Consider the following 57671-nt stretch of genomic DNA (forward strand, 5'->3'; position numbering starts at 1 on the left):
ACTGGGTCAACGGCTCGCGCAAGATGAATTATAAGATGCGCTTCATGCCGCAGGAGCATCTCGGCCCTAAAGGCTGGGAACGCTACGACCACGAAGCGGTTAGTCGCTGAACCGCCCCACGCTTCATCCATAAATGTTTCAAGGAGGAGGACGCCGGTCTTTCGGCCCTCAGGCTGGAACGAGTGCGGCGTGGCCGCTGTGCGCCTCCTCAAGACTGCTTTGCGAGATGCCCAAGTGTCCACCCATACCGACCACCAAAAAGGCCTCCTGATCACCGCCGTAGGCGGCCTCACATTGACCGTCGACATACCGCTGATCCGGCTCGCCGACGGCACGCCCTGGACGATCATGATGTTGCGCACCGCCACCACCTTGCTGGCCGGGCTGGTGGTGTGGGCCGTCTGGCGATCGTTCGACCGGAACGCACCCCGGCTCATTCCGGGCTGGTCGGGACTTGCCGTGGCCTTTTGCTACGGCATGACCGGGATATGCTTCGTCACGGCGGTCTATCACACCTCGACAGCCGACCTTGTCTTCATCCTGGCCTTCAACACCGTGTTCGCGGCGCTGCTGTCATGGCTCTTCCTCAAGGAAAAACCGCAGCCTGCAACCGTCATCGCCATGCTGGCAATGATCTTCGGCGTGCTGATCATCGTCGGCGGCTCCGTCGGCACCGGGCATCTGTTCGGCGATTTCATGGCGCTTTGCTCGACCTTCTTCGTCGCCCTGGCGATCACCATTTCGCGCGCTAGCGGCAAGGACATGGGCTTCACCGCGCTGGTCGGCGTCATCCTGCCGCTGGCGCTCGCCGTGTTCATGGTTTCAGGCGAAGGCATTCACGTGAACGCGCCGTGGTGGATCGTCTTCAACGGCGCCGTGATCATGCCGATCTCGTTCTTCTGCCTTGCCAACGGACCGAAATACATTTCAGGCCCGGAGGTGGCGATGTTCTATCTGCTGGAGACGGTGCTGGCACCGGTCTGGGTCTGGCTGATCTTCGCCGAGGCGCCCACGCGCAACAGCCTGATCGGCGGCACGATCCTGACCGTGACTTTGGTGGCGCATTCGCTGTGGCAATTGCATGAGGGCCGCAAGCGCCGTGCCGCGCTTGCCGTGGTTCACCCGGCCTGAACTTTCCTCGGCTCGGCCGCCGCTTCGATCTGCGGCGGCGCGCCGGCCTCGTCGGCGTCAGGCGCAAGCTCGTCCATGATCTCGACCTCGCGTAGCCATTCGCGCCAGATGGCGACGAGCAGCGCCATCAACACCGGGCCGATGAACAGGCCAAGAAAACCCATCGTCTTGACGCCGCCGATCAGGCCGAAAAAGGTCGGCAGGAAAGGCAGCTTGATCGGGCCTCCGACCAGCTTGGGCCGCAGGGTCTTGTCGACGATGAAGAGCTCGACCGCGCCCCAGATGAACAGGGCCGCGCCGGCAAAAAGCTTGCCGCTGGCGGCGAGGTAGATCGACACCAGGGTGAAGGAGAGCGGCGCCCCGCCCGGGATCAGCGCCATGATGCCGGTGAGCGCGCCGAGTGTCACCGGCGACGGCACGCCGGCAAGCCAATAGGCGATGCCGAGCACCAGGCCCTCGCCGATGGCGATGATGGTCATGCCCGTCACGGTCGAGGAAATGGTTGCCGGCACGACGCGCGAGATCCGCTCCCAGCGCGTCGGCAGGATGCGTTCGCCGAGACGATCGATCTGGGCCGCGAAAGCCTCGCCGTCGCGATAGGCGAAGAACAGCGCGATCATCATGAACAGAAGCGTCAGCATCAGGCTGAAGGCGCTGCCGCCGGCGGCCAGGGCACCGCGATAGATGCTGCCGATATTAGAGCCGCTGATCAGCTGGATCAACTCGCCGATACCGCCGGGGTGGCCGAGATAGGCCGTCCACTGCTCGTTCAGCCATTCGCCGACCACCGGCATGGTGGCGATCCAACCCGGTGTCACCGCGCCGTGGCGATTGGTCTCGATAGCCCAGGTAACCCACTCGCGCAGCTCATTGATGGCATAGGTGCCGGCAAGCGCGATCGGCACCACCAGGAAGGTGAGGATGAAAAGGATCGCCAAGGTCGCGCCGACCGTGCGGTTGCCACCAACGCCAACGAGCAACCGGCGGTAGAGCGGCCAACTGGCGAAGGCGATGACGAGCGCCGCCAGCACCGGGAACAGGAAGCCGTGAAAGAAATAGACGCCGGCGGCGACGATCAGCACCAGGAGCCAGCGCGCCGCCGACAGCGGCGGGATGACGGCCGCCCTGAGCGGCGTCGACAAGCCGAACAGTCGCTGCCCCGGCTTCTGGATTTCGGCGCGCTTCAATCCGGCGTCTCTCCCGTGCCCAGTGGTTCAATGGGATGCTTATGCACCATCATAGTGCAGCAATCGTGACGATAGTCCAAATAGCGACTTCTCCTTCTCCCCTTGTGGGAGAAGGTGGCTCGGCGCGCAGCGCCGAGACGGATGAGGGGTGCTCCAGCGGCGTGAGACGTCTGCTTTCCCTGGAACACCCCTCATCCGGCCGAGCTTCGCTCGTCCACCTTCTCCCACAAGGGGAGAAGGAAAAGGCCTCGCTACCCGAATTTCCCCGTCCTGGGGAAACCCTTCGGCACCATGCGGCCGGCGGCGGCGCGGGCTCCGATCCACTCGGCCAGCTCCTCGCGCGACTTGGTGAAAGTGCGATCGGCCGAATCCTGCCAGGAGAGCCCCGTCTGCAGGGTGAAGGTCTTCAGGTCCAGCACGCCGCCGTCCTTGTACTTCTGCAGCCGCACGCCCTTGCCGCGCGCCATCTCCGGGATTTCGGCCAGCGGGAAGACCAGCAACTTGCGGTTCTCGCCGACGATGGCGAGATGGTCGCCCGAAACCGGAATGCAGCGCTTGGCCTCGTCCGGCGCCTTGACGTTCATCACCTGCTTGCCCTTGCGGGTGTTGGCGACGACCTCCTCCTCCGAAACGACGAAGCCGTTGGCGTCGTATGAGACGAGCAGCAGCTTGCGCTTCGGATCATGGACAAAGGCAGTGACGATGTCCTGGTCGTTCTCCATGTCGACGATGATGCGGATCGGCTCGCCATGGCCGCGCCCGCCCGGCAGCCGATCGGCGCCGATGGTATAGAACTTGCCGCCGGTGGTGAAGACCAGGATCTTGTCCGTGGTCTGGGCATGGAAGGCAAGCTTCAGGCTGTCGCCTTCCTTGAAGGTGAGCTGCGAATGGTCGGTCAGGTGGCCCTTCATGGCGCGCAGCCAGCCCTTTTCCGACACAACGACGGTGACCGGCTCGCGCTCGATCATCGCATGCGCGATGTCGGTCAGGTCGTGCTCGGGCGCATCGGCAAACTGGGTGCGACGCTTGCCGAGCTCGGTCTGCGGACCGAATGTGTCGCGGACCTTGGCGACTTCCCACTTGATCGTCGACCATTGCTTGGCGTCGGACGCCAGCAGGGCCTCGATCTGCTTCTTCTCGGCGGTGAGGCCGTCGAATTCCTTGCGGATCTCGATCTCTTCGAGCTTGCGCAAGGCGCGCAGGCGCATGTTGAGGATGGCTTCGGCCTGGTTGTCGGTGAGCGACCAGCGGGCCATCATCACCTGCTTGGGCTCATCCTCCTCGCGGATGATCCTGATGACCTCGTCGATATTGAGATAGGCGATCAGATAGCCGGCGAGGATTTCCAGCCGCTTCTCGATCTCGTTGAGCCGGTATTTCGAACGGCGGATCAAAACCTCGCGGCGGTGGTCGAGCCACTCCTTCAGCACGCCCTTCAACGACAGGACGTTCGGCACCTTGCCGCGCGACAGCACGTTCATGTTGAGCGGGAAGCGGCTTTCAAGCTCGGTGAGCTTGAACAGCGATTCCATCAGGATGCCGGGATCGACCGTGCGGCTCTTCGGCACCAGGACGATGCGGATGTCTTCCGCGCTCTCGTCGCGGATGTCTTCGAGCAGCGGCAGCTTACGCGCCATCAAAAGCTCGGCGATCTTCTCGATCAGCCTGGCCTTCTGCACGCCATAGGGGATCTCGGTGACGACGATGCTCCAGGTGCCCCTGCCCTGGTCCTCCTGGCCCCATTTGGAGCGCACCCGGAAACCGCCGCGGCCCGTCTCATAGGCTTCGAGGATCGAGGCGCGGCTGTCGACGATGATGCCGCCGGTCGGAAAATCCGGCCCCTGGACGAAATCCATCAACTTCACCACCGGCGCTTCGGGATGCTCGATCAGATGGAGTGCTGCGTCGCAAAGCTCGGCGGCGTTGTGCGGCGGGATCGAGGTCGCCATGCCGACGGCAATGCCCGACGAGCCGTTGGCGAGCAGGTTGGGGAAAGCGCCCGGCAGGACGGACGGCTCCTCGTCCTCTTCATTGTAGGTCGGCCGAAAATCGACCGCGTCCTCGGTGATACCGGCAAGCAGCTCGCTCGCCACCTCGGTCATGCGGGCTTCGGTGTAGCGCATCGCCGCGGCGTTATCGCCGTCGATGTTGCCGAAATTGCCCTGCCCGTCGACCAGCGGGTAGCGCATCGAGAAATCCTGCGCGAGGCGCACCAAGGCGTCGTAGATCGATTGGTCGCCATGCGGATGGAACTTGCCCATCACGTCGCCGACGATGCGGGCGCATTTGGCGAAGCCCTGATCGGGGTTGAGCCTGAGCAGCCGCATGGCATGCATGATGCGGCGATGGACCGGCTTCAGTCCGTCGCGCACATCCGGCAGCGCCCGGTGCATGATGGTCGACAGCGCGTAAGCGAGATAGCGCCGCTCGAGCGCTTCCTTCAGATCGACCGGTTCGATTTTATCGCCGCCGCCATTGTCATCAGGCGGCAAAAGCCTTTTTCCCATGGATTTGGACTAGCCGAGCGGGTGATTCGCGGCAAGCGCCGCGTGAACGTCGGCGCATTCGCCGCGGCCATAGATGCGCAACCGGCGGTGTGAAGAATTTCACGGAAGCGGCGCCGCGGCGGCTGCAATTTGCCGCCGATCTGCAACAGGCTTAGTCGGCAATACAACGCCGGCCAACATCAATCCGTTACATGCGGCCGCTATCTGGCAATGCAACGCGCTGGCGGAGGAAAGCCGCGGTCTTCATGACAAATTCACCCCATCGGGCAATAGCTGCCGACCGGCGTTTGCTTTTCATCGCCGTTTTCGACAAATGGGCCCCGAAATGCCTTTTTCCCGTCCCGTTCGTCACGGAATGGTGATGGAGCAGATGTCAAAAATAATTTCACAATAGCCAATCCAGGACAGGGAACTCGCCATGACAATCCAACGCTCAACACTCAAGAAGCTGGCCTTTTCGACCTTTCTGCTGACGCTGCCGCTCAATTCGGCCTTCGCCGCCGATCCGGCGGTGGCCGAGCGCATCAAGGCGGCCCTTGCCGCCCAGGGCGTCGAGATTTCCTGGACAGGCGTCTCCGGCGACGATTCGAACGCCGTCCTGCAAGGTGTTTCCATCAAGCCGGCGGCCGAGAAGGAAGCGCTGCCGATAGGCGACGTGAAACTGGAAGGGGTCAGCGAAGCCAATGGCGGCTATGAGATCGCAACCCTCTCGACCTCGCCTTTCGAGCACAGCAAGGACGGCGTGACGCTCAATCTCAGCCCGGTGGTCGTCCACGACATGAAGGTCCCGGCCGAAGGCAGCACCGATCCGCTCGGCTCGCTGATGATGTACAAGTCGGCGGAACTCTCCAACATGACGGTCAAGGTCGGCGACAAGACGGCTTTCGCGATGGACGGGCTTGCCGTGCAGATCACCCCGCCGGCCGACGGCAAGGCGATGGACTTCATCGCCAACACCGAAAAATTCACCGCCGACCTGTCGCTGGTCGACGATCCGAAGTCCAAGGAAGCGATCGACGCACTCGGCTACCAGAACATCTCGGGCAACATTGCGATGGCCGGCACCTGGCAGCCGAGCGACGGCAAGATGGAGCTGTCGAAATATGACGTATCGGTCGAAAATGCCGGCACGCTCGGCATGACCTTCAACCTCGGCGGCTACACGCTCGACTTCATCAAGTCGATGCAGGAGATGCAGAAGAAGCTCGCCGCCCAGCCGGAAGGCGCCGACAATTCCGCGCAAGGCATGGCCATGCTCGGCCTGATGCAGCAGCTTTCGTTCAACGGCGCATCGGTGCGCTTCGAGGACGATTCGCTCACCGGCAAGGTGCTCGACTATGTCGGCAAGCAGCAGGGCATGTCGGCCAAGGATGTCGCCAACCAGGCCAAGGCGATCGTGCCGTTCGGCATGGCGCAGCTCAACAATCCCGAGCTGACGGCGGAAGTCTCGGCGGCGGTCAACACCTTCCTCGACAATCCAAAGAGCCTGGAAATCTCGGCCGAGCCGCCGTCGTCGGTACCGTTCGCGCTGATCATGGCCGGCGCCATGTCCAACCCGCTCGACCTGCCGAAGACGCTTGGCGTCAAGGTCAAGGCGAACCAGGACTGATCGGACGGTCAGCTCCAAAGAAAAGCCCGGCAGCGATGCCGGGCTTTTATTGTTGAAGGCGATTCTTGTAGCGAAAAGAATATCCTGGCTACGGCTTTTAGCCTTCCTTCTTCGGCACCGCCACGCGCAGCGACAGCTCGCGCAGCTGCTGCGGGGTCGCTTCGGACGGCGCGCTCATCAGCAGGTCGTAGGCCTGCTGGTTCATCGGGAACATGGTGATTTCGCGCAGGTTCTTGGCGCCGACCAAAAGCATGACGACGCGGTCGATGCCGAATGCCGCTCCGCCATGCGGCGGCGCGCCATACTGGAAGGCACGGTAGAGGCCGCCAAAGCGATCCTCGACCGTCTGCCGATCCAGACCGACCATCTCGAAGGCCTTGACCATGGTTTCCGGCAGATGGTTGCGGATGCCGCCCGAGGCGATCTCGAAGCCGTTGCAGACCGCATCGTACTGGAAGGCCTTGATGCCGAGCGGCTCCTGGTTGGTCAGGGCGTCAATGCCGCCCTGCGGCATCGAGAACGGATTGTGGGCGAAGTCGATCTTCTTCTCGTCCTCGTTCCATTCGAAGAACGGGAAGTCGACGATCCAGCAGAGCTCGAAGCGGTCGCGGTCGACGAGGTTCAATTCCTCGCCGGCTCGGGTGCGCGCCGCACCGGCAAAGGAGACGAACTTCTTCGGGTCGCCGGCGACGAAGAAGGCAGCGTCTCCGTCGGCAAGGCCGAGCTGGAGGCGGATCGCCTCGGTGCGCTCCTCACCGATGTTCTTGGCGAGCGGACCGGCGCCTTCGAGTTTTTCGCCTTCCTTGCGCCAGAAGATGTAGCCGAGGCCAGGCTGCCCCTCGCCCTGCGCCCAGGAATTCATGCGGTCGCAGAAGGCGCGGCTGCCACCGGTCTTGGCCGGGATCGCCCACACCTCGGCTTTCGGATCGTTGGCCAGGATGTTGGCGAAGACCTTGAAGCCGGAATCGCGGAAATGATCGGAAACCGCCTGCATCACGATCGGGTTGCGCAGGTCCGGCTTGTCGGTGCCGTATTTGCGCATGGCAACATCATAGGGGATGCGCGGCCATTCCTTGGTGACGGGCTTGCCATTGGCGAAAGCCTCGAAGACGGACGTCATCACCGGCGCTAGGGTGGAGAGCACATCATCCTGCTCGACGAAGCTCATCTCGAGGTCGAGCTGGTAGAATTCGCCCGGCAGGCGGTCGGCCCGCGGATCCTCGTCGCGGAAGCAGGGTGCGATCTGGAAATAGCGGTCGAAGCCGGAGACCATGATCAGTTGCTTGTACTGCTGCGGCGCCTGCGGCAGCGCGTAGAAGGTGCCGGGATGGATGCGCGACGGCACCAGGAAGTCGCGCGCGCCTTCGGGCGACGACGCGGTGAGGATCGGCGTCGAAAACTCGGTGAAGCCGACCTCCCCCATGCGCTTGCGCATCTCGGCGATGATCTTGGTGCGCGCGACGATGTTCTTGTGCAGCGTCTCGCGACGCAGATCGAGGAAGCGGTATTTCAGACGGATGTCTTCCGGGTAGTCCGGCTCGCCGAACACCGGCAGCGGCAGTTCCTTGGCGGCCGACAGCACTTCGATCTCGCGCGCGAAAATCTCGATTTCGCCGGTCGGCAGGTTCGGATTGACGGTTTCCGGCAGCCGCGCCTTGACCTCGCCGTCGACGCGGATCACCCATTCGCCGCGCAAGGTCTCGGCGACCTTGAAGGCCGGCGAATCCGGATCGGCGACGATCTGGGTCAGGCCGTAATGGTCGCGAAGATCGATGAAGAGCAGCCCGCCATGGTCGCGCACGCGATGCACCCAGCCCGACAGGCGGACGGAATTGCCGACGTCGCTCTTTCTCAACTGGGCACAGGTGTGGCTGCGGTAACGATGCATGGTCATGGGGTAAAGTCCGGAAATTGCGGGCGCCGGCCCGGCTCGAAAATTGGCGCGAAAAGCGCATGAGAGGCCGGCTTTGTCAAGGCAAGCGGTCACATAGACGCGCCGCTGCGACCGTTCAGGCAAAGTGGACTTGCACACCCCGGCTTTGGAAATCGGCGAGCGTTGCAGGAGGCGCGCTCCTTTCCACCACGAGATGGCGGATCGCGTCCGCTTCCGCCACGCGATAGGGCGCGGCGGTGGCGAGCTTGTCGTTGGTGACGGCAATGACGATGCCGGCGCTGTTTCTCGCCATGGCGCGTTTCACCTCGGCTTCGGCCGAATCGAAAGCGGTGACGCCCCGCGTGATATCCAGCCCGCAGGAGCCCAGAAAGAACAGATCGGCGCCGAGCTGCGCCACAGCGGCGAGCGTATCGGTCCCGACGCAGGTTCCGAGATCGGGCATATAGCGGCCGCCGAGCACGATCAGCTCGACCAGCGGAAGGTCCGTCAGAGCCGAGGCGACGCCCAGCGAATTGGTGGCGACGGTCAGCTCCATGTCGCGCGGGATCGCCCGGGCGATCGCCTCGTTGGTCGTGCCGCCGTCGATGAACAGCGACTGCCCCGCGCCGAGCAGCGCAACAGCCGCCTTGGCGAGCCGAGTTTTCTCCTCGACCGCATGACGGCTGCGCTGGCTGAGCGGCGCGGCTGCAAAGGGCCCCGATGGGACAGCGCCGCCATAAACGCGACGCAGCTGCCCGGCCTTCGCCAGTTCCCTCAGATCGCGGCGCACAGTGTCCTCCGACACGCCGAAACGGCTGGCGAGCTCGCCCGCCAGCACCTTTCCGTCGGCCGCAAGCCGGTCGCGAATGAGTTGGTGGCGTTCTTCGGTAAGCATGCACGATCCTATTTATTTGTGCACGTTATTGCATGTTTTGCCTGTTCATGCAAGAAACAACGTCACCGGCAGCCTGAGAGCCGCCGCCAAAAACTCCTTATCGGATTTGCCTGATGACCCTTGGCCTGAAACTCGCCCCCCAGCACCGCGTCTATGCCGGCTTCGCGATCTATTCCTTTGCCATGGGCAATATCTTTCCGCGGCTGCCCGATATCAAGCGGGCCATGCAGATCGAGGACGGCACGCTCGGCCTCGCCCTGATCGGGACGCCGATCGGCACTCTGATCGCGCTGACGCTGGCGACGCCGATCCTGGAGCGCGTCGGCTTCCGCCGCGCACTGCTGTGGCTGGTGCCGCTGCTTGGCTTCGCCTATGCCGTCGCGGTGCATGCGTCGGGCCCCGCGGCCCTGTTCCTGATGCTGCTCCCGGTCGGATTGATGATCGGCAGCATCGAGATCATTTTGAATGTCGAGGCGGACAGGACCGAGTTCCTGCTCAAGCGCCGCATCATGAACCGGGCGCATTCGTTCTGGAGCATCGGCTTCTTCGGCGCCGGCCTGTTCGGCGGCGCGCTGGCGCATCTCGGCCTGTCGCCGCAACTGCATCTGGCGCTGGTGGTGCCGACCGTGGCGGTTGCGATGGCGCTGTTCCTGGGCGGCTTCGAACCCGCACCTGCCCGTTTCGCCGCGACCGGCGACAAGCCGCCGATATTCGCCCGCCCGACGCTGCCGATCCTCATCCTCGTCGCGGTGACACTGTCGGCAATGCTTATGGAAGGCGCCAGTATGGACTGGTCCGCCATCTATATGCGCACAGTGTTCGACTCAGGCCCCTTCGTTGCCGGCTTCACCGTGGCGCTGTTCGCCTTCTCGCAGGCGACGACACGCTTCTTCGCCGACAGCTTTGTCGACCGCCACTCGCCGAGCGGCGTAGCGCGCGTGCTGCTTGCAACAATGGCGGTCGGCGTGTTCATCGTCTTCTTCTCGCCCCTGCCCTTCATCTCGATGCTGGGCTTTGCGCTTCTGGGCATCGGCAGCAGCGCCATCTTTCCGCTGGCGATCTCGGCTGCGGCGCAGCGCACAGACCGTCCGGCGGCGATCAATGTCGCGGCCCTGTCGCAGATCTCATTCGTCGCCTTTCTGCTTGGCCCGCCGCTGCTCGGCTTCGTGTCGGACCACTGGGGCATCCGCTCGGCCTATGGCATCGGTATCCCCTTCATCCTGCTCAGCCTGGCCACAGCCGGCGCGCTTGGCCGACGGCCATCGGCCGAAGCCGCGGATACCGCAAGGCAAAGCGTGGAGGCGCAGGCCGGCGAGGCCTGAACCGCCCCGCCGGGCCATCGCATCGCGCGAAACTAGCGGTGCGTGACGACGTCGCGGCGCTTGACGAATGCGCGCGCGGCTGAAATTGAAAGAGGCCTAATATTGTGCCAAAAGCGATTTGATGCAGGTCATCACCACACAAGAAGAACTCGAGAGCGTTGTCGCGGCGTTCGAAAAATCGGAATTCGTTACCGTCGATACCGAATTCATCCGCGAGACGACCTTCTGGCCGATCCTTTGCCTGATCCAGATCGCCGCGCCTGGGATTGAGGCGCTTATCGATCCGTTGTCGCCCGGCATCGACCTGAAACCGTTTTTCCGGCTCATGGCCAACGAAGCGGTGCTGAAGGTCTTTCACGCGGCGCGCCAGGACATCGAAATCATCGTCCATCTCGGCGATCTGGTGCCGCATCCGGTGTTCGACACGCAGGTGGCGGCGATGGTCTGCGGCTTCGGCGACAGCGTTTCCTACGACCAGCTCGTGCAGAAGGTCACCGGAGCCCGGCTGGACAAGTCCTCGCGCTTCACCGACTGGCGGCACCGGCCGCTCTCCGACAAGCAGCTCGAATACGCGCTTGCCGACGTCACCCACCTGATCGAGGTCTACCAGCATCTCAGCGCCGAGCTGAAGCGCGAGAATCGCGGCCACTGGCTGAACGAGGAGATGGATGTCCTCACCTCGCGCGACACCTACGATCCGCATCCCGAGGATGCCTGGAAACGGCTGAAGATGCGGCTGCGCAAACCGCAGGAGCTGGCGATCGTGCAGACGGTGGCGGCCTGGCGCGAGCGCGAGGCGCGCGAGCGCGACGTGCCGCGCGGCCGCGTGCTCAAGGACGACGCGATCTACGAGATCGCCCAGCAGGCGCCGCGCGATGCGGCCGCGCTCGGCAAGCTGCGCACCACGCCGAAAGGTTGGGAACGCTCCGCGACGGCAACCGCGCTGCTCGGCGCGGTCAACGCGGCGCTGGCGCTGCCCAAGGACGCGATGCCGAAACTGCCGAAAAGCGTGCAGCCGCCGGAGGGGTCGAGCGCGGCGGCGGAACTGCTCAAGGTGCTGCTCAGGATCGTCGCGGAGAAGGAAGGCGTGGCCACCAAGGTGCTTGCCTCCAGCGACGATATTGACCGCATCGCCGCCGAGGGCGACGAAGCTGACGTGGCGGCGTTGCAGGGCTGGCGGCGCGCCGTTTTCGGCGAGCAGGCGCTAAGGCTGGTACGCGGCGAGATCGGCATCAAGTTCGACAAGCGCCGGATCGCGTTGTTCGAGTTGTAGCGCCTCCCCCTTCTCCCCTTGCGGGAGAAGGTGGATCGGCGCGCAGCGCCGAGACGGATGAGGGGTGTTCCAGCGGAGTGAGACGCTGGCGTCTTCCTATCGCGGCATCCAACGCTGGCTTACGTCCGTGTCAAGCTGGAACACCCCTCATCCGGCCGCTGCGCGGCCACCTTCTCCCACAAGGGGAGAAGGGAAAGGCCAGCCAGCCTCACACCACGCCCAGCAGGTGGAGCGCGAACCATATCCAGGCGATGAGAAGTATGCCGGCGCCAAGGAAGAAGGCGCGGCTGCGGTGCAGCACATGGTTTCTGTCGAGATGCACCCAGGCGTGGACATAGCGCGTGACTATGAACAGCCACATCAACACCAGCGTCAGGTAGTTCACGCCGTTGGTGACGAACAGCGCCAGGCACAGCACGTGGAAGAGAACCGGCAGCTCGAACTGGTTGATCAGGTTGTTGGCGACGGTGACGCTCGAAGCCGGCTCGGTTGAGCGGACCTTGTACTGACCGGTCCTGGCCTCGCCGGACTTCACGGCGAGATAGCGCCGCTTGAACATCACCAGATAGACGACATAGACCAGAAGAACATGCGCCAGCATCGGCCAGAAGATGGCTGTCTGGCGCATCTGCGTGTCCTCAGCGTCGCCGCCCGGCCAGCGCGAAGACCGCGATGACGAAGACCGGAATCGCCAGCAGCGCGAATTTGGTGACCGTCAGCGAAGAGGCGAAGGCCAGCGAATCGGGATTGGCCAGCTGGAAATCGGAGAGCAGCCGCGCCATGGCAAAATTCTGGGCGTAGTCTGCGACCGCATAGGGCGCCACCAGCACCAGCGAGAACAAGGCCTGCAGCTGCGCCGGCATGGCGCGGAAGGTGCTGAGCCGGCGCCCGAAAGCAAGGACGAGGCTCACCAGCGTCAGCGACAGCAGCGCCGGGAACAAAAGATCGAAGGTCAAATAGTGCCAGACGATGATGATCTCGCCGCCGCGCCGGCCGAGCGCGGTGAGCCACGCCATGCCTTCGTCAGGCGTGAAGCCGGCGATGCGCATGTCGAGCGAGGCCAGGCCGCCGCTCAAGCGCTGGAAATAGAGAAACTCCAGCGCCGTCATGACGAGGAAAAGCGCAATCGAGGCAATGGAGAGCGCCGCCGCGTGACGCGACAGCCGCAGCACCGCCACGCTCAAGTCACGCCACAGTCCCCGGCGGTCGGGCCGATCGGCCTCCCGATCAAATTCCGCCCGGGTAATTGGGGCTTTCGCGGGTGATCGTGACGTCATGGGCATGGCTTTCACGAAGTCCGGCGTTGGATATGCGCACAAAAGTGGCGCGCTCGCGGAAATCTGCAAGGTCACGTCCACCCACATAACCCATAGCGGCTTTCAGGCCGCCTGCAAGCTGGTGCAGCACGCCAGCCACAGGTCCTTTGTAGGGAACCTGCCCTTCAATGCCCTCCGGAACCAGCTTCAGAGTGTCGCGGACCTCCGCCTGGAAGTAGCGGTCGGCCGAGCCGCGCGCCATCGCGCCGACCGAACCCATGCCGCGATAGGCCTTGAAGGAGCGGCCCTGGTGCAGATAGACCTCGCCTGGGCTCTCGTCGGTGCCGGCAAGCAGCGAGCCGATCATGGCCGCACTTGCTCCCGCGGCAAGCGCCTTGGCGAGATCGCCAGAATATTTGATGCCGCCATCGGCAATGACACTGACTCCGGCCCTGCTGGCCGTCTCGACCGCCGACATGATCGCCGACAGCTGCGGGACGCCGACACCGGCCACGATTCTGGTTGTGCAGATCGAACCCGGGCCGATGCCGACCTTGACGGCGTCGGCGCCGGCATCGATCAGCGCCTGCGTGCCGTCGGCCGTGGCGACATTGCCGGCCAGGATGCGCACGGAGTTCGACAGTTTCTTCGCCCGCGTCACCGCATCCAGCACGCGCTGCGAATGGCCATGCGCGGTGTCGATGACCAAAAGGTCGACGCCGGCGTCGATCAGGCGCTCGGCGCGCTCGAAGCCGTCATCGCCGACGCTGGTGGCGGCGGCGGCACGCAGGCGACCTTGCGCGTCCTTGGTGGCGTGCGGGTTGAGCTGCGACTTCTCGATGTCCTTGACGGTGATCAGGCCGACGCAATTGCCATTCCTGTCGACCACCACCAGCTTCTCGATGCGGTGCTTGTGAAGGAGACGTTTGGCTTCGTCCTGGTCGACATTCTCCTTGACCGTGATCAGGTTCTCACGCGTCATCAGCTCGTAGACCTTCTGCGCCGGGTCGGAGGCGAAGCGCACGTCGCGGTTGGTGAGGATGCCGACCAGACGGCCGACCGTATGGCCGCCGGTGCCGCCATTTTCGACCACCGGAATGCCGGAAATCGAATAGGCGCGCATCAGCGCCAGCGCATCGGCCAGCGTTGCGTCGGGGCCGATGGTGACCGGGTTCACCACCATGCCGGATTCGAATTTCTTCACCTGCCTGACCTGCTCGGCCTGTTCGGACGGCGAGAAATTGCGGTGGATGACGCCGATGCCGCCGGCCTGCGCCATGGCGATCGCCAGCCGCGCCTCGGTGACGGTGTCCATGGCCGCCGACAGGATCGGCACGTTGAGATCTATGTCGCCGGCAATGCGGGTGCGGATGTCGGTTTCGCCAGGCATGACTTCGGAATGGCCGGGCTGCAAAAGCACGTCGTCGAAGGTCAGCGCCAGCGCGCCGGTGGACGTTTCGATGATTTTTGCCATGGCCAGTCCTTTTGAATGCGGAAAAGGCGCCAGGCCGATTGGCCAGCGCCGACTCTCATCTTCCCTTTCAGGATTGGCGCTGGCTGGTACCACGTCCTGGGGCGGTTGAAAAGCCGATCGTTGCGGGATGGGACGCGTTCCTGTTTCGCGCCAAGAACCTTATCGTTAGTCGTCGTAAGTGTCGTCGCGTGTCCAGTTTCCGACAGCGACAACCGGCTGTTGTTTGAGCCGAGACAACAACGCTGCGCGCGAGCGGGGAAATAAGTCATGCGCGTCGGCAGGGACGATCCGCGCCATAGGCCGCCCATTGCTTACGACGACATAGCTCCGTCCTTCACTGGCTCCGCGCAGGATGAAGGAGAGTTTGCGTTCGACGTCAGCTATGGAAACGGTGTTGTCCATGTCAGCACTCCATGCAGCATCGGTAGTATGACGGTACGCCCGGTACAACGACATTCCGCCGAGAAATTGCCCTACCACTGGTTGCGCTCCCGCAAAAGTGACAGCAATTTAATGCGACATCCGGGCCGAGGCGTGATAACCGCCCGGTCGCACCGGTTCGCCCCCAAGCCGGGCCTAGAATCGCGAAGACAGATCAGGGCGTTTCCCTTGAACCGCATCATCCCGCTTATCCTGGCGGTCGCATTGTTCATGGAGAACATGGATTCGACCGTGATCGCGACGTCGCTGCCGGCGATCGCTGTCGACATCCACACCAGCCCGATCGCGCTGAAGCTGGCGCTGACGGCTTATCTGGTGTCGTTGGCGATCTTCATTCCGATCAGCGGCTGGATGGCCGACCGGTTCGGCGCCAAAAACGTCTTTCGCGCTGCGATCGGCGTCTTCATCGCCGGCTCGGTTGCCTGCGCGTTTTCCAATTCACTGCCGGCTTTCGTGGTGTCGCGCTTCCTGCAGGGCATGGGCGGGGCGATGATGACGCCGGTCGGCCGCCTGGTGCTGGTGCGCGCCACGCCCAAGAGCGAGCTGGTCGCGGCGATGTCCTGGCTGACCGTGCCGGCGCTGGTCGGCCCGCTCGTCGGCCCGCCGATCGGCGGCTTCATCACCACATACTTCACCTGGCACTGGATTTTTCTGATCAACGTGCCGATCGGCTTCATCGGCATGTGGCTCGCCACCCGCTATTTGCCCAGGACGGAGCCCGCCGAGACGCCGCCGCTCGATTTCCCGGGCTTCGTGCTCTCCGGCCTTGCCGCTTCCGGCGTCGTCTTCGGCCTTTCCGTCGTCAGCTTGCCGGCGCTGCCGCCGACGGCCGGCTTCGTCACCATTGTCGTCGGCGTAATCTCGGGCGCGCTCTATCTCCTCCATGCCCGCCGCGCCGGGAACCCGCTGCTGGCGCTGGAGCTGTTCCGCAACCAGGTTTTCCGGTCCTCGGTGCTCGGCGGCTCGCTGTTTCGCATCGGCATCGGCGCGGTGCCGTTCCTTTTGCCGCTGATGTTCCAGATCGGCTTCGGGCTGACGCCCTTCCAGTCCGGCATGATCACCTTCGTCTCGGCGATCGGCGCCATCGGCATGAAGTTCGTGACCGCGCTGATCTTCAGGCTCGCCGGCTTCCGCCGCGTGCTGATCTGGGGCTCGCTTGTCGCGGCCGCATCGATCGCCATCTACGGCCTGTTCACGCCGCAGACGCCTTATGCGCTGATGCTGGCGATCCTTTTGGTCGGCGGCTTCATCCGCTCGATGTTCTTCACCGGCGTCAATGCGCTTTCCTATGCCGAGATCATGCCCGCCGACACCAGCAAGGCGACGCCGATCACGGCGGTTTTCCAGCAATTGTCGATCGCGCTCGGCGTGGCGCTAGCTGGCGGCATCCTCGAAGTGTCGACCTCGATCCATGGCGGGCCGCTAACCCTACGGGATTTCCACATCGCCTTCTTCATCGTGGCAGCCGTCTCGGCGGCGGCATCGATCACTTTCATGCGGCTTGCGCCGGAGGCCGGCAACGCGGTCTCGGGCCATGGCCGGCTGGCTAAGCCGAAGACGCTGGAAACGGTCGGGACCGCCGGGAAGTGATCGCCCTGTCCTTCTCCCCTTGTGGGAGAAGGTGGCCGCGAAGCGGCCGGATGAGGGGTGCTCCAGGGAAAGCCAGCGTCTCGCTCCGCTGGAACACCCCTCATCCGTCTCGGCGCTATCGCGCCGATCCACCTTCTCCCACAAGGGGAGAAGGAAAAGGCGCTAGCCTTTAAACTCCTTCGCCAGCAAATACAGCTCCACCGATTCATCGCGCGAGGCCGGCGGCTTCACATGATGGACGGAGCGGAAATTCTGCTTCAGCAGTGACAAAAGCTCGTTCTCGGCGCCGCCCTGAAACGCCTTGGCGAGGAAATGTCCGCCGGGCTTCAGGACGTGCAGCGCGAAATCGGCCGCGACTTCGCACAAATGCATGGTGCGCAGATGATCGGTGCGCCGGTGACCGGTCGTGGGTGCGGCCATATCGGACAGCACCAGGTCCGGCTGGGCACCGAGCGCCTCGGCAAGTTTTTGCGGCGCGTCGGGATCGAGGAAATCCATCTGCAGGATGACGGCGCCCGGAACCGCGGCCATTTCGAGATAGTCGATGCCGACGACATGTGGGTTTTCCGCCGTCGACTTCGTCCGCGCGGCCGCCACCTGGCACCAGCCGCCGGGCGCTGCGCCGAGGTCAATGACCTTCATGCCGGGCTTCAGCAGATGATGCTTGTCGTCGATCTCGATCAGCTTATAAGCGGCGCGCGAGCGGTAGCCGTCGGCCTTGGAGCGCTGCACATAGGGATCGTTCATATGGCGCTCGAGCCAGCGGCGCGAGGATTCCTTCAAGCCGCTCTTCTTCTTGATCCTGGTCTTGAGGACTCGAATGCCGGCAGATCCTGGCTTATCTGGTTTTCTAGCCATCAACGGCCTCGCCCGCCATCGCGCCAGACACCGTCATCAGCCATCAGCTCGCTCAAAATCCCTTCGCGCAGGCCGCGGTCGGCGACGCGCAAGCGTTCGGACGGCCAGACGCCGCGGATCGCTTCCAAGATGGCGCAGCCGGCGAGCACGAGATCGGCGCGGTCGGCGCCGATGCAGGGGTTGGCGCAGCGCTGCTGGAAATCCCAGCCGATCAGCCGCTCGATCATGCGGTCGACGCTGTCGCGGTCCATCCACAGGCCGTCGACGCGGCGGCGGTCGTAGCGATCGAGATCGAGATGCACGCCGGCCAGCGTCGTCACCGTGCCGGAGGTACCGAGCAGGTGGAAGTTGGGACTTGCCAGCACATGTGCCAGCCGGTCGCGGCCGTCGAAGACCTTCAGCCGCGCGGCCACGTCGTCGACCATGGCGGCAAAGGTCTCGCGCGTGACCATGCGGCCGCCGAAGCGCTCGGCGAGCGACACCACGCCGACGGGCAGCGACGTCCAGGAGACAATGTGGTTGGCGAGCCGCGGAGAGCGCCGCCCGGTCAGGTCGATCAGCGCGATTTCCGACGAGCCGCCGCCGATGTCGAACAGCACCACGCCTTGCGTGTCGCGCTCGACCAGCGAGCCACAACCGGAAACGGCAAGGCGGGCCTCGGTCTGGCGGTCGATGATCTCGAGCTTCAGTCCGGCCTCGCGCTCGACCCGATCCAGGAACTCGACACCGTTTGCGGCCGAACGGCAGGCTTCGGTGGCGATCAGCCTGGCTTTCCTGATCTTGCGGTTGCGCAGCTTCTCACCGCAGATCTTCAGCGCCTCGACCGCGCGGTCCATCGCGGCCTGGCCGAGCCGGCCGCTGGCGGTCAGCCCCTCGCCCAGCCTGACGATGCGCGAGAAAGCGTCGATGACGCGGAACTGGCCGTGACGGCCAGGCACCGCGACCAGCAGCCGGCAATTGTTGGTGCCGAGGTCGAGCGCGGCGAAGACAGGCAATTCCTGTTGCGGCGGTCGCTGCGGGGCCGCCAGCCTTGGCTCAACCGGCGAAAGCCCGCTCGGAGGCTGCCTTGCCGCCGCGGCGGCAGGCGCGGCATGCGACACGGCGACATTCTCGTCGCGCGCGAACACCTTGCGGCCGCGCTTGCGCTTGCGTCGCTTGCGCGTCTTGCCTTTCGGTTGATCGCCATGCTGGTCGGCCTGGCTTAGGCCAATCTGTCGCTGGCCGGCATGTCTTTGGTGCGCACCCGCGTGGCGGCTGAATCGCGCCGTGTGCGGACCCGCCGATTGCGTCGGCGATGCCCCGGACATGCCCACTGCCGACGCGCCCGCGCCGGTATCGTGGTCTTCCACTTTAGTTCCTTCCGGCGCCGCGCGAACCGTTAGCGGACGCAGCAGGCACCTCGATTTGTTTCAAGTTGGCAACAGAGTAGCAGCGCAGTTCACAATCACCAAGAGCGCGAGGCCGAATTTCGCTAACGTCGCATTTTGCCGGATCACGTTGGGGCAATGTCTTGCCGGTTGAATAGCCGGCGTCAATCAGGCATGTCTGAAATGAAGGTTCGAAGGGTGGGCAACATCAAAATCAATGAGTTGCAACGCATGATGACGACGCCATGAATTGGAGGCGCTATTTCTGGCCGGTCATAGGCATCGCGGCCGTGGCGTTCTCGCTGTGGCTGCTCATCCACGAACTGCGCGGCGTTTCGCTCGACGACGTCTGGGCCGGCATTGCCGCCATCCCGCCGCGCGGCTGGGTGCTCGCGGCACTGAGCGCGGTCGTCGCCTATGCCTCGCTCGCCGGCTACGACCACATCGCGCTGCTGCATATCGGCAAGAAAGTATCGTGGCTGTTCGTCACGCTGTGCTCCTTCACCACTTACGCGGTGTCGCACAATATCGGCGGCTCGGTGTTTTCCGGCGCGCTCATCCGTTACCGCGCCTACGGCACGCGAGGGCTGACCGGCCAGGAGGTCGGCGTGCTGGTGGCGATCTGCTGGTTCACCTTCATCCTGTCCAGCGTTTTCCTCGGCGGCCTCGTGCTGTTGCTGGAACCCCAGATTATCGATCGTTTTACGGGTGCGCCGCATCACGGCGCCGCATTCGCCGCGGGGCTCGCCATGCTCATTCTTGCCGGCGCCTACGCCTTCGGCAGTTGGCTGCGGCTGAGATCGCTGAAGATAGGCAGCTTCCAGCTGCACTATCCGGCGCTGCCGATCGTGGCGCGGCAATTGCTGATCGGACCGGTCGAACTGCTGGGGGCCGCCGCGATCATCTATTTTGCCCTGCCCGAGATCGGCAATCCGGGCTATTTCGTGGTGCTCGGCGTGTTCATGGTGTCGTTCTCGATCGGGCTCCTGTCGCACGCGCCTGGCGCGCTCGGCGTGTTCGAATTCGTCTTCCTCACCGGGCTTTCGGACATGGATCCGGTCGGCGTGCTCGCCGCACTTCTGGTGTTCCGCCTGTTCTATCTCATCATTCCGCTGCTGATCGGCCTTGGCGTGGTGCTCTATTTCGAGCATTCCCAATACAGCAAAGGCGAGAGCTGAGCCTTCGGCGCCTGGCGGCAGAGCCAATGCATGTCGCCCAAAGCGTGGAACGGCTTTGGGAGAACGACAGGCATCGGGCAAAGGCTCAAAAAGCCTGCGTTGATCTCAGCTGCGGGCTTGACTATTTTCCGATGGCGGCTACAAGGCAGCGCTCGCGGCACATGAGCCGCCCGCATCGCGCGATACCAGACGCGCCTGCTGGGGAATAGGTTAACGGTAGACCCACGGACTCTGACTCCGTTAGTCCTGGTTCGAATCCAGGTTCCCCAGCCAAACTGGATGTCCTGTGGACGACTTGGTTCCACAAGCTTCTTTCGCCGTTCCCCATCTACGATTCTCCGGCTTCGCCGTGCCGCGATTTCACGCAGGAGACGCGTCTGTTCGACCAATGCGCAGACATTCGATCATAGAAGGCGTTGTCGACGCGCTTATCGAGTTTGAACGGAGACTCAGACCCGCGCGAAGACCGGGCATCACCATGGCCGTTCTGCATGGCCGGAAGTACTGCCGAGGTGGTTGACCGTGGGGGTCTGTGACCTAGCTTAGAGTTCAGAATGGACCGTCCGGACTCCCCAAAAAGCGGATTGGAACGCACCGTGGGAGAACTTTTGGGATATTGACGATGGAGAGGTGCGAGTCGGCTTTTCGGAACATTGACGGCGGGCGACAACCGGCGGCCACGGTATCTTCGAGCTTCGGTTCGAGCGCACATCTTCTGCGCCGGCATCTTCTGCCGGCGCTTGACCGCGCTCCGCAACGCAACAAATACATTCGCACGGCACTGCAGGGCCCGAAGCAGTGACAGCTTTCGAGAGCAGCAGCAGCTTTAGCCGGCATCGGGGAGAAGACCCAAACACCGCTTCGCGAACTTAAGTTGCACCCAACACCACATGGGCACGACGATGCCAAATCATCTTGCCGAAATTTACACAAATAACACAGATCTCGCCATCCAGGGCGGGATTGCGATACTCGTACTGGCGGGCGTCTTTCTTGTGCTCCGGCATGCGCTTGTCGCAGTGCTGCGGAGTCGCCCGAAACCAAATGCCTACCTGAAGGAATGCAAGCCTGTTCCTCTCGAGGAGGTTCCTTGGGTCTGGGAACGCCCGGTCGATCTTGCAACCGGACCTGGTTCTTCTCAGGCTGTCGTGTCCTCGGATGCGGATGCCCGGCCTCAGGATGCAAACTACCGTCAGTTCGGGGTGCGAATCGAGCATTTCGAGATGATCTCCGAAGCTGATGAGAGTTCGCCAGGCGACCTGCCCTTCGCTTCCCCGACAAACATCGCTACGGCCCCCCGTGTTCGCTGGCCTATCGGTCTTGTATCACGCCTGGGCATCGCCACGATCTGCCTGGCCGTGCCGCTTGGCTATACGATGACGAGACAAAATCGGGTCGAAAGCGCCCCCGCCATTTCGCGGGCCCAGAATCCCTCCCAGCCCGATCATTCGCGATCCTTCACGGTTCCGGCGAGTGCTGCATTGGATATGGAGGGACCAGCCCAGGGCGACGGACGTACGAATGCCGAATCGCCTGGCCCGGATCTCGCGGCTGCCAAGGCTGAAGTCGAGGCTGCTCGTGCTCAGGCATCCGCTGCGAAGGATCTGGCCGGCCAGGAGCGCCGAACTGTGGAAGAAGAGCGCGCCAGAAGCGCCTCTCTGCAGAGTGCGCTCTTGGAATCGCGCAAGCAGGTCGACGCGCTGAGGACAAGCATGGCAGCAGCCGACAACGCATACGGGGAGCGTTTGCGCAACGAACTCGCGGCAGCCCGCACGTATGACGCATTGCAGCGCATTGCGGGAGACGCTCGCAGGCTGCTGGGCGAGAGCATCAACTATGTCGTTACGCAGATGCCGGCTGCTCATCAGGAGCGTCAGCGAACTGAATTGATGGCGCGCGACCTATCCCAAGCGCGGGCGCAAATTTCACAGCTTCAGGCCACGGCCGCCGAGGACCGCGCCAGCGCCAAGGCCTCGCTTGCGCAAGTGAACGGAGTGCTTGACGACGAGCGCCGGAAGTCGAAGGACCTTCGTGGCGACCTCGCCGCAATGGAACTGTCCAAGGCCGCGATCGCGGATAAGGCTGAGCGGGATCGAACCGGTGCAGCCACAGCGAGAGGACGGGTGGAGCAGACCGCAGCCGAGACGGCGCAGGCTCTGACACGAGCACGCGCTTCCGCAGCATCGACCCGTGAGGACCTCGATAAAGCCCGCCTCGAGCGCGACGCGGCTGAACAGGAACGAGCCAAGGCTGTCTCAGCAAAAGAGCGTGCGGAGCAGACCGCAGCCGAGACGGCGCAGGCTCTGACACGAGAACGCGTTTCCGCAGCATCGACCCGTGAGGACCTCGACAAAGCCCGCCTCGAGCGCGACGCGGCTGAACAGGAACGAGCCAAGGCTGTCTCGGCAAGAGAGCGTGCGGAGCAGACTGCAGCCGAAGCGACGCAGGCTCTGACACGAGAACGCGCTTCAGCAGTCTCGGCCCAAGAGGATCTCGACAAGGCCCGCCTCGAGCGCGACGCGTCCCGAACACTTTTGGGCCAGGCCGCCCTCAGATTGAAAGAGGCTCTGGACGAGCAACGTGAGGCCACCGTTGCTCTGGCCCGCGACTTGGCCGCCGCGCGCGCGGACAGGGCTGAGCGCCGCAGCGCGCAAATTGAGCCGCCGCTGCAGCCTCGCTCTGGCCGCGCATCGGCCGGCACCGGTCAGATGAATGCTGTCAGCCAGAAGACGACTACGCGCAGCAAGCTTCGCAACTCCTCGCGGGTGATCCGCGTGCGTACTATCGCGCTTCCCTTTGCCCTCCGACCAATACACCCGACGTCGGATTGAATTCAAAACGATAGCGACGACGGTGAAGGCTCCAGTCATTGGCCTGCACCATTCGCAACACACGGAGGCTCGGAAAAGAGGATGAATTTTCGCAAGGAGTTCCGCGCTCTGCGCTATGTCAGACCGATCACGCTGCCTTTCGCGTTCAATTCGCACCCGACCGGCGCCTGACGCGTCTCCACCCGTCCCTGATGCATATAGTCGATGCTGACCTGAATGGGGGCCGAGATCTTGCGTTTGCTCAACCGACGTATGGAACCTGCGCTGCTGACGCGCACACTGGCCGCACCAAACTTGGCGGCGGCCTGCTCGATTGCGTCCTGACAGGCGCGAACGACCTTATCCGGGACACCGGGCAGCGCTTCGATCGGGTGGACCGCTGATAGAACAGTGTTGTCTTCGAGAGGCTGCAGGGCGGGCGGGAGGCCGAGCGAATGTCCGCCGTCTGTGGACAGGTCGACAATGGCAGCTGGAGTTGACGGTATTGAGGCCGTTGGAGTGGTGCTGATCCCGTCATCGTTCGACGGCGGACTGCCGCTGTTGCCGACGGGATCGCCGCGATCAGCGGGATCGCCGGGATCGCCGGCAGGTCCTTTGCCCTTGCCTTTGCCGCCGTTGTCATGGCTGCCCTGACCTCCATCATCACCCTGATGGCCGCCACCATGATGCCCTCCGCCGTGCGGGCCGGCAGCTGCAGTTCCAGCGCAAGCTACCGCGATCGAGCAAGCGAATGCAAAACAAGCCAAGCTGAATCCAAGGGATTGACGCACGGTAGTCTCCAAATGTGCCCAGCCGTCCTTGCGCGGCATGCGGTCAGAACGTCTAAACCGCCGCTGCCCCAAGGCAAAAACTGGCGAATACGGTGCCCACGGAGTTAACTAGTGGATGAATCCGCTGCATCAAGGATGCTGTGGGGGACGATCGATAGCGGCAACACAGCAATTTTTCCCAAGACCCAGAAACCACAACGCCGCAAGTTACTGCGGCGATGTTCCAGCTCCCTGCTCGCCTTGGAGAAAGTGATGACGACCACAATGTCCCCGTTTCTCACCGCCCTCACCTGCGATGGCCCTTCCGCCGATTGGGCGAAAGACATGGACCTGTACGCTTGGCTGATCGGCAGCTGGGACATGGACACGGTCCAGCATCTCGACGATGGCGCTATCCGCAAATCGGATGGCGAATGCCATTTCGGCTGGGTGCTCGAAGGCCGCGCCATCCAGGACCTCTGGATCAGGCCGAGGCGCCCTGCCCCGTCGACCATGTACGGCACCACCTTGCGCGTCTTCGATCCCGGCATCGACGGCTGGCACATCCTCTGGAGCGATCCGCTCAACCAGAATTACTCACGCCAGATCGGGCGGGCCGAGGGCAACGACATCGTCCAGATCGGCCATGACTCGCGCGGCCTGCAAGCGCGTTGGCGATTCACCGAGATCACGGCCGACAGCTTCCATTGGATCGGCGAGGAAAGAGCTGCCGAAAGCGATCCATGGCGGGTGACCTATGAGCATTTTGCACGGCGGATGAATTCCTGAGGCGGCGCAGGCATTGATCGCGCCCCCCGGGGAATTGCGGGGACTTCCATGGCATCTGAACGCTACTGGAACTCGCTCAGCGGCAAGCTGATGTCATTGCACAGATTGCTGCACAGGCTTTGAAGGGAGGCGCGGTCTATCCCGATCTGACGGGCACGCGCGAATGCCTCCTTCGCCTCTTTGGTCTTGTTGGCTTTCAGGTAGTCGGACGATTTGACCAGCCAGGCGGTCGTCACCAGCGAACGGCTCCAGCCGGATGGATAAAGCGAATACGCTTTCTCTCCGTATTTGATGGCGCCGTCGATGTCGCGAAAGCGGAACAGCCTTAACCCCGCATAGGTGGCATTGGCCGGGCCGGAGGTCGCATTCACTTCCAGGTCGCGCAGGTAGATCCTATCGGCGACATTGCGGTCGCCTCCCCAGTCATAGGCGAGCGCCAGCAGGGTGTCCTCGGGAAGATTGCGCCTCTGGTAGAGCTTCATCACGTCGACATATCTGCCCTGTGCAAACAGCAGCTGCGCTTCGTGATAGCCGATCGACGTGGCGTCGTAGCCTTTGAGGCCGGCTTCATCGAGAAGCCTGGTCATGGCCGCGACGTCGCCGAGACTGAGGGCCAGATCAAATCGGGTACCCCATATTTTCTCCGCAAGTTGCGGATCATTGCCGATCTTGTCGAGGATCACGATCGCGGCTGCGGCGTAGTCCGGCCGGTATTGGGGCCTGACGCCGTCATTGTACATATAGCCGATGGTCAGATCGAGGCGCGCGATTTCGTACCAGAGAGCATTCGACAAGGCTTGCTTGGCTTGAAGTCGTTTGGTGATCTCCGTCAGAGCATCCAGCAGACCCGGCTGGTAGCTGTAGCCGGACAGGCAACCGTCGATGACCTCGGCGAGCTTGTCCATGTCCGGTTCAAGCGCCAGTATTTGATCGGCCAAGGCAATCGCGGCATCGTGGCCGGTTACACCTTGCAGGTTGGTGATCGCGAGGATTGCGCCGACCATCGCCTTGGTGTTTCCGGCCGTCTTTGGTAGCGCCGTCTTGGCCCATCCCAGCGCATCCTGGCGTCGATCCAACCGCTCGAGCATCAGGGACCAGGTCATGTCGACCCAGGGGTTCGCGGCATCCAGGGCAAGTGCCTTATCGAGCTGCTTGCGCGCGCCGGCCGGATAGCCGGAATAAATATATGTCCGCGCTCCGTAGACGTAAGCCGGCGGATAGGAAGGGTCGAGACGTTCCAGCTCCTCGAAGACGATGAAGAAGGATTTGCTCGACAAGGCTATCCCCATGCGGCTGGCAATCCTCATCCACTCCGCCCTGGTGGCTTCGACCCGGGCGGGAACGAAATCCGGGTGTGCATCCACGAATGCTTTAAGGTCGGCCTTGATCTTGTCGGCCTTGTCTGCTGTCCAGCCATCGACCGTGCCCACCAGCTGCGCGAACTTTTGCCGGTCCGGCTCGCCGAGCTTATCCAGCCATGGCTGCGCTGCCCAGGCGACACCCAACTGGGCGCCCAACATCAGAGCGGATGCCAGAAAAGACGCAACCCACGTTTTGGCTGTCAAGAGACGCATGTCGTTCCCACCCGCTTAATGCGGCAAGAATGCATCGTGCGCCGTTAACATCGGCGCAAACTGATTGTTCGAGTTTTACTGAATTCTTCGCGGCGGTTACTCTTTTAACGCAACAACATGAACTATAGCGCTTTCTAATATGCAGAAGCGTGTGCTGACTTGATCGCATGCTTAGGTATTGAAGGGATGTTCCGTCGCTCTTCAAACATGCTCGATGCCCTAGAACGGCCAGGTCATTTCACGAAGCTTTTGAAAGAACTGCATTCTCGAATTGCGACGGCTGGTGAACCTCGCTCGGGGGACGGACCGCTCCGACATCATGGCCATTTGCCCGATGTCGTTCCAGAGGCGGGGCACGGATAAATCGCACGTCAACACGCTCGCGCACCTCGGATCGGCACCCTTCGCATCTGAACGTTGTGATGCTCGATGCGCTTCTTACGTTAGCAATCAACGATATATTAATGGCTACTGTGCAGCCTGTTCGAATCGGGAAATCTCCCGATCGACGATCCGGCACTCGGTGTGCCGAGACGCTCGACCGATGCGGAGCAAAACGCATGAGTGTCGAAACAGCATTGGCGCAGCTACTGCGCATGATCCACCGTCGCGCCCTGAATTTGGCTGCACTACCGGACGATGAGAGAGATCCATACTACGACAGCATCCGCCGGTCCTGTTGCGGAGCGGCCGAGCACATCGGTCAATCCCCCGACAATGCCGCCATCACCGCAAACAGCATGGTCGAATTTACCCGGGCGATGGTCGGCATCATCGAGGCGGGGCGCGGATAAATCGCGCGTCAACACGCTCGCGACGAGCTCGGGAGGTGCCGAGAAGCGCGGCTACGGCGCGTTGCCTGCGGCTCGCGCGGTGACGATTGCCATGCGCAGGTCGACGGTCGGGCTTCCGAGCGATCGAGATCTCAGATCCCGCCCCAGATGTTCGAAGACAGATGCTTGGTTGTCGGCATCACCGGCCAGCAAATATCCAGCTGATTGTCGGACGGCATGCCGTTCCGCATCCGCGTTGGGTTGCGGGCATCCTGTGCATACTTCAAGGCCGCGCCCATGCGGTTCAATGTCTTCAGGATCGACATAAAGTTTATCCTCAATTCGCCATGGCTGTAACGGGGGAATCCCGCCGCCTTCATGATGGCGCCTTAGATGACCGACGATCGTTTCCGCCGCGTTGCACGCAAGCGCAAGGCTCGTAACGAGAAGGACAGGGTTTGAAACATTTGTATGCAAACGAGCCGCCATGGCTTGCGAGGCGTCTGGCCGGCTCGGCTACTGCCGTTGCCGTTTCGAAACGAATTAACGTTCAAGCGCCATCAAACCGAAACCAAACTGCAGGAAAACCGCCATCGACCGGCTCGACCGGAATTTAAACGAAGGAAAAATCGAAATGTCCAAGATTGTTCGCAATGCAATTCTCGCCATTGTTGCTGTCGCCGGCTTTGCTGGTTCGGCTTATGCTCAGCAGGCGACCCTCAATTCGTGCAGCAACCATGACGATTACTATGCCATGTGCCTGGGCGCGAACAACGGCGGCCACCATGATAGCCGCGGAAGCGATCGTCGTTAATCGACTATCCGCTGAAAAAAGCTCCGCAGGCATCTCGCCGGCGGGGCTTTTTCGCGCTTCACCACACCCTACCGGAAGACCTATGCCCTCGGGTTGCCAGGTCAATTGCTCGAAATTCGGAAAGAGCGGCATTTTCAAATTGCGACGTTGGTGAACCACGCTGGCAACCACGCCCAGCTTGTACGCCGGCAGGCCATCCCACAATGAACCACGGCGAGTCGGCGGCCGTTAGGGTAGCCGCCGCATTTAATTAGCATTAACTAATTATAGATCGCGCTGTTCTATTCTGACACAGCGCGGTCTACTGCCACACAATGACCGTGCAGGCGGCTCTGGCCAAACGCACCCCCCACCCAGCTGGAGCCGCCACCCTCACCATACTCGGCCCGGTTGAATTAATTCTTACCAAATATCCTTTCTGGTGTGTTTCGCGGAAAGGTCACCTTGCAACCAAATGCTCGGTCGGTCGAGCACGACGCTTGGCCCTGAGCGCAGTTCCGTTGCCAGGAATCACTCTCGTTACAACGCGGTAGTCTGGCGGTCGCAGGCCTGAAACATTGCTACTTTAACGTGCTATCGGTAGGTGCATAGGGAGCGTGTGGCAAAATGTCGATTCCTCAAAACCTGAATGAGACAGATCTCAGATTCGAATGTCCAAGATGCCGGCATCCGATTATCCGGAAAGGCTCCTGGTTCAAGTCCGTGGCTACATTCAAATGCGGGGGCTGCCAAACGTCGATACGGCTTGGATATCCGGCAAAGCTCCGATTGTTCGAAAAACACAGGCAGTCAGCCAGCCCTAATCGCATCAGCCAAGCCTAATACGTGTCATCTCATCCCGACCAGGCGATGTCTCCGGTGGATCAATCTTTGAGTATAGTGGCCGTCCCTGGCCGACTTGTTTTCAAACATTAATAACGCGGTTGAACCGCGCCTTTTTAGCGCCGACGATCACTGGCTACAGTGCCCTACTTCGCCGCCGCATACCCCGCGATGCCCTTGGTCTCGAGGAAATCCTCAAGACCGTATTCGGCATATTCGCGGCCGTTGCCGGACTGCTTGTAGCCGCCGAAGGGCAGGCCCGCGTCCCAGGCAGGGTAGTTGATGTAGACAGTGCCCGAGCGCATGCGGGCGGCCGCCTGGCGCGCCTTCTCGATGTCCTTGGCCTGGATATAGGAGGCAAGGCCGAAGACGGTGTCGTTGGCCTGCTCGATCGCCTGCTCGACTGTGTCGTAGGGCATGATCGACAGCACCGGCCCAAAGATTTCTTCCCTGGCGATGCGCATGTCGTGCGTCACGTTGGCGAAGACCGTCGGGCGGACATAGTAGCCGCGGTTGAGCTCGGCCGGGCGGCCGGGACCGCCGGCGACCAGCGTGGCGCCTTCCTCGATGCCGCTTTGGATCAGGTCCTGGATCTTGTCGAACTGCAGTTGGCTCACCACCGGACCGAGCTTCGACGCGGGCGCGTCGGCCGGGCCGACGGTGAATTTCTCCGTCGCCTTCTTCGCATAGCCGGCGGCCTCGTCATGGCGGTCGCGCGGCACGAACATGCGAGTCGGCGCGTTGCAGGACTGGCCGCTGTTGCCGAAGCAGCCGGCGACGCCCTTGGTGACGGCCCGCTCCAGATCAACATCGGGGAACAGGATGTTGGCCGACTTGCCGCCGAGCTCCTGATGCACGCGCTTGACCGTGTCGGCCGCCGCCTTGGCGACCAGGATGCCGGCGCGGGTCGAGCCGGTGAAGGACATCATGTCGACATCCGGGTGGCTGGCCAGCGCCTGGCCGACGCCCGGGCCGTCGCCGTTGACGAGGTTGAAGACGCCTTTCGGCACGCCGGCCTCGTCGATGATCTCGGCGAAGATGATAGCGTCGAGCGGCGCGATCTCGGACGGCTTCAGCACCATGGTGCAGCCGGCGGCAAGCGCGGGACCGACCTTGCAGGTGATCTGGTTCAGCGGCCAGTTCCACGGCGTGATCAAGCCGACGACGCCGATCGGCTCCTTGACGATGAGCGAGGAGCCCTTGATGTGGCGGAACTGGAAGGTCCTCAGCACCTCGGCCATCTTCTCCAGATGCGCCTGGCCGACGCCGACCTGGCTGTCCAGCGCCATCTGGCGCGGCGCGCCCATCTCGCGCGAGACGGCGAGCGCAAGGTCCTTGCTGCGCTTCTTATAGATTTCGATGACGCGGTTGAGGATGTCGAGCCGTTCCTCGACCGAAGTGAAGCCGAAAGTGGCGAAGGCGCGCTTGGCCGCCGCCACCGCCTTGTCGACATCGGCCTTGGAGCCGAGCGAAATCTGCGCGAACGCGTCCTCGTTGGAGGGGTCGATGACATCGAGTGTGTTCGGCACAACAGGATCGACCCAGGCGCCGTCGATATAGAACTGCAGATTGTGTGACATGGTTTCTCCTCGGCCAGCCGTGGGTGCTCGATTGTGGTGGATTGTCGTCGTATACCGCCAGAGATAACGGGGCGGCATATGCCCTGTCAAACGCAAGCGCTTGTTGAGCCCACTGGTCGGCGATGATCGTTCGTTAAAGGCGATCATTATAACTCAAATAATTCGTTGGAAAGATTGGTTCTGGAATGGCATTTCGGCGACGAGCGCGCCTGGAGAATTCGATTGTCATTCCTACCCGTCACCGCGAATGATCTTCCAATTGACCTGAACCCGGTCAACGCCGAGCGCAAGCGCCCTGCCCTGACCTCTATCTCAGCCGGCGTGGTACCGGGACTGGTCCTGGTGGCGATGATCGCCAGCGTCGCCTATTCGGCGCGCGGTTTGTCCGGCCTCACCTTGTTGAGCCCGATGATCCTGGCCGTGGTGGCCGGCATGATCTATTCCAACGTGCTCGGCCTGCCCGCCCATGCCAAGGCCGGCATCGCCTTTTCGCAAAAGCGCCTGCTGCGCTTCGCCATCGTGCTGCTCGGCTTCCAGCTCACGTTCGGCCAGGTGGCGGGCATCGGCCTCGGTGGGGTCGGCATTGTCGCGGCCACGCTCGGTGCCACCTTCCTCTTCACCGTCGCGCTCGGCAAGCTGATCGGCGTCGAGGCCAAGCTGGCGCAGCTGATCGCCGCCGGCACCTCGATTTGCGGGGCTTCGGCAATCGTCGCCACCAACATTGTCACCGACGCGCGCGACGAGGACGTGACCTACGCGGTTGCCGCGATCACGCTGTTCGGCACCGTCGCCATGCTCGGCTTTCCGCTGCTGGCGCCGGTCTTCGGGCTCGACCAGCACGCCTTCGGTCTGTGGGCCGGAGCCTCGATCCATGAGGTGGCGCAGGTGATCGGCGCCGGCTTCCAGAACGGCACGCTTGCCGGCGAGACGGCAACCGTCGCCAAGCTGACGCGTGTCGCGATGCTGGCGCCGATGGTGATCGCGCTCGGCCTGATGGCGCGCCACGGCAGCTCAGACATTTCCGGCGCCAGGCCGCCGCTACCCTGGTTCGTCGTCGCCTTCGTCGCGGTGGTGGCGCTGAACAGCCTGATCGCGATCCCGGTTCAGGTTCATGCCGCGATCGCTCTGGCCGCCCAGGTCATGCTGACCATGGGACTCGCCGCCATGGGCCTTCAGGCCGATATTTCCCAGTTGCGCTCGCGCGGCCTGCGGCCGCTGATGCTGGCCTTCTCGGCCTTCCTGTTCATCGCAGTCTTCAGTCTGACACTGGTGAAGCTCGTCTGAGGCAGACCGAGACCAGCCTCACCTTTTAGTCTTCGTCCTCGAACTCACACGCCGCGACATAAATCGCGGCGAGCTTCTCGATGCCTGCCTGGTCTTCCTTGTCGAAGCGCCCAGGCATCGGGCTGTCGAGGTCGAGCACGCCGAACGCGCCTTCGGCATCGCGCAGAAGCACGACCAGCTCCGAGCGCGAATCGGCATCGCAGGCGATGTGGCCGGGAAATTCGTTGACGTCCTTGACCAGCATCGACATGTCGAGCTCGATGGCCTTGCCGCAGACACCCTTGCCGACGGCGATGCGAACGCAGGCGGGCTTGCCCTGGAAGGGCCCAAGCACCAGCTCGTCGTCAGAGGCGAGGAAATAGAAGCCGGCCCAGTTGAGGTCGGGCACCATCTGATAGATCAGCGCCGCGGTGTTGGCGGCGTTGGCAACGGAATCGCCCTCGCCTTCGAGCAGCGCTTTCAATTGCGTGGCCAACTCCTTGTAGAAGGCCGGCTTGTCCTTGGTGTCGATGGCGGTTGCCGCAAACATTCGAGTCGTCTCCGTTGCAAGCCGAGTGATTTGGCCTACTGGTTGCTATGCATCATCATCAGATCCTGAACGGTTTTGATCGGCAGGAACAGTCGAAATTCGTTGGATGGCAATGCGGTGAAACCATGATCGACGTAGAGCTTCATCCTGCGCGCTATCTTGGCCGGATCGCCGCAATCCAACACATCCAACATGACAACGGCAATTCCGATTTGCTCGGCAACCGTCGCTATGCGCGCCAGCGCGTCAAGCAGAAGATCGCCGCCATATCCATTGCCTGCGAATCGCAGGTCAACACCCATCATGGACAGATAGGCCGCGGGGATGCTCCCATGTCCTGGCCGGGTTCTCGCATATTTGTGTGGCAACTCGCTGTAATCCACCGAGTGTGAATTGATGGCGTAAAAGCCGATCAGGTCTTCGGCTGGACTGAGCATGACAAAGACACGAAGATTGTCGGCTTTGGACAGTTTGTTGGCTGTCCTTTTGAAGAAATTGTCGACCTGATCCACGCCACAGAAAAAAGCCGTTCGATCATGCTTTTCAGGATCGAACGGCTCTATGACATTGGCGACTTCGGGCTGCCGCGTCACTTGGAAATGACGGTTTTGGCATAGCGGGCAAACGACGCCCGCAGTCGGTCCGTTGGCGGTGGAGAATTGTCGATAGCCGCAAAGAAGATAGCATGATCGACAGGCCGCAGAGCGGTGCGCTCATGGGCTTCTATCGTTTCCATGGCGGCCCTGTATGCGGCATTCATTGTGAAAACCGAGTCATCGACACCGGCAAGAGCCGCGGCTTGCTGAATGGCTTTCTTGATACGCGGTTTTGTGCGGAAGTTCATCCGCTCGCTGCTGCGCTCCTCGATCTCTCGAATTTCATCATGGAAATTTTCCATGTTCTTGCTCCTTCGCACATCTATGTACGTCGCATCGGCGTACAGGTCAAGAAAGCTGCATAAGGGCGAGTTGCGGCGGTTGCCGCTGGCATTCTTGGTCGTTTCTCCGTTGCAAGAGCGCTGACGTGCCCGATAAGGTCCCTCCTCTCTGCCACCAGCCGCCGGGAAACAGCCCATCGTGACCTCCAGCCATTCCAAGACAGCGAGGGCCAGGACGATCCGCATCGCCGCCGCTGTCATCCGCGACGACGGCGGCAGGCTGTTTCTGGTGCGCAAGCGCGGCACGACCGCCTTCATGCAGGCCGGCGGCAAGATCGGGCAGGGTGAATTGCCCACCGCCGCCCTTGCGCGCGAATTGCGCGAGGAGCTGGGCGTTGCCGTCGATCCGGCCGCGGCCTTCCATCTCGGCTCCTTCTCGGCGCCCGCCGCCAATGAGCCGGACGCCTGCGTCGAGGCCGAGCTGTTCGAACTCTCCATCACCGGCGAGCCGGTCCCGGCGGCCGAGATCGAAGAGATGATCTGGCTGAACCCGGAGCTGGCAAGCGGCATAGATCTCGCGCCGCTCACAGCCGATATCGTGCTGCCGCGCTACGGCCGCCGGCCATGAGCGGGCGCAGTCAGGCAAAGCAGGCGGCGGGCGAAGCGCCCCTTAGCTTCGCGGTGCTGGTTTTTCCCGGCTTTCCGATGATGGCATTTTCATCCGTCATCGAGCCCTTACGCGCCGTCAACATTCTTGCCAAGCGCGACTGCTATCGATGGGTGATCGTCGGCGCCGATGCGGGTAGCGTGGAGGCATCGAACGGCGTCGTCATTCAGCCCGGCTTCTCGGCCGCCGACGCGCCGAAGGTCGACCGCATCGTGGTGTGTTCCGGTGGCGACGCCGATCATGTCGTGGCCGATGAGGCGATGAGCTGGATCCGCAAAAGCCTGCGCGGCGGCGCGCATATCGGCGCTGTCGCCGACGCCGCATTCTTCCTCGCCCGCGCCGGCCTGCTCGACGGCCATGCCTGCACCTTGCACTGGACCAGCCAGGCAGCCTTCACCGAGGCTTTTCCGGATATCGAGCTTCGGCGCGATCTCTTCGTCATCGACCGCAAGCGTTTCACCTCGGCCGGCGGCGTCGGCAGCCTCGACATGATGCTGGAGATCATCACGCGCGATTATGGCGCCGAGCTTGCGGCTGGTGTCGCCGAATGGTTCGTGCACTCGCCATTGCGGTCGAGCGTCGACCGCAAGCTGATGCCGCTCAGGCTGCGCACCGGCGTCCAGAACGAGCTGGTTCTGTCGGCCATCGCCATCATGGAGGATGCGGTCGAGGAAAGGCTCGGCATGGCGGAACTGGCCGAACGGCTCGGCGTCTCGCCCGACAAGCTCGAGCGCAGTTTCCGCGCCGAGCTGGATATCTCGCCGAACGGATATTACCGGCGGCTGCGGCTGAAGCGCGCCGCCGATCTGCTGGCGCATTCGACGCTGATGGTGCGCGACGTGGCGCTGGCCTGCGGCTTTGCGTCGATGTCGAGCTTTGCAAGGGCGTTTCGCGAGGAGCACGGGCACGCGCCTAAGGCGATGCGGCGGCACTAGTGTATTTGTGCGCGCTGACCCGATGAATCGCTGGCGGGGCGGATCACGGCGTTGCCCGTTAGCCTGCGGCGTCCGGCACGACATCTGCGGGAATCCGCACATACTTCGTGTGACGTATAGATCATGTTCTCCGCAACAGGAGGCCGTACATGAGCATCGTCGTATTCGACCCCGACAGCACCGAGGATGTAGACTTCAAGGATCGCATGCGCCACCCCGTCGCGGCCGATCCGGCCGGCGGCATGTGGCTTTCAGACACCGAGCCGTCCTTCATCGATGCCGACGCGCTGCGCAAGGGGCGGCTGGCCAAGCTGCGCGCCTGGATGCGCGAGGCGGGTTATGGCGGCGTCGTTTTGTTCGATCCATACAACCAGCGCTACGCCACCGGTTCGCGCAATATGTTCGGCTATTTCCTGCGCAACTCGACCCGCTATTTCTTCGTGCCCACCGAAGGGCCGATCGTGCTGTTCGAATATCCGCAGAGCTACCATGTCTCGATGGTGCTCGACACGATCGACGAGGCGCGGCCGTCCAAGCTCGTTTGGTCATCGGTGTCGGGCCGCGACGACGAGACCGCGGGGCCGTTCGCCGACGAGATCGCCGAGCTTCTGAGGAAGCATGGCGGCGGCTCGATGAAGCTTGGGCTCGACCGCTGCAGCCATTTGCAGGCGCTGGCGCTGGAAAAGCGCGGCTGCGAGGTGAAGGACTGCCAGGGCGAGATCCTGGCGGTGCGCGCGGTCAAGACGCCAGAGGAAGTGAAATGCCTGCTGGCCTCGATGGCGGGCGCCGAGGCCGCGGTGGCGGCCGTGCGCGAGGCGATCAAGCCGGGCGTTTCCGAGAACGAGTTGTTCGCCATCATGTATGGCGAGGTGATCCGCCAAGGCGGCGAGTTCATCGAGACCCGGCTGCTCACCTCGGGACAGCGCACCAACCCGTGGTTCAACGAGGCGAGCGGGCGCAAGATCAGGCCGGGCGAGTTGCTGGCGCTCGATACCGACACGATCGGCTGCTACGGCTATTATTCCGACTTCTCGCGCACCTTCCGCTGCGGCCCGGGCAAACCGACGCCCTATCAGAAATCGCTCTACCGCATGGCGCATGACCAGGTGCAGCACAACATCTCGATCGTGAAGCCCGGCATGGCGTTCCGCGAGATCGCCGAGAAGGCCTGGAAGATCCCCGACCGCTTCGTCGACCAGCGCTACACCTCGGTCATGCACGGCGTCGGCATGCATGGCGAAACGCCTTTCATCGCGCACGCGATGGACTACGAGACCTATGGCCGCGACGGCATCATCATGCCCGGCATGGTGGTGAGCGTGGAAAGCTATATCGGCGAGAAAGGCGGCCGCGAGGGCGTCAAGCTGGAGGACGAGGTCCTGATCACCGAGACCGGCACCGAACTGCTCTCGCGCTTCCCGTATGAGGACGAGTTTCTGGAATGAGCGAAGTGATGCCGGCGTCCACTGCTATCTGCGGTGCGATATCGCAAAGCTTAGAGAATATCCGTTGCGTACCTGCCGTCGTCATTCTAGGGCGGAGCAAGGAGCGGAGCGACGCGGCGCAGACCCTAGAATCCATGCCGTTACGACGAAGCGTTGCAACGGTGCAGAATTCTGTTAGTCCGCACTCTTCCGATGAACCTAACGGCATGGATTCCAGGGTCTTCGCGACGCCGCTTCGCGGCTGCTTCGCCCTGGAATGACGAAGTTGATAGGCTGCGGCACATTCCGATGCCCCACGGCACCCCTCGAGAGCATACGCATGAAAGCACCCATTTCCATCCGACGCGGCACGGTGGCCGCGGTGTTCATCGATCTCCAGGAGGAGCATCGCAGGGACAAACGCTATCTGGTCGAGGGTTTTGCCGATATCCTCGCCAACGTGCAGCGCCTGCAGGAGGCGGCGCGGCGCAACTTCGTGCCGCTCTACCACTGGGCGTATATCGTCGATCTTGCCGCGGCGCGGCCGTTCCACCCAGTCGATGAAAGCGGCAAGTCGGCCTTTTCCGACAAGGACGATCCGCTGACCGCGATCTGCCATGAAGTGGCGCCGCAAAATGGCGAAGCCATCCTGATCAAGCAGGAAGCCAGCGCCTTCGCCAGGAACGATTTTGGCGACAAGCTCAAGGCCTCCGGCATCGAATGGCTGGTGATTGCGGGCGTTTGGACCGAGGCCTGCATCGACGCGACGGTGAAGGACGCGGTAGCGCGCGGGTTTCGCGTGCTTTTGGTCAAGGATGCCTGCGGCAGCGCAAGTGCCGCCATGCACCAGACCGGCATCCTCAATCTCTCCAACCGTCTCTATGGCGGCGCCGTTGCCAACACGCTCGACGCCTGCCGGCTGTTGGCGGGAGACACCGTGAAGGTGTGGCAGGTCGAGGGCTCGGTACCGCTGCGCTTCACCTTCGAGAACGCGGCGCGGCTTTACGCCGAGCTCTGACGGCGATGACGAGTGAGCCAGCCATTCCGGTAAGGCGCAGCAGATATGCCGACCGGCTCGATGTGGAACTCTGGAAGTATATCGACGAGGTCAACAGCTGGTACCCGCCGGAGATCGTCGCTGCGCCGATCGCGAAGCAGCGCGCGGTCTACAATCGGATGTGCGCAGCTTTTCATCAGGCTCGTCCAGAAGGCGTGACGACCAGCGACGGCCTCGTCGCGACGGCGACGCATCCGATCCCGGTGCGGCACTATCGCATGGCGGGCAACGCGGCGGCGACCGTCGTCTATTACCATGGCGGCGGTTTTGTGCTTGGCGACCTCGATAGCCATGACGACGTCTGCGCCGAAATCTGCGCCGGCACCGGTTTCGAGGTGGTCTCGGCCGACTACCGGCTGGCGCCGGAGCATCTGCACCCCGCCTCCTACGACGATGCGTTGGCAGTGTTCGAGTGGGTCGCCGCGACGAGCACACTGCCGATCGTGCTTTGCGGCGAAAGCGCCGGCGGCAATCTCGCCGCTGCGGTGGCGCAGGCAACGCGGCGCCATGAACGGCAGGCTGTTGGCCAGATGTTGATCTATCCGGGGCTAAGCAGCGACGAGACCGGGCGCTCTTATGTCGAGCATGCCGAAGCGCCGCTGCTCAGCGTAAGCGACATCGAGTTCTACCGTCGCATCCGGTCCGCGCCTGGACAGTCACAGGACGATCCAACCTTCTCGCCGATTCGAGACCACGATTTCTCCGGCCTGCCGCCGACGATCATCGTCACCGCCGAATGCGACCCGCTATCGTCCGACGGCGAGACCTATCGCGACCGCATCCTCGCCGCCGGCGGCCACGCCTGGTGGCGCGAGGAGCCGCGGCTGGTGCACAGCTTTCTGCGGGCAAGGATGACGGTGCCGCGCGCGGCGGAGGCGTTTCAGAGGATTGTTGCGGACATCAGTGCGCTTGGGCGGGGCAAGTGGCCGTATTGAGGCCGCTCCCCCTCACCCAGCCTCCGCTTCGCTCGGCCGACCTCTCCCCGAGGGGAGAGGAATCGGTCAGCGCCGGCGCCAGTCTCTTCTCCCCGTCGGGGAGAGGTGGCCGCGAAGCGGCCGGATGAGGGGGCGGCGGCGCCCTGGCCAACTTTAACCTGCGGAACAGCGCACAAGAACTGCGGAAACCCAACCATTTCGCGGCGGAAAGCGGACCTATCATTCCCTCGCAGGCAACGGCGCTCCGGCGGACGCATCCGCCCCGCATGGCGGCCCGGAGCGCCCAACAACAGAGGGAACGACGATGAAATTCATGCTGACCGACAGAAAACTGCATCCGCAAGCCAAGCCGATCGCCGACGATTTCAAGAAGGGCGCGATCAGTCGGCGCGAATATCTGGCCTTGATGGCCGGCTTCGGCGTCAGCGCCGCCGGAGCGATGGCGCTGGGCGGGATCGCTCCCTCGCCTGCCCGCGCCGCCGAGCCGAAAAAGGGCGGCGTGCTGCGCGTGGCTATGAACGTCAAGGGCTTTAAAGACCCGCGCACCTTCGACGGCGTCGAGATGTCCAATGTCGCGCGCCAGTGCAACGAATATCTGGTGCGCTGGAAAACCGACTTCTCCTTCGAGCCCTGGCTGCTGGAAAGTTGGGAGACCAGCGACGACGCCAAGACGATCACGCTGCACGTGCGCAAAGGCGTCACATGGTCGAACGGCGACATTTTCAACGCCGACGACGTGATCCACAACCTCAACCGCTGGTGCGATGCCTCGGTAGCCGGCAATTCGGTCGCGGCGCGCATGGGCGCGCTGGTCAACGCCGACACCAAGAAGCCGGTCGACGGCGGCATCCAGAAGGTCGACGACTACACCGTCAAGATCAACCTGCCGAAGCCCGACATCTCGCTGATCGCCGGCATGGCCGACTATCCGGCGCTGATCATGCACCGCTCCTATGAAGGCGACGCCGATCCGAAGAAGGCTTTGGCCATCACCACCGGCCCTTGCGAGCTGGTCAGCTGGGACGCCGAAACAGGCGCCGAGGTGAAGCGCAAGGACAAGCCGTGGTGGAAGGGCGAGTTCTATCTCGACGGCATAAAATGGGTCGACTACGGCTCCGATCCCAACGCCACGCTGTCGGCCTTCGAATCCGGCGAGATCGACACCGACCACGAGACCACGGCGGATGCCGTGTCGCAAACCGAGCAGATGGGCCTGCAGAATTCCGAGATCGCCACCGGCTCGACCATCGTCGCGCGCTTCAATATCTCCAACGCGCCCTATGACGACGTCAAGGTGCGCCGCGCCGCCCAGCTTGCCGTCGACAATGCGGCCGTGCTGAAGCTCGGGCTCGATGGCCGCGGCAAACCCGCCGACAACCACCATGTCGGCCCGATGCATCCGGAATTCGCCGATATCGGCCCGGCCAAACGCGATGTCGAACAGGCCAAGAAGCTGATTATGGAATCCGGCAAGGCCGACCACGAATATGAGCTGATCTCGGTCGACGTCGAATGGCAGAAGAGCACCGCCGACGCGATCGCCGCGCAAATCCGCGAGGCCGGCCTGAAGATCAAGCGCACCGTGCTACCGGCCGCGACCTTCTGGAACGACTGGGCCAAGTTCCCCTATTCCTGCACCGAATGGCTCGGACGCCCGCTTGGCGTCCAGGTACTGGCGCTGGCCTACAAATCGGGCGGCGCCTGGAACGAAAGCGCCTATTCGAACAAGGAGTTCGACGAGCTTCTCGACAAGGCGCTTGCCACGCCGGATGCCGCCCAGCGCAAGGAGATCATGGCCAAGATCGAGACCAACCTGCGCGATGCCGGCATCATCGTCCAGCCCTACTGGCGCTCGGTCTACCGCACCTATCGCAAGGGCGTGCAGGGCTGCGAACAGCACCAGGCGCTTGAGCAGCATTTCGAGACAGTGTGGCTGGAGTCCTGATCCTCCCAGGAGCGAGCGGCCGGCGCGACCTTCCCGTCGCGCCGGCCGAGCGCTCATTCCGATGAACGAGAGCGCATTGCCGACTACCCCGCCCAGCCGGAATTTACCGGCTGCACCTGGGCTTTCCAAAGCCATCGGGTTGATCTCGGCTGCCTACGAGAAGATCTCCGCCAGTTCGTCGATGCTTGCGCCCTCCTTGGCCTGGCGCAGCTCGACATAGCTCACCGCGGTTGCGATCGAGAGCACCATCGAGACCACCGTCTGCACCAGCGCGGCGCCGATCTCGGCGATGATGCCGCCGAACAGCACCAGAACGAGCAGCATCCCCCATTGGATGATCATCGCAATGATGATGAGAATGAGGAACAGGCCGAAAAGCCCCCAGCGACTGCCCTTGGTGAGGACCCGACTGCGCGACATCGAGCCGAACACGCCCCGCCGCTCCTGGATCAGCACCGGCACCGACATCGACCAGCCGAGCCAGAGGATAATGCCCGGCACGATCAACAGCATCAGGCCGATACCCGCACCGAGACCGACGAGCAGGCCGATGCCAAGCGTCGGCAGCAGAAAGCGGATCGCAATCTGGATGCAGTCGCCAAATGACGGACGCTTGCCATTGAGGTCCTCGATGGTCGCCCGCACCAGCGCCGACTGCAGCAGCAGCGCGCACACGAACGAAATCAATCCGGCGATGATGGTGATGTAGGAATTGCGAAACATGGCGCCTGGGTCGGCCATGGTGCCGGGGTAGCGCTGCATCATGGCGTCGATCTGCGGCTGGGTCCACAGCCTGATGAGCAATGCCGGCAGGCCCGAAAACAAAGCCGCCAACCCCACGCAAAGTCCGAGGTTTCGGCCAATCACTCCGAAGGTGTTGCTGAATACCCTGCCGATCTCGAATCGACCGGGTCGTCCCAATGCTGCAGTCGTCATGATAATTTTCCCCCGAGTCGCCGCTGCGTTCATCGGCGACTTCAAAGTAAATTTGCCAAGATTGAAAGGCTACGTCCAGTGCGCTTGCAATTGTCATGGCGTATTGCCAGTGTCGGCCCCGAACCGCAGGTTGCAGGGGGAACGAGCGGGTGACAGCCGCAGGGACGGAAGAGGCCGGACGGCTGGCGCAGCTGCACAAGCAACTGCTCGGGGACGATTCGATCCAGTTCGCCTTGCCGACCTACGTGCGGCCCGAGCCCCCGGAGTGGCTGAAGCCGTTTCTGGACGGCTTGGCAAAGCTCGGTCCCTACATGATCTATCTCTTCTGGGGCGCGGTCATCATCGGCGTCGCGATCATTGCTTTTCTGCTTTTCCTCGAGGCGAAAGGCATTGTCTGGCGCCTGCCATGGCGGCGGAAACGCGAAGAGACCGAAACGAAGGAAGAGTGGCGCCCTGACGTGGGGGCTGCCCAGGTCCTGCTCTCCGAGGCCGATGCGCTCGCCGCGCGCGGCGAGTACGACGAGGCAGTGCATCTACTGTTGCGCCGCAGCGTCTCAGACATCGCCACCCGGCTGCCCGATTTCCTGCGCCCATCGCTCACCGCACGCGACATCGCCGCCGCCGGTTCCATCCCCACCCGGCCCCGCGCCGCCTTCAGCGAGATCGCCCGCATCGTCGAGGCGGCCTTGTTTGCCCGGCGTCCGGTCGGCGCCGAGGGCTGGCGGCAGGCGCGGGGCGCCTATGAGCGTTTCGCCTTCCGGGACGCCTGGGCATGACCGCGCAGATGACAGGCGCAGCGCAAGAACCGTTCAGCCGCAAGACCCTGTTCTGGGGCATTTTCGCCAGCCTGCTGGCGGCGGCCGGGTTTTTTCTGCTGTCCACCTATGCGCCGGATTTTCGCCAGCCTGCTGGCGGCGGCACGCCGTTCTCGAAGGGCGGCACCGGCTATGCCGGGCTTGTCGAATGGCTGAAGCTCACCAACGGACAGGCGCCGCCGATGGAGCGCGGCGAGAAGGACCTCGCGTCTCCCCTGGCATCGACCTTCCTGCTGGTCGTCACCATCGCGCCGGGCAGCGACCCGGCCGCGCTCGATCGTCTCATCAAGCTGCGCGCGGGCAAGGACACGCTCTTTGTCTTGCCGAAATGGCAGACCTTTCCCTTGTTCAGCCATGAAGGCTGGGAGGAAAAGGTCGAGCGGCTGCCCAACAACGTCGTCAACGACTGGCTCGGCCGCATCGCCAAGGCCAAGCTCGGCGAGGCCAAGAACACGCTCTCGCAGATCAACATCGCCGGCCGCATGGTGGCCGCGCCAGACGAACTGCAATGGGTGGCGGACGACCATCCGCTGATCGCGGCGGGCGACGGCAGGGCTATCCTGACCGAGCTCGACAACGAGCCCTTCTACATCCTCACCGATCCCGATTTCCTCAACAATGCCGCGCTGAAGGACGAGCAGAGGGCGGCCGCCGCGCTCGACATCATCGCCATGCTGGAGCCCGCCAAAGGCGCCGTCATGTTCGACCTGACGCTGCACGGCATCGGCGGTAACTACGATCTCGCCAAGCTGCTGATCGAACCGCCCTTCCTGGCGCTGACGCTGTCGGTGCTTGTGGCGGCCGCGCTCGCCTTCCTGCACGGGCTCGGCCGCTTCGGCCCACCGCGCGCGGAGGGGCGCGCCATCGCCTTCGGCAAGCGGGCGCTGGTCGACACCACGGCGATGCTTTTGAAGCGCGCCGGACGGCTGCAGGAGCTTGGCGACCGTTATGCAGCGCTGATGCGCCAGCGCGCGGCCGTCCTGCTCGGCGCGCCGCACGGGCTGCAGGGCGAGGCGCTCGACCACTGGCTCGACTCCCGCGACAAGGAAGAACAGCACGGCTTCACCGCCCGCTTCAGGGCAGTACATGATTCCAACAATCTGGCCGCAATGCACGAAGCAGCCGAAAAGCTGCATGACTGGACGGCAAGGAGGCTCATTGAACGTCGATGAAGTGAAGACCCTGGCGAGCGCGATCAGGGAAGAAGTGGCAAAAGCAATAACCGGGCAGCGCGATACGGTCGACCTGATGCTGACGGCGCTGTTTGCCGGCGGGCATATCCTGCTCGAAGGCCCGCCCGGCACCGCCAAGACGATGACGGCGCGCTGCTTCGCGCAGGCGCTCGGCGTCGCCTATGGGCGCATCCAGTTCACGCCCGACTTGATGCCCGGCGATATCGTCGGCGCCAACATCTATAATTTCCAGACCGGGCAGTTCACGCTGACGCGCGGCCCGATCTTCTGCGACCTTTTGCTCGCAGACGAAATCAACCGCACGCCGCCGAAGACGCAAGCCGCGCTGCTCGAGGCCATGCAGGAGCATGCCGTCACCTTCGACGGCACCACCCATTCGCTCGGCCGGAATTTCATGGTGGTGGCGACGCAGAACCCCATCGAGCATCAGGGCGTCTATCCGCTGCCCGAAGCGCAGCTCGACCGCTTCCTGTTCAAGCATCGGGTGAGCTATCCGGATCTCACGGAAGAGCGCGCCATCATCGTCCATCACGGCGGCGGCTCCGCCTCGCACGATATCGAGCAATACGGCATCAAGGCGCGGACCGACCGGGAGACGCTGCAGGCTGCGCTAGCCACCGTCGGCAGCGTCACGCTGGTCGACGATGTCGTCGGCTATATCGCGGCACTTGTGCGCGGCACGCGCGAAAGCCCTGACCTGGAGGTGGGAGCGAGTCCACGCGCGGGCGCCATGCTGGCGAGAGCCGCGCGCGCCAGGGCGGCGCTCGACGGCCGCAACTATGTCATCCCCGACGACGTCAAGGCGCTGGCCGTGCCGGCGCTGCGTCACCGTGTCGTTCTCTCGCCGGCGGCGCAGATCGACGGGCGGCTGGTCGAGCAGATCGTCTCCGACCTCGTCGACCATACGGAAGCGCCGCGTTGATCTATCCGAGCGGCCGAGCGGTCTGGGCAGCGGCGGCGGGGGCGATCCCCGCCTTCCTGATCGCGCTCGCCTTGCCGCATGTCTGGTATCTCGGCCTGTTGTGGATCTGCCTGCTGCTTGCATTCGTGGCGGTGGACGCAGCCGCAGGCCGGGGCCGCGCCTCGCTCAACGCCACGCTGACGGCGCCGCCGCAGGTCGGCGTCGGCGGACGCTTCACGCTGCACGTCGCGGCCGGTGCCGGGGCAAGGCTGCGCCGCCTGCAGGCGCGTGTCGGGCATGACCAGCGGGTCCAGCCAATGGCCGGCACCGGCGGCGCGCTACCGGCCAGTGGCGGCACGCTCGATCTCGAATTCGAGGCCATCCGCCGCGGCATCGCCGGCTTCGACCGTCTCTGGCTGCGCTGGCAGGGTCCATTCGGGCTGATCTGGAACCAGGTCGTGTTGCCGGTCGACCGCAAGGTCGCGGTGCTGCCCAATGTCAACAGCGCGCGCGACGAGGCGATCACGCTCTTGCAGCGTTCCGCCCTTGCCGACGGCCATACGCAGAAGCGCGCCGGCCAGGGCCGCGAGTTCGAGGCGCTGAAGGATTACCAGCCCGGAATGGGCCGCCGCATGATCGACTGGAAGCGCAGCGCCCGGCACGGCAAGCTTCTGGCGCGCGAGTTCCGGATCGAGGAGAACAACAACATCGTTTTGGCCATCGACAGCGGCCGGCTGATGTGCGAGCCGGTCGACGGGGTGCCGAAGGTCGACCGTGCGGTGACGGCGGCGCTTCTGTCGGCGTTCATCGCGCTCAAGGGCGGCGACCTCGTCAGCCTGTTTTCCTTCGACGCCAGGCCGCGCGTGTCGAGCGGCGCGGTGCGCGGCTCGCCGAGCTTCACCATGATCCAGAAGCGCGCCGCCGAGATCGACTATTCGACCGAGGAGACCAACTTCACCCTAGCGCTGACCACGCTTTCGGCGAGGCTCGACCGGCGCTCGCTGGTCATCGTCTTCACCGATTTCGTCGACCCGATCAGCGCCGAATTGATGCTGCGCACCGTGGGCCGGCTGACCGAGCGGCATCTGGTGCTGTTCATGCTGATGAAGGATGTGGAGCTCGAAACGCTGGCCGACATGGCGCCGGCGGCGCCCGAGGATGTCGCCCGCTCCGTCACCGCCGGCGATCTGTTGCGGCAGCGGCAGGTGGTAATCGGCAGGCTCAGGCTGCTTGGCGCGCATGTCATCGAGGCCGACCACCAGCGGCTCGGTCCGGCGCTGGTCGAGCGCTATATCCAGCTCAAGGAGGAGAACCTCTTATGACGCTGCCCGCCGGCACCGACGCCGTGCGCCAGTCGCTGGCAAGCTTCCGCCAGGAGCGCGAGGCCGACTGGAAAGCCTTCGAGGCGCTGCTTGCGCGCGTCGAAAAACGCGCGCCGCGCGCGCTCTCGGAAGACGAGCTCCTGTCGCTGCCCCTGCTCTACCGCTCGGCGCTGTCCTCGCTCTCGGTGGCGCGCGCGACCTCGCTCGACAGCGCGCTGATCGCCTATCTCGAGGCGCTGTGCCTGCGCGGTTATTTCTATCTCTATGGCGCGCGGCGAAGCTTGAGAACGCGCATCGGCGACTTCTTCCTGCACGACTGGCCGGCGGCGATCCGCGACCTGTGGCGCGAAGTATGGACGTCGGTCGGGCTGACCCTCATCGGTGCCATTGCTGGCTACTGGCTGGTCGCTTCCGACAAGCGCTGGTACGACGCCATCATCGCGCCTAGCCTGGCGGGCGGGCGCAACCCGGATTCGTCGGCCGAGGCGCTGCGCAGCGTGCTTTACGGCGGCGGCGACCATTTCCTGTCGGGGTTCGCCGCCTATCTCTTCACGCACAACACACAGGTCTCGATCCTGGCTTTCGCGCTGGGCTTCGCCTTCGCCGTGCCGAGCGTGCTGATCATCCTGATGAATGGCTGCATGCTCGGCGCCATTTTCCAGATTTATGCCGCCAAGGGCCTCGGCTTCGAGCTCGGCGGCTGGCTTTCGATCCACGGCACGACGGAATTGTTCGCCATCGCCATCGCGGGTGCCGCCGGCATGCGCATCGGCACCAGCATCGCCTTTCCCGGCGAACTCACCCGCATGGCCGCCGCCGCCCAAGCCGGGCGCGTGGCGGCGACCGCCATGATCGGCGTCACGGTGATGCTGCTTCTTGCCGGACTGTTGGAAGGCATCGGCCGGCAGACGATCACCAGCGACCTCGCCCGCTATTCGATCGGCGGCGGCATGCTGGCGCTCTGGATCTCATATTTCTACCTGTTGCGGATGGTGCGGCATGGCGACCGCTAGGACAGCCAGGACAAAGAACCCTGCCGCGCTGATACGTCCGCTGGTGACGCCCGAAGGCGTGGACCTGCGGGTCAAGCTGGCGGATGCCGGCACCCGCGCTTCCGGATTCCTGCTCGACGTGGTGATCATCGTCGTCGCGGCCGTGATCGTCTCGCTGGTGATGATCTTCGGCCTTGCAGGGCTTGGCATCCAGGATGCGCAGCCGCTGTTCATCGTCTGGATCATTTTCATCTTCTTCCTGCGCAACGTCTATTTCATCGCCTTCGAGGCGGGCCGACGGGCAGCCACGCCGGGCAAGCGCATGGTTGGCGTGAGGGTCGCGTCGCGCAGCGGCGCCGGCCTCACCATCGACCAGGTCATCGCGCGCAATCTGATGCGCGAGATCGAAGTTTTTCTGCCGCTGTCGATCCTCGCCGCGCGCGCCAGCGCCGATGTCGCCGACACGCTGTCGACCATCTTCGGCCTGGTCTGGGCGTTGCTGTTCTCGCTGTTTCCGCTGTTCAACCGCGACCGGTTGAGGATCGGCGACCTGCTCGCCGGCACCTGGGTGGTCGAGGCGCCGAAAGTGGCGCTGGTCGAAGACCTTTCGCAGCGCAAGGATCCGGTCGCGGCCCGCTTCCAGTTCAGCCCCGCACAGCTCGACGCCTATGGCATCGCCGAGTTGCAGAAACTGGAGGAAGTGCTGCGCCGCGACGACTATTCCGCGCTGAAGGCCGTGGCCGAGACCATCGCGCGCAAGATCGGCGCCCGGGTCGAGCCGATCGATTCAAAGGCTTTTCTCACCGCCTATTACGGCGAGCTCCGGGCGCATCTGGAGCGCAAGCTGCTGCTCGGGAACCGCAAGGCGGATAAGTACGCGCGGTAGCGGAGCGTCCCTAGCCTACCCCACCCACTTCTCGTAATCCGACACCAGCAGGTGCAGCGGCGCGACGTCCTCGTCGATGTTGGAGAAGCGGCCGATCGGATCGCGGAAGACATTGTCGGTGAGGTCGTCATTGACGGTCGAGACCTCGCCGATCAGCACGTCCTTGCCCTCGGCCCAGAAGGCGTGCCAGACGCCGGGCAGCAGCGTCACGCTCTGGCCCGGATCGAGCTTCAGCAGGCCGCCTGCCGGCAATCTGGTCATGGTGCCGTCGACCGGCACCGAGACTTCGGCCTTGGGGTCGATGCCGCCGTCGCGGTCGTGCATGAACAATTCCAGCACCAGCTTGCCGCCGCCGCGGTTGATGATGTCCTCGGCCTTGATGTTGTGGCGGTGCATCGGCGACAGCTGGTCCTTGCGCGAGATCATGATTTTTTCGGCGTACAGCATGCCCATGCCGAGCTTCATGTCCTCGTAGCGGCCGTTGCGCACTGTGAACAGGAACAGACCGAGCTCGTCGAACTTCTCCTGGCCGTAGTCGGTGATGTCCCAGCCGAGACGGGAGGTGAAGATGGCCGGGGAGTCGCCCTTATGCGCCTTCATCTCTTCCGGCGACCAATAGGCGAAGGGCGGCATGATATAGCCGAAGGAGCGGATGAAGGCGTCGGCTTCGCGGATGATGTCGTTGATCTTGGAGCGCTTCATGGGTTCTCTTCCTTCCGGCCGCCGCCTGCTGAAATCCGTCCTTCCGAATAGCCCAATGCCGGTCCTCTGTCGACGCAAACCGATGGGTCTGGCCCCGTGACATAGGCCGCATTCGGGCCCATAAACCCAACTGATTTGTTTTAACGCAATGTCTTTGTCCCACAGCGGATCGCCGCTCGGAAGACATGCTCGGACGGGTGATCTCATGGCAAGCATAGACGATCTCGACACACCGGCGATCCTCATCGATGCCGCCCGCGCCGAGGCGAACATCAAGAAAGCGCAGGTCCATGCGGACGCTCACCGGCTGAAGCTCCGCCCGCATATCAAGACGCACAAGCTGCCTTACTGGGCGAAGAAGCAGGTGGCGGCGGGCGCCGTCGGCATCACCTGCCAGAAGATCGGCGAGGCCGAAGTGATGGCCGATGCCGGGCTTGAGGATATTTTCCTGCCCTACAACATCCTTGGCCGCGCCAAGCTGGGGCGCCTGAAGGCGCTGCATGGGCGCGTGACACTTTCGGTCACGGCGGACAGCCACGACACGCTGGAAGGGCTTGCCGCCACATTCACCGATGCCGGCCATCCGTTGTCCGTTCTGGTCGAGTGCGACACCGGCATGGGCCGCTGCGGCGTGCAGAGCGCCAACGAAGCGCTGACACTGGCGAAAGTGATCGACCAGGCCAAGGGCCTCGTCTTTGGCGGGCTGATGACCTATCCGGCGGCGGGGCGCGCCGCCGAGGCGGAGGCATGGCTGAGCAATGCACGCTCTGCGCTAACAGCGGCCGGGCTTGAATGTGACCGCATCTCCAGCGGCGGCACGCCGGATATGTGGCGCTCCGGCGAGGACAGCGTGGTCACCGAATACCGGCCCGGCACCTACATCTATCTCGACCGCTACCAGGTCGCCAAAGGCGTCGGCACGCTGGACGACTGCGCGCTGACGGTGCTCGCCACGGTGGTCAGCCATCCGACGGCGACGCGCGTCATCCTCGACAGCGGAAGCAAGGCGCTGTCGTCGGATACACTCGGCCTGCCTGACTTCGGCGAGTTGCTCGGCGTGCCGGGCGCCCGCGTCACGGGTCTCAGCGAAGAGCACGGCACCGTCACGCTTTCGGGCGGCGCCAAGCTGCGCATCGGCGAGCGCGTGCGGGTCGTTCCCGATCATTGCTGCGTGGTGACGAATTTGTTCGACCAGGTGCATCTGATCGACGGCGACAAGGTGCTGGAAACGCTGCCGGTGGCAGCAAGGGGACGGATGGGGTGAGCGGCCTTTCCTTCTCCCCTTGCGGGAGAAGGTGGATCGGCGCGTTAGCGCCGAGACGGATGAGGGGTGCTCCAGCGAAATGAGACGCTGGCTTTCCCTGGAACACCCCTCATCCGGCCGCTTCGCGGCCACCTTCTCCCACAGGGGGAGAAGGGGGAGCCCGCTCCGCCTGCCTCGCCGCAACCCTGCGCATCGCGGTCACGCGGCGGCGGAATATCTCCGTGCGCATCGCCATCAGGTGCAGGGCGAAGAACAGCACGGTGAAGCCGAGCGCCATCACGGCCAACGGCCACAGCATCGAGGGGTCGATGGTTGGACCGCCGAGCCGGAACACAGAGGCCGGCTGGTGCAGCGTGTTCCACCAATCGACCGAGAATTTGATGATCGGGATGTTGATGAAGCCGACCAGCGTGATGATGGCGGCGGCCCAGGCCGCACGGCCGGCATCATCCAGCGCGCGCGTCAGCGCGATGATGCCGAGATACATCAGGAAGAGCACGAAGACCGAGGTCAGCCGCGCGTCCCATACCCACCAGGTGCCCCACATCGGCTTGCCCCAGATAGAGCCGGTGATCAGCGCCAGCGCGGTGAAGGTGGCGCCGATCGGGGCCGCCGATTTCAGTGCCACATCGGCCAGCGGATGGCGCCAGACCAGCGTGCCCAGCGCCGAAATCGTCATGATCGTGTAACACATCATGGCGAGCCAGGCGAAAGGCACGTGGATATACATGATGCGCACGGTGATGCCCTGCTGGAAATCCTCCGGCGCGGTGAAGCTCATATAGAGGCCGACGGCGAGCAGGATCGCGGCAACCGACGCCAGCCACGGGATCACCTTGTCCGCCAAGCCGACGAAGCGCGTCGGATTGGCGAGATCGGCCCAGGCGCTCAGGCGTGAGGTGATGTCACTCATGCCGACCTAAATAGACCGGAGATTGGTCTGGGGCAATCGGGGGAAGGCGTCGCAGGTAGAAGCGCCTTCCCCTTCTCCCCTTGTGGGAGAAGGTGGATCGGCGCGCAGCGCCGAGACGGATGAGGGGTGTTCCAGCGGAGTGAGGCGCCAGCAATGCGCCCGGCTGTCGATCGGATGCTGGTGTCAAGCTGGAGCACCCCTCATCGGCCGCTTCGCGGCCACCTTCTCCCACAAGGGGAGAAGGAGAGAACTTACGCCGCTTCCGTCACCGCACGGCTGAGGCGGCGGACTTCCTCGTCGTTGAGCAGGCCGCCGGCGCGCAGCAGGGCAGCGAAGCGGCCGTTGCGCAGCGACAGCTCGGTGAAGCCGCCCATCTCGACCACCCTGCCCTTGTCCATGAAGACGACGAGGTCGGCGTCGCGGACCGTGGTCAGGCGGTGGGCGATGATGAAGGTCGTGCGGTTGCGGCGCAGCTCGTCGATGGCATCCTTGACGCGATCCTCGGTTTCGACGTCGAGCGCGCTGGTCGCCTCGTCGAGCACCAGGATCGGCGCATCCTTGAGCACGGCGCGGGCGATGGCGATACGCTGGCGCTCGCCGCCCGAGAGCTGGCCGCCGCGCTCGCCGACGACGGTGTCGTAGCCGCCGCTCTTGGCCAGGATGAAGTCCTGGGCGGCGGCGGCATTGGCGGCGGCGTGAACCTCGTCATTGCTGGCATCGGCACGGCCGACACGGATGTTGTCCTCGATCGAGCGGTTGAGCAGGCCGGCGTCCTGGAAGACGGTGGCGATCGAATGGCGCAGCGACTTGCGGGTCACCGTGCGGGTGTCGATGCCGTCGATCAGGATGCGGCCGCTGGCGGGCGTGAAGACGCGCTGCAAGAGATTGATGAGCGTCGTCTTGCCAGCGCCGGTCGGGCCGACGATGGCGACCGTCTGGCCGGCCTGGACCTCGAAGGAGACGTCCTCGATGCCGTGGCCCGAATTGGCGAACTCGAAGCTGACATCCTCGAAGCGGACGTGGCCGGTGACGTTGGTCAACTCGCGCAATCCGTCCGGCTCGGCGGTCTCGGCAGCCGAATCCTCGAGGCGATAGAACTCCTCGAGCTTGGCACGAGCCTCGGAAATCTGGGTGGTGAAGGCCGACATCTGGTCGAGACGGGCGATCAGCATTCCGGCAAAGCCGGTGAAGGCAACGACATCGCCGACGCGGAGCTGGCCACGGGTGACGAGATAAGCGCCGATCGAGAGCACGATCATCATCGAGATGGTCGACGACAGGCGGTTCAGCGCATTGGCAATCGCCCACCAGTCGAGCACCGGGTTCTGCGCGTCGAGCAGATCCTTCACATAGCGCTTCAGCGTCGCGGTCTCGTGGCCAATGCGGTTGTAGCTCTGCAGCACGGCAACGTTGCTGACGCTGTCGGTCACGTGGGCAAACACGGTGTGGTAGTGGCGTTCGACGGCAGTCTGCCCCGACTTGGTGCGGCGCATGACGAGCCGGCCGATGCCAACGTAAAGCACGCCGAGGCCCAGCAATACGACGGACATGCGGATGTCCATGGACAGCGCGGTCGGAACCAGCAGCACCAGCGCGATGGCCGTCGAGAGATGCACGCGCATGAATTCGAGCCACAGGCTGAACAGGGTCTCGACCGCGCGCAGCAGCGTGTGCAGCGAATTGGATGTGCCGCGCTGATGGTGCCAGGCAAGCGGCATGGTGATGACGCGCTCGAAGGACTGGCACAGCACTTCGGAGCGACGGGCATGAGCGAAGCGGTCGGCGCCGCGCGCCACCAGCACGAAGGCGACGACGTTGAAGGCACCAAGAGCGGCCCAGACGGCGAGCGTCGAAAACACCGCGCCTTTTTCGGAGATGGCACCGATCACCCGGCCCAGCAGGATGGGCTCGAGGATCGCGATCGCCGCGAGCGCGACGTTGGCGCCGCAAATCAGCGCAACGCGCTTCTTGTCGGACGCCAGATAACCCAGCGCTCTAAAGTAGATCTGCAGAAGTGACACTTCAGCTACTCCGCCAAACTCTTGTCTGTGCTCAATGCCCGAATTGTGCACCGCACCATTTTCTGACACGTATCGGTTAACGTGTCGCGAAACAATGCGTCGTCTATCGCTTCCGTTCCCATTTAGCGAACAAAAGATGACGACGGTACGAAATCTGACGTGATCACCTAACGGTTTGAGATAAAAGGTGAAATGTCAGGCTTGCGGCAAAATAATGGCACCTGCCTCGCGCTGCCACATTTTTAATCACAAGCTGCTTGCTTAGGCTGCCCTAAAGGAAGGCGCGCGATCGGACGCGAGAGCCGCGCCAAGTAAAAAACGGCGATCGGCCGCGCACCCCGAGGGATGCGCGGCCGACGAACCAAACCTTTGATTTTACGCAGGTATCCTGACGACGACTTCGGTCTTGCCGCCGGATTTCGGCTCGAAAGAGGCCGATTTTTTCTTCGAACCATCGACTTCTAGCGAGATCGACTTGGTCTTTTTGTCGCGGATAACACGAAGCTTGATCTCGCCGTCGAACATCTTGAGCGTCGCGGCGTAGCCGTCCCAGTGCCCGGGCAGCTTCGGCCTAAACGTGATCTCCTTGCCGCGCCGCTCGATACCGAGAATGCCCTCCACCGCGGCGCGGTAAAGCCAGCCGGCCGAGCCCGTGTACCAGGTCCAGCCGCCGCGGCCGCCCTTGCCTTCGCCGGCATAGATGTCGGCGGCCACGACATAGGGTTCCACGCGATAGTGCTCGGCCGCCACCTCGTCCGAAGCGTGGTTGACCGGGTTCAGCATCGAGAAGCAGCGATAAGCTTCGTCGGTGCGGCCCATTTCAGCCAGCGCGATCACGAACCAGGTGGCAGCATGGGTGTACTGGCCGCCATTCTCACGCACCCCCGGCGGATAGCTCTTGATATAGCCCGGGTCCTTCTCGCTCTTGGAGAAGGGCGGCGTGAACAGCTTGACGATCTTGAGCTTGTCGTCGACCAGTATCTCGGTCGCCTGTTCCATAGCCGTCGTCGAGCGCGCGGGGTCGCCCTCGCCCGACAGCACGCTCCAGGACTGGGCGATCGAGTCGATCCTGCACTCGTCCGAATTGTGCGAGCCGAGCGGCGTACCGTCGTCGAAGCTGCCGCGCCGGTACCATTGGCCGTCCCAGGCGGTGCTTTCCAGGGCCCGCTTCAGCGCGTCCGCGTGCTTGGTCCAGGCCTGTGCCCGCTTGGTGTCGCCCTGCCCCTTGGCGACAGGCGCGAAGTCGATGAGCGTCTTCAGCAGGAACCAGCCCAGCCACACGCTCTCGCCCTTGCCGCCCTCGCCGACACGGTTCATGCCGTCGTTCCAGTCGCCGCCAAGGATGAGCGGCAGGCCGGCGGGGCTGCTGCGCTTGATCGCGAGATCGAGCGCCCGCGCGCAATGTTCATAGAGCGGCGCGGTGTTCTTGGTGATCTCCGGCGTGAAGAAGGCGTCATGCTCGCCTTCGCCGAGCTGCTGTCCGTCGATGAAGGGCAACTGCTCCTTCAGGATACCGGCATCGCCCGTCACCTCGATGTAGCGGGCCGTCGCATGCGCCAGCCAGACTACGTCGTCCGAGATCATCGTGCGCACCCCGGCATCGGTGCGCGGCAGCCACCAATGCTGCACGTCGCCTTCCGGGAATTGCCGGCGCGCCGCGTTGAGGATCTGGTCGCGCGCCAGCTTGGAGTCATGCGCCAGAAGCGAGAGCGTGTCCTGCAACTGGTCGCGGAAGCCGAACGCGCCGCTCGCCTGGTAGAAGGCCGAGCGCGCGCGGATGCGGCAGGCCAGGCTCTGGTAAGGCAGCCAATGGTTGACCATGGCGTTCATCGCTTCGTCGGGCGTCTCGACCTGGATGGTGTCGAGGAAGCCGCGCCAGACGCGCTCGTTATCGGCCAGGCGCTGATCGAAATCCTTGCCGCGATGGGTCTGCACCAGCGCGCTCGCCTCGGCGGGCGTGGCCGCGTCGCCAAGCAGCCAGGACAGTGTCACGTCGCCGCCGGCGGGAATGTCGATGTCGCTGGCGACGACAGCGCAAGGATCGTCGCCCGCCTCGATGCGGCCGGAAAGCGCAAGCCCGCCAAGCACGGCCTGCGGATATTCGGTCGTGCCGTGCCTGCCGATGAACTCGCTGCGGTCGGCGGTTACCGAATGGACAGGATGGCTGGCCGCCAGGAAAGCGACACGCTCGCCGAAGTCGAGGCCATACGGATTCTGCGCCAGCATGGCGCCGGTGGCGGCGTCGCGCGACGGTACGATGGTCGCCGCCGTGCGCGAGCGATGGCCGCCCAGCACCCATTCGGCATAGGCATAAATGCGCAACCGCGCCGGCGCCGGGCCGGCATTCTGGATGCGCAGCCGGGTGATCTTCACAGGATCGGTGGGATCGACCACCTGCGTCAGGTCCATCGACAGCGAACCGCGCCTGGAGCGGAAGGTCGAGAAGCCCTGGCCGTGCCAGGTCTCATAGGTCATCGACGGATCGCGCACCGTCGCGGCCATCGGCGAGAAGGCCTTGCCGCTCAATTGGTCGAAAATATAGAAGCCTTCGCCCGGCCGGTTCGACACCGGGTCGTTCGACCACGGCGTCAGCTGATAGTCGCGGCTGTTGCGGCTCCAGGTGAAACCGGCGCCTTCGGCCGAGACGTGGAAGCCGAAGGAGGCGTTGGAGATCACGTTGATCCAGGGCTGCGGCGTCGAACGCCGCCCGGTCAGCCGCGTCACATAGTGGCGGCCGTCGCCGTCGAAGCCGCCAAAGCCGTTCCAGAGGCTGAGACCGCTGCCGTCGGCGGCAATGTCGGCTCCGCTTCGGCTTGCCGGCACCGGCAAGGGCAGCGGCGGAACGGGCTCGCGCGGCGTGCCGCCCTCGGCCTGCATCAAGGCGTCGCGTGCCTGGAGCGCCGCCGTCTCGGCACGTTCGAGCTGATCGAAGATCGTGCCGTTGCGGGTGTGCAGCACGACCCGCGCCACCGACAGCAAAGTCTTGTAGGTCGGCTCGTCCATCAGGTCGCGGCGCACCGCGAAGATATGCTGGCGGGGCCCGAGCTCACGGCCGCGCAGGCGGCTGTTCTCGCACAGCGTCTCCACCGCGCGCTGCAGGTCCTGCACATAGGACGAGGCCTGCTCGTTGACGACGACGAAGTCGATCATCATGCCCCGCGCCCGCATATATTCCTGGAAGCGGAGCGCCTGGGCGACGATCTCGAGATCGGCGACGTCGCCGATGCGCACGAGGAAGATCGGGAAATCGCCGGAGATGCTGGTCGGCCACAGGCTCGACTGGCGGCCGAGGCCCGACGCGATAGATTCCGCCGGCAGGCGCAGGAACGGATCGGGATAGATCAAATAGCGCGCCAGCTTCTGCACATTGGCGGCGTCGGTGAGGCTGAGCCCCAGATGGCGCGTCTGCACCTGGCTGCGCGTCCAGGCAAGCATGGCCTGGCGGGCGAAGCTCTCCTGGTGGTCGAGACGGGCTATCGCCTCGTCGAGCTCGCCGCGATTGGCGCCGACGGCGGTCCAGAAGGTCAGCGATATCTTCTTGTTGGCCGGCACGCGCACCTGGCGACGCAGCGCCGCTACCGGGTCGAGCGTGAAGCCCTGGCTGCCCGAAAGCCTGACGCCGGGGTCGAAGGCGACGGCATCGGCGATGGTGCGGCCACGGCCGATGAAGGCGCGCCGGTCGGTCTCGGCCTCGGCATCGCGCGACGGGCCGGACGGGTCGGTGACGAAATGCACCATGGTGAGGTCGGGATCGTTGTTGTCGCGCTTGCGCCTTGTGGCGAAGATCGCGCTGTTGTTCGGCGCGATCTCGGTCTCGACGAACATCTTGGAGAACGCCGGATGCGCGTTGTCCGAAGTCTCGTTGCCGAGCACCAGCTCGGCGAAGGAGGTCACTTCGATGTGCCGGTCGGTGGCGCCGTCATTGTAGAGCGTGATGCGGCGGCCCTCGCCATTGCCTTCTGAAATGACGATGCATTCGACTTCCGAACGCAGCGAACCCACCGTCTTGGTGAAGCTCGCCTTGTCGTCGCCAAACAGCGTCTGGACGCGCTCGCCCTCGGCGCGCTTCGGCTCCGCGGTGGCCGACCACCAGTCGCCGGTCGCCGCGTCGCGCAGGAAAATATAGGAGCCGAGGCGATCCTCGCTCGGATCCGGCTGCCAGCGGGTGACGGCAAGCTCGCCGAAGCGGCTGTAGCCGGAGCCGGTGGCGGTGACCATGACCGAATAGCGGCCGTTGGACATGACGTTGGTCGCCCGCAGCGCCTTGATCGGATCGAGCACGACACGGCTGTCCGGGCTCTCGGCCTCGGTCTCGTCCTTGGAGCGCTCGTCGGCCTCCGTCCTGACGGTCGCCGTCGGAATGTCGCGCGGCGCCTTCTCCTGCAACAGAAGCTCGGCCGATTCGATCACCGGGTCGCTGTGGAAACGCTCGCGCAGCCGGCCCTCGAAAATGGCGTCGGCCACCGCCGCGATCGTCATGCCGGAATGGTGCGCCATATAGTTCTGCACCACGGCGTGGTCGGTGCCTTCGGGCACGCGTTGCGGCGTGAAATCGACCGCGTCGTAGAAGCCGTGGCGGCCGAGCGCGCCGATCGAACGCAGCCGCTGCAGGTTCTGCACCGCCTCGCGCGGACTGAACTGTGCGGCCAGGATCGTCGCATAGGGCGCGATCACGGTGTTTTGGCCAAGGCCGCGCTTGAGGCCGAGCCCGGGTACGCCGAAATTGGTGTACTGGTAGGTGAGTTCGCGGTCGCGAGCGTTGTAGGCCGCTTCCGAAATGCCCCAGGGCACGTTCTTGGAACGCGCATACTGGATCTGGCGCTTGATGATGAGCTTGCTGGTCTGGTTGAGGATCGAGCCCTGCGGCTCCTTCATCACCAGCGGCGGCATCAGATACTCGAACATCGAGCCCGACCAGGACATCAGCGCGCCCTGGAAGCCGATCTCGACGATCGGCCGTCCCAGACGGAACCAGTGCTCGGTCGGCAGGTCGCCCTTGGCGATGGCGAACAGGCTGGTGAGCCGCGCTTCGGAAGCAAGCAGGTCGTAGCAGCTCTCGTCGAGCTGGCGGTCCTCGACGCGGTAACCGATCGACAGCAGCTTGCGCTCCTGCCGCATCAGGAAGGAGAAATCCATCTCGAAGGCATAGCGGCGACAGCGCTCGCGCAAGGCGAGCAGCTTGGCGCGCAGAGCGGCGACCGCGCTATCGTCATTGTGCGAATCGTGCACATGCGCCTCGCAGGTCGCTTCCAGCCTGGCCGCCCAGTCGGCGATGACATCGCTCTTCGGCGATGCCGCCTCGGTGTGGATGGCGGTGGCGAGCTTGCGTATCTCGCCGGCCAGCACCGCAAGATTGATGGTGCGGATCGACGCCATCTCAGGCTGCGCCTTGATGGTCGCCACCGCGCGGCGCATGCCGTCGAGACGGTCGGCAAGGCGCTGGCGCAGCGGCCGCAGTTGCCGGCGGTCGTCCGGCAGCTCGTCCAGGTTCTCGTCAAGGATAGTGACGGTGTCGATGATGCCTTCGAAATCTCCTTGCAGATGCACGGAAGGCGCTTCGGCCCATTCGGCGCAGGACGCCGCCACCGCGACGAGATGTCCAGCGAGATTGCCGCTGTCGACCGCCGAGATGTAGAGCGGATAGAGCGGCTTCAGTGTCGTGGTGTCATACCAGTTATAGAGATGGCCGCGATCGCGCGGCATGTTCTCGATGGTCGTCATCGTGGCGTCGATGCGGGTGATGGCGTCCGACAGGCTGATCCAGCCGAAATCGCGCGCCGATACAACCGAGAGCAGATAGACGCCGATATTGGTCGGCGAGGTGCGCGGCGCCACAACCGGCGCCGGGCTTTCCTGGAAATTATCCGGCGGCAGGTGATGCTGCTCGGCCGTCACGAAGGTCTCGAAATAGTGCCAGGTGCGGCGCGCGAAGGTGCGCAGCGCGTGGATGTCGGCGGTCGAGATACGCAGCCTGTCCTCGGTCTCGGCCGAGCGGCTGATCCAGCAGGCGACGGCGGGCGAAGCGATCCAGAAGATGGCGAAGAAGAAGGCGACGAAGGCGCCGGTGGAATCGGCCAGCACCGGAATCGCCAGGCCGACGACGCCGATGATCACAGCGCCGTACATCATGCCGTAATAGGCGCCGAGATCGTTGCCGCCCTTGGCGGCTTGCGAGGCGGT

The 57671-nt window shown here is 63.8% G+C and carries 47 protein-coding genes and 1 tRNA gene (2 of these 48 only partly in view); 25 read left to right on the forward strand and 23 right to left on the reverse strand.

Annotated features, from left to right (window positions below; translation table 11 throughout):
• Window positions 1-110, forward strand: the end of a protein-coding gene (locus FJW05_RS16380) for an arginyltransferase (RefSeq protein ID WP_095767708.1). 655 nt of this gene lie to the left of the window's left edge; only the last 110 of its 765 coding nucleotides appear in the window; the start codon falls outside the window, past its left edge; its stop codon occupies window positions 108-110.
• A 124-nt stretch (window positions 111-234) separates the two neighbouring features.
• Entirely contained in the window at window positions 235-1131 is an 897-nt protein-coding gene (locus tag FJW05_RS16385; RefSeq protein WP_140633975.1) for a DMT family transporter, read from the forward strand.
• On the opposite strand, the gene FJW05_RS16390 is transcribed toward FJW05_RS16385, so the two are convergent.
• On the reverse strand, window positions 1119-2318 hold the full coding sequence (locus tag FJW05_RS16390) for an AI-2E family transporter (RefSeq protein ID WP_140633977.1): 1200 nt from the start codon (window positions 2316-2318) through the stop codon (window positions 1119-1121). The two genes, FJW05_RS16385 and FJW05_RS16390, sit on opposite strands and share 13 nt — an antisense overlap.
• Before the next feature lie 251 nt (window positions 2319-2569).
• Window positions 2570-4825 carry a DNA topoisomerase IV subunit A gene (gene parC, locus FJW05_RS16395; protein ID WP_140633979.1) on the reverse strand — a complete coding sequence of 752 codons (2256 nt, stop codon included), beginning with the start codon at window positions 4823-4825 and terminating at the stop codon, window positions 2570-2572.
• A gap of 418 nt (window positions 4826-5243) precedes the next feature.
• On the opposite strand from parC, the gene FJW05_RS16400 reads away from it, so the two are divergent.
• Window positions 5244-6434, forward strand: coding sequence for a hypothetical protein (locus FJW05_RS16400; RefSeq protein WP_140633981.1), 1191 nt, complete (start codon window positions 5244-5246; stop codon window positions 6432-6434).
• Between the two features lie 97 nt (window positions 6435-6531).
• On the opposite strand, the gene aspS is transcribed toward FJW05_RS16400, so the two are convergent.
• Together aspS and FJW05_RS16410 are read right to left on the reverse strand one after the other, a co-directional pair.
• Complete coding sequence (gene aspS / locus FJW05_RS16405) at window positions 6532-8322, reverse strand: aspartate--tRNA ligase (RefSeq protein WP_181164979.1); 1791 nt, start codon at window positions 8320-8322, stop codon at window positions 6532-6534.
• Between the two features lie 121 nt (window positions 8323-8443).
• Window positions 8444-9202, reverse strand: coding sequence for a DeoR/GlpR family DNA-binding transcription regulator (locus FJW05_RS16410; RefSeq protein ID WP_140633985.1), 759 nt, complete (start codon window positions 9200-9202; stop codon window positions 8444-8446).
• A 113-nt stretch (window positions 9203-9315) separates the two neighbouring features.
• On the opposite strand from FJW05_RS16410, the gene FJW05_RS16415 reads away from it, so the two are divergent.
• Window positions 9316-10524: an MFS transporter gene (locus FJW05_RS16415; RefSeq protein WP_140633986.1), complete on the forward strand. Its 1209-nt coding sequence runs from the start codon at window positions 9316-9318 to the stop codon at window positions 10522-10524.
• Between the two features lie 121 nt (window positions 10525-10645).
• Entirely contained in the window at window positions 10646-11797 is a 1152-nt protein-coding gene (gene rnd, locus FJW05_RS16420; RefSeq protein WP_140541249.1) for a ribonuclease D, read from the forward strand.
• A gap of 208 nt (window positions 11798-12005) precedes the next feature.
• Here the strand turns inward: rnd and FJW05_RS16425 are convergent, their stop codons facing one another.
• From FJW05_RS16425 to FJW05_RS16440, 4 genes are all read right to left on the reverse strand, one after another.
• Window positions 12006-12425 (reverse strand): MAPEG family protein, encoded by a 420-nt coding sequence (locus tag FJW05_RS16425; protein WP_140633988.1) that lies wholly within the window; start codon window positions 12423-12425, stop codon window positions 12006-12008.
• 10 nt (window positions 12426-12435) lie between these two features.
• The gene (locus FJW05_RS16430; protein WP_246673476.1) at window positions 12436-12981 is read right to left on the reverse strand and encodes a hypothetical protein; all 546 of its coding nucleotides are present in this window, start codon (window positions 12979-12981) and stop codon (window positions 12436-12438) included.
• Between the two features lie 43 nt (window positions 12982-13024).
• Entirely contained in the window at window positions 13025-14527 is a 1503-nt protein-coding gene (guaB, locus tag FJW05_RS16435; RefSeq protein WP_140541247.1) for an IMP dehydrogenase, read from the reverse strand.
• 165 nt (window positions 14528-14692) lie between these two features.
• The gene (locus tag FJW05_RS16440; protein WP_140541246.1) at window positions 14693-14929 is read right to left on the reverse strand and encodes a type II toxin-antitoxin system prevent-host-death family antitoxin; all 237 of its coding nucleotides are present in this window, start codon (window positions 14927-14929) and stop codon (window positions 14693-14695) included.
• Window positions 14930-15136: 207 nt separating this feature from the next.
• Between FJW05_RS16440 and FJW05_RS16445 the strand changes: the two genes are divergently transcribed.
• Window positions 15137-16558 carry an MFS transporter gene (locus FJW05_RS16445; RefSeq protein WP_140541245.1) on the forward strand — a complete coding sequence of 474 codons (1422 nt, stop codon included), beginning with the start codon at window positions 15137-15139 and terminating at the stop codon, window positions 16556-16558.
• A gap of 162 nt (window positions 16559-16720) precedes the next feature.
• Here FJW05_RS16445 and FJW05_RS16450 read toward each other — a convergent pair whose 3' ends face one another.
• Window positions 16721-17416: an RlmE family RNA methyltransferase gene (locus FJW05_RS16450; protein WP_140633990.1), complete on the reverse strand. Its 696-nt coding sequence runs from the start codon at window positions 17414-17416 to the stop codon at window positions 16721-16723.
• Window positions 17416-18765 (reverse strand): Ppx/GppA phosphatase family protein, encoded by a 1350-nt coding sequence (locus FJW05_RS16455; protein ID WP_140633991.1) that lies wholly within the window; start codon window positions 18763-18765, stop codon window positions 17416-17418. The genes FJW05_RS16450 and FJW05_RS16455 overlap by 1 nt, the downstream gene beginning before the upstream one ends.
• A gap of 263 nt (window positions 18766-19028) precedes the next feature.
• Between FJW05_RS16455 and FJW05_RS16460 the strand changes: the two genes are divergently transcribed.
• The 3 genes from FJW05_RS16460 (at window position 19029) to FJW05_RS27765 (ending at window position 22792) form a co-directional block, all read left to right on the forward strand.
• A complete protein-coding gene (locus FJW05_RS16460; RefSeq protein ID WP_140633993.1) occupies window positions 19029-19961 on the forward strand; it encodes a YbhN family protein in 933 nt (310 codons plus the stop codon).
• 199 nt (window positions 19962-20160) lie between these two features.
• Window positions 20161-20234 (forward strand) — tRNA-Gln (locus tag FJW05_RS16465).
• Between the two features lie 617 nt (window positions 20235-20851).
• Complete coding sequence (locus FJW05_RS27765; protein WP_246673478.1) at window positions 20852-22792, forward strand: hypothetical protein; 1941 nt, start codon at window positions 20852-20854, stop codon at window positions 22790-22792.
• 113 nt (window positions 22793-22905) lie between these two features.
• Here FJW05_RS27765 and FJW05_RS16475 read toward each other — a convergent pair whose 3' ends face one another.
• Complete coding sequence (locus FJW05_RS16475; protein WP_181164971.1) at window positions 22906-23562, reverse strand: hypothetical protein; 657 nt, start codon at window positions 23560-23562, stop codon at window positions 22906-22908.
• A 324-nt stretch (window positions 23563-23886) separates the two neighbouring features.
• Between FJW05_RS16475 and FJW05_RS16480 the strand changes: the two genes are divergently transcribed.
• Window positions 23887-24330 carry a hypothetical protein gene (locus FJW05_RS16480; protein WP_246673480.1) on the forward strand — a complete coding sequence of 148 codons (444 nt, stop codon included), beginning with the start codon at window positions 23887-23889 and terminating at the stop codon, window positions 24328-24330.
• A gap of 62 nt (window positions 24331-24392) precedes the next feature.
• Here FJW05_RS16480 and FJW05_RS16485 read toward each other — a convergent pair whose 3' ends face one another.
• Complete coding sequence (locus FJW05_RS16485) at window positions 24393-25904, reverse strand: hypothetical protein (protein WP_140633995.1); 1512 nt, start codon at window positions 25902-25904, stop codon at window positions 24393-24395.
• A gap of 560 nt (window positions 25905-26464) precedes the next feature.
• On the opposite strand from FJW05_RS16485, the gene FJW05_RS16490 reads away from it, so the two are divergent.
• A complete protein-coding gene (locus tag FJW05_RS16490) occupies window positions 26465-26698 on the forward strand; it encodes a hypothetical protein (RefSeq protein WP_140633997.1) in 234 nt (77 codons plus the stop codon).
• 131 nt (window positions 26699-26829) lie between these two features.
• On the opposite strand, the gene FJW05_RS27465 is transcribed toward FJW05_RS16490, so the two are convergent.
• From FJW05_RS27465 to FJW05_RS16505, 3 genes are all read right to left on the reverse strand, one after another.
• Window positions 26830-27003: a hypothetical protein gene (locus tag FJW05_RS27465; protein ID WP_181164972.1), complete on the reverse strand. Its 174-nt coding sequence runs from the start codon at window positions 27001-27003 to the stop codon at window positions 26830-26832.
• Window positions 27004-27290: 287 nt separating this feature from the next.
• The gene (locus FJW05_RS16495; RefSeq protein WP_140633999.1) at window positions 27291-27695 is read right to left on the reverse strand and encodes a hypothetical protein; all 405 of its coding nucleotides are present in this window, start codon (window positions 27693-27695) and stop codon (window positions 27291-27293) included.
• A 764-nt stretch (window positions 27696-28459) separates the two neighbouring features.
• Window positions 28460-29893 (reverse strand): aldehyde dehydrogenase family protein, encoded by a 1434-nt coding sequence (locus FJW05_RS16505; RefSeq protein ID WP_140634001.1) that lies wholly within the window; start codon window positions 29891-29893, stop codon window positions 28460-28462.
• A gap of 264 nt (window positions 29894-30157) precedes the next feature.
• Here FJW05_RS16505 and FJW05_RS16510 point away from each other — a divergent pair, with 264 nt between their 5' ends.
• Window positions 30158-31177, forward strand: coding sequence for a YeiH family protein (locus FJW05_RS16510; RefSeq protein WP_246673496.1), 1020 nt, complete (start codon window positions 30158-30160; stop codon window positions 31175-31177).
• A gap of 25 nt (window positions 31178-31202) precedes the next feature.
• Here the strand turns inward: FJW05_RS16510 and FJW05_RS16515 are convergent, their stop codons facing one another.
• From FJW05_RS16515 to FJW05_RS16525, 3 genes are read right to left on the reverse strand one after another with little or no spacing between them, the layout of a single operon-like run.
• Window positions 31203-31706 carry a GAF domain-containing protein gene (locus tag FJW05_RS16515; protein WP_140634003.1) on the reverse strand — a complete coding sequence of 168 codons (504 nt, stop codon included), beginning with the start codon at window positions 31704-31706 and terminating at the stop codon, window positions 31203-31205.
• 35 nt (window positions 31707-31741) lie between these two features.
• The gene (locus FJW05_RS16520; RefSeq protein ID WP_140634005.1) at window positions 31742-32299 is read right to left on the reverse strand and encodes a GNAT family N-acetyltransferase; all 558 of its coding nucleotides are present in this window, start codon (window positions 32297-32299) and stop codon (window positions 31742-31744) included.
• Window positions 32296-32604 carry a DUF1778 domain-containing protein gene (locus tag FJW05_RS16525; protein WP_140634007.1) on the reverse strand — a complete coding sequence of 103 codons (309 nt, stop codon included), beginning with the start codon at window positions 32602-32604 and terminating at the stop codon, window positions 32296-32298. Before FJW05_RS16525 ends, FJW05_RS16520 begins: the two co-directional genes overlap by 4 nt.
• Before the next feature lie 178 nt (window positions 32605-32782).
• On the opposite strand from FJW05_RS16525, the gene FJW05_RS16530 reads away from it, so the two are divergent.
• From FJW05_RS16530 to FJW05_RS16555, 6 genes are all read left to right on the forward strand, one after another.
• Window positions 32783-33211, forward strand: a complete 429-nt coding sequence (locus tag FJW05_RS16530) for an NUDIX domain-containing protein (RefSeq protein ID WP_140634009.1) — start codon at window positions 32783-32785, stop codon at window positions 33209-33211.
• On the forward strand, window positions 33208-34185 hold the full coding sequence (locus FJW05_RS16535; RefSeq protein ID WP_140634011.1) for a GlxA family transcriptional regulator: 978 nt from the start codon (window positions 33208-33210) through the stop codon (window positions 34183-34185). The genes FJW05_RS16530 and FJW05_RS16535 overlap by 4 nt, the downstream gene beginning before the upstream one ends.
• Before the next feature lie 149 nt (window positions 34186-34334).
• Window positions 34335-35630, forward strand: a complete 1296-nt coding sequence (locus FJW05_RS16540) for a Xaa-Pro peptidase family protein (RefSeq protein WP_140634013.1) — start codon at window positions 34335-34337, stop codon at window positions 35628-35630.
• Between the two features lie 319 nt (window positions 35631-35949).
• Window positions 35950-36627 (forward strand): isochorismatase family protein, encoded by a 678-nt coding sequence (locus FJW05_RS16545; protein WP_140634015.1) that lies wholly within the window; start codon window positions 35950-35952, stop codon window positions 36625-36627.
• 5 nt (window positions 36628-36632) lie between these two features.
• A complete protein-coding gene (locus FJW05_RS16550; protein WP_140634017.1) occupies window positions 36633-37601 on the forward strand; it encodes an alpha/beta hydrolase in 969 nt (322 codons plus the stop codon).
• A 304-nt stretch (window positions 37602-37905) separates the two neighbouring features.
• Complete coding sequence (locus FJW05_RS16555) at window positions 37906-39546, forward strand: ABC transporter substrate-binding protein (RefSeq protein ID WP_140634019.1); 1641 nt, start codon at window positions 37906-37908, stop codon at window positions 39544-39546.
• A 153-nt stretch (window positions 39547-39699) separates the two neighbouring features.
• Here the strand turns inward: FJW05_RS16555 and FJW05_RS16560 are convergent, their stop codons facing one another.
• The gene (locus FJW05_RS16560) at window positions 39700-40482 is read right to left on the reverse strand and encodes a hypothetical protein (RefSeq protein WP_140634021.1); all 783 of its coding nucleotides are present in this window, start codon (window positions 40480-40482) and stop codon (window positions 39700-39702) included.
• 149 nt (window positions 40483-40631) lie between these two features.
• Between FJW05_RS16560 and FJW05_RS16565 the strand changes: the two genes are divergently transcribed.
• The 6 genes from FJW05_RS16565 to FJW05_RS16590 are packed head-to-tail and all read left to right on the forward strand — an operon-like array spanning window position 40632 to window position 46591.
• A complete protein-coding gene (locus FJW05_RS16565; protein WP_140634023.1) occupies window positions 40632-41258 on the forward strand; it encodes a DUF4129 domain-containing protein in 627 nt (208 codons plus the stop codon).
• The gene (locus tag FJW05_RS16570; RefSeq protein WP_140634025.1) at window positions 41255-42469 is read left to right on the forward strand and encodes a DUF4350 domain-containing protein; all 1215 of its coding nucleotides are present in this window, start codon (window positions 41255-41257) and stop codon (window positions 42467-42469) included. Before FJW05_RS16565 ends, FJW05_RS16570 begins: the two co-directional genes overlap by 4 nt.
• Window positions 42456-43412, forward strand: a complete 957-nt coding sequence (locus FJW05_RS16575) for a MoxR family ATPase (protein ID WP_140634027.1) — start codon at window positions 42456-42458, stop codon at window positions 43410-43412. Before FJW05_RS16570 ends, FJW05_RS16575 begins: the two co-directional genes overlap by 14 nt.
• Window positions 43409-44713 (forward strand): DUF58 domain-containing protein, encoded by a 1305-nt coding sequence (locus tag FJW05_RS16580; protein WP_140634029.1) that lies wholly within the window; start codon window positions 43409-43411, stop codon window positions 44711-44713. The genes FJW05_RS16575 and FJW05_RS16580 overlap by 4 nt, the downstream gene beginning before the upstream one ends.
• Window positions 44710-45726 carry a stage II sporulation protein M gene (locus FJW05_RS16585; protein WP_140634031.1) on the forward strand — a complete coding sequence of 339 codons (1017 nt, stop codon included), beginning with the start codon at window positions 44710-44712 and terminating at the stop codon, window positions 45724-45726. The genes FJW05_RS16580 and FJW05_RS16585 overlap by 4 nt, the downstream gene beginning before the upstream one ends.
• Window positions 45713-46591 carry an RDD family protein gene (locus FJW05_RS16590; RefSeq protein ID WP_140634033.1) on the forward strand — a complete coding sequence of 293 codons (879 nt, stop codon included), beginning with the start codon at window positions 45713-45715 and terminating at the stop codon, window positions 46589-46591. Before FJW05_RS16585 ends, FJW05_RS16590 begins: the two co-directional genes overlap by 14 nt.
• Before the next feature lie 15 nt (window positions 46592-46606).
• Here FJW05_RS16590 and FJW05_RS16595 read toward each other — a convergent pair whose 3' ends face one another.
• Window positions 46607-47293: a D-lyxose/D-mannose family sugar isomerase gene (locus tag FJW05_RS16595; protein ID WP_095767778.1), complete on the reverse strand. Its 687-nt coding sequence runs from the start codon at window positions 47291-47293 to the stop codon at window positions 46607-46609.
• 205 nt (window positions 47294-47498) lie between these two features.
• Between FJW05_RS16595 and FJW05_RS16600 the strand changes: the two genes are divergently transcribed.
• On the forward strand, window positions 47499-48557 hold the full coding sequence (locus tag FJW05_RS16600) for a D-TA family PLP-dependent enzyme (protein ID WP_140634035.1): 1059 nt from the start codon (window positions 47499-47501) through the stop codon (window positions 48555-48557).
• A gap of 109 nt (window positions 48558-48666) precedes the next feature.
• Here FJW05_RS16600 and FJW05_RS16605 read toward each other — a convergent pair whose 3' ends face one another.
• The 3 genes from FJW05_RS16605 to FJW05_RS16615 all read right to left on the reverse strand — a co-directional run.
• Complete coding sequence (locus FJW05_RS16605; RefSeq protein WP_140634037.1) at window positions 48667-49470, reverse strand: heme ABC transporter permease; 804 nt, start codon at window positions 49468-49470, stop codon at window positions 48667-48669.
• Window positions 49471-49721: 251 nt separating this feature from the next.
• Window positions 49722-51491, reverse strand: coding sequence for a glucan ABC transporter ATP-binding protein/ permease (locus tag FJW05_RS16610; RefSeq protein WP_140546108.1), 1770 nt, complete (start codon window positions 51489-51491; stop codon window positions 49722-49724).
• A gap of 375 nt (window positions 51492-51866) precedes the next feature.
• Window positions 51867-57671 carry the 3' portion of a glucoamylase family protein gene (locus FJW05_RS16615; RefSeq protein ID WP_140634039.1) on the reverse strand. 2775 nt of this gene lie beyond the right edge of the window, so only the last 5805 of its 8580 coding nucleotides appear in the window; its start codon lies beyond the right edge, outside the window; the stop codon is at window positions 51867-51869.

The sequence above is a fragment of the Mesorhizobium sp. B2-9-1 genome, assembly GCF_006439455.1.
Taxonomy (GTDB): domain Bacteria; phylum Pseudomonadota; class Alphaproteobacteria; order Rhizobiales; family Rhizobiaceae; genus Mesorhizobium.

Excerpts from the sequence above, each read along its gene's own strand:
- FJW05_RS16415 (WP_140633986.1), top strand. The coding sequence starts at position 9,316 with ATGACCCTTGGCCTGAAACTCGCCCCCCAGCACCGCGTCTATGCCGGC.
- FJW05_RS16490 (WP_140633997.1), top strand. The coding sequence starts at position 26,465 with ATGAGTGTCGAAACAGCATTGGCGCAGCTACTGCGCATGATCCACCGT.
- FJW05_RS16535 (WP_140634011.1), top strand. The coding sequence starts at position 33,208 with ATGAGCGGGCGCAGTCAGGCAAAGCAGGCGGCGGGCGAAGCGCCCCTT.
- FJW05_RS27765 (WP_246673478.1), top strand. The coding sequence starts at position 20,852 with ATGGGCACGACGATGCCAAATCATCTTGCCGAAATTTACACAAATAAC.
- FJW05_RS16555 (WP_140634019.1), top strand. The coding sequence starts at position 37,906 with ATGAAATTCATGCTGACCGACAGAAAACTGCATCCGCAAGCCAAGCCG.
- FJW05_RS16515 (WP_140634003.1), bottom strand. The coding sequence starts at position 31,706 with ATGTTTGCGGCAACCGCCATCGACACCAAGGACAAGCCGGCCTTCTAC.
- FJW05_RS16600 (WP_140634035.1), top strand. The coding sequence starts at position 47,499 with ATGGCAAGCATAGACGATCTCGACACACCGGCGATCCTCATCGATGCC.
- rnd (WP_140541249.1), top strand. The coding sequence starts at position 10,646 with ATGCAGGTCATCACCACACAAGAAGAACTCGAGAGCGTTGTCGCGGCG.
- FJW05_RS16585 (WP_140634031.1), top strand. The coding sequence starts at position 44,710 with ATGACGCTGCCCGCCGGCACCGACGCCGTGCGCCAGTCGCTGGCAAGC.
- FJW05_RS16570 (WP_140634025.1), top strand. The coding sequence starts at position 41,255 with ATGACCGCGCAGATGACAGGCGCAGCGCAAGAACCGTTCAGCCGCAAG.
- FJW05_RS16460 (WP_140633993.1), top strand. The coding sequence starts at position 19,029 with ATGAATTGGAGGCGCTATTTCTGGCCGGTCATAGGCATCGCGGCCGTG.
- FJW05_RS16425 (WP_140633988.1), bottom strand. The coding sequence starts at position 12,425 with ATGCGCCAGACAGCCATCTTCTGGCCGATGCTGGCGCATGTTCTTCTG.
- FJW05_RS16545 (WP_140634015.1), top strand. The coding sequence starts at position 35,950 with ATGAAAGCACCCATTTCCATCCGACGCGGCACGGTGGCCGCGGTGTTC.
- FJW05_RS16410 (WP_140633985.1), bottom strand. The coding sequence starts at position 9,202 with ATGCTTACCGAAGAACGCCACCAACTCATTCGCGACCGGCTTGCGGCC.
- FJW05_RS16590 (WP_140634033.1), top strand. The coding sequence starts at position 45,713 with ATGGCGACCGCTAGGACAGCCAGGACAAAGAACCCTGCCGCGCTGATA.
- FJW05_RS16485 (WP_140633995.1), bottom strand. The coding sequence starts at position 25,904 with ATGCGTCTCTTGACAGCCAAAACGTGGGTTGCGTCTTTTCTGGCATCC.
- FJW05_RS16605 (WP_140634037.1), bottom strand. The coding sequence starts at position 49,470 with ATGAGTGACATCACCTCACGCCTGAGCGCCTGGGCCGATCTCGCCAAT.
- FJW05_RS16450 (WP_140633990.1), bottom strand. The coding sequence starts at position 17,416 with ATGGCTAGAAAACCAGATAAGCCAGGATCTGCCGGCATTCGAGTCCTC.
- parC (WP_140633979.1), bottom strand. The coding sequence starts at position 4,825 with ATGGGAAAAAGGCTTTTGCCGCCTGATGACAATGGCGGCGGCGATAAA.
- FJW05_RS16440 (WP_140541246.1), bottom strand. The coding sequence starts at position 14,929 with ATGGACAACACCGTTTCCATAGCTGACGTCGAACGCAAACTCTCCTTC.
- FJW05_RS16505 (WP_140634001.1), bottom strand. The coding sequence starts at position 29,893 with ATGTCACACAATCTGCAGTTCTATATCGACGGCGCCTGGGTCGATCCT.
- FJW05_RS16480 (WP_246673480.1), top strand. The coding sequence starts at position 23,887 with ATGGACCTGTACGCTTGGCTGATCGGCAGCTGGGACATGGACACGGTC.
- aspS (WP_181164979.1), bottom strand. The coding sequence starts at position 8,322 with ATGCATCGTTACCGCAGCCACACCTGTGCCCAGTTGAGAAAGAGCGAC.
- FJW05_RS16540 (WP_140634013.1), top strand. The coding sequence starts at position 34,335 with ATGAGCATCGTCGTATTCGACCCCGACAGCACCGAGGATGTAGACTTC.
- FJW05_RS27465 (WP_181164972.1), bottom strand. The coding sequence starts at position 27,003 with ATGTCGATCCTGAAGACATTGAACCGCATGGGCGCGGCCTTGAAGTAT.
- FJW05_RS16595 (WP_095767778.1), bottom strand. The coding sequence starts at position 47,293 with ATGAAGCGCTCCAAGATCAACGACATCATCCGCGAAGCCGACGCCTTC.
- FJW05_RS16550 (WP_140634017.1), top strand. The coding sequence starts at position 36,633 with ATGACGAGTGAGCCAGCCATTCCGGTAAGGCGCAGCAGATATGCCGAC.
- FJW05_RS16400 (WP_140633981.1), top strand. The coding sequence starts at position 5,244 with ATGACAATCCAACGCTCAACACTCAAGAAGCTGGCCTTTTCGACCTTT.
- guaB (WP_140541247.1), bottom strand. The coding sequence starts at position 14,527 with ATGGCAAAAATCATCGAAACGTCCACCGGCGCGCTGGCGCTGACCTTC.
- FJW05_RS16525 (WP_140634007.1), bottom strand. The coding sequence starts at position 32,604 with ATGGAAAATTTCCATGATGAAATTCGAGAGATCGAGGAGCGCAGCAGC.
- FJW05_RS16560 (WP_140634021.1), bottom strand. The coding sequence starts at position 40,482 with ATGACGACTGCAGCATTGGGACGACCCGGTCGATTCGAGATCGGCAGG.